The 57671-nt window shown below is 62.1% G+C and carries 49 protein-coding genes (1 of these 49 cut by a window edge); 27 read left to right on the top strand and 22 right to left on the bottom strand.

The window, feature by feature from the left end; genetic code table 11:
• The 4 genes in view from HCK03_RS19400 to HCK03_RS19415 are tightly spaced (at most 10 nt apart) and all read left to right on the top strand, a layout consistent with a single transcriptional unit that may run on beyond the window.
• On the top strand, positions 1–98 hold the final stretch of the coding sequence (locus tag HCK03_RS19400; RefSeq protein WP_166793769.1) for a sugar ABC transporter ATP-binding protein. 1408 nt of this gene lie to the left of the window's left edge; 98 of the gene's 1506 nt are visible here — the last part of the coding sequence; the start codon falls outside the window, past its left edge; it ends in the stop codon at positions 96–98.
• A complete protein-coding gene (locus tag HCK03_RS19405) occupies positions 95–1084 on the top strand; it encodes an ABC transporter permease (RefSeq protein ID WP_041144553.1) in 990 nt (329 codons plus the stop codon). Before HCK03_RS19400 ends, HCK03_RS19405 begins: the two co-directional genes overlap by 4 nt.
• Positions 1081–2082, top strand: a complete 1002-nt coding sequence (locus tag HCK03_RS19410) for an ABC transporter permease (protein ID WP_041144552.1) — start codon at positions 1081–1083, stop codon at positions 2080–2082. The genes HCK03_RS19405 and HCK03_RS19410 overlap by 4 nt, the downstream gene beginning before the upstream one ends.
• Before the next feature lie 10 nt (positions 2083–2092).
• Complete coding sequence (locus tag HCK03_RS19415) at positions 2093–3037, top strand: carbohydrate kinase family protein (RefSeq protein WP_123551088.1); 945 nt, start codon at positions 2093–2095, stop codon at positions 3035–3037.
• Between the two features lie 15 nt (positions 3038–3052).
• On the opposite strand, the gene HCK03_RS19420 is transcribed toward HCK03_RS19415, so the two are convergent.
• From HCK03_RS19420 to HCK03_RS19430, 3 genes are read right to left on the bottom strand one after another with little or no spacing between them, the layout of a single operon-like run.
• Complete coding sequence (locus HCK03_RS19420; RefSeq protein WP_115193337.1) at positions 3053–4081, bottom strand: 2-hydroxyacid dehydrogenase; 1029 nt, start codon at positions 4079–4081, stop codon at positions 3053–3055.
• Positions 4078–5574, bottom strand: a complete 1497-nt coding sequence (locus HCK03_RS19425; RefSeq protein WP_167692054.1) for an FGGY-family carbohydrate kinase — start codon at positions 5572–5574, stop codon at positions 4078–4080. Before HCK03_RS19425 ends, HCK03_RS19420 begins: the two co-directional genes overlap by 4 nt.
• A 25-nt stretch (positions 5575–5599) precedes the next feature.
• Entirely contained in the window at positions 5600–6211 is a 612-nt protein-coding gene (locus tag HCK03_RS19430; protein WP_041144548.1) for a methylthioribulose 1-phosphate dehydratase, read from the bottom strand.
• A 576-nt stretch (positions 6212–6787) separates the two neighbouring features.
• On the opposite strand from HCK03_RS19430, the gene codB reads away from it, so the two are divergent.
• The 7 genes from codB (at position 6788) to HCK03_RS19465 (ending at position 15346) form a co-directional block, all read left to right on the top strand.
• Positions 6788–8050 carry a cytosine permease gene (gene codB / locus HCK03_RS19435; protein ID WP_115193339.1) on the top strand — a complete coding sequence of 421 codons (1263 nt, stop codon included), beginning with the start codon at positions 6788–6790 and terminating at the stop codon, positions 8048–8050.
• A 2-nt stretch (positions 8051–8052) separates the two neighbouring features.
• The gene (locus HCK03_RS19440; RefSeq protein WP_167692055.1) at positions 8053–9288 is read left to right on the top strand and encodes a PucR family transcriptional regulator; all 1236 of its coding nucleotides are present in this window, start codon (positions 8053–8055) and stop codon (positions 9286–9288) included.
• Positions 9285–10523 carry a cytosine deaminase gene (codA, locus tag HCK03_RS19445; protein WP_167692056.1) on the top strand — a complete coding sequence of 413 codons (1239 nt, stop codon included), beginning with the start codon at positions 9285–9287 and terminating at the stop codon, positions 10521–10523. The genes HCK03_RS19440 and codA overlap by 4 nt, the downstream gene beginning before the upstream one ends.
• A 143-nt stretch (positions 10524–10666) precedes the next feature.
• On the top strand, positions 10667–11656 hold the full coding sequence (locus tag HCK03_RS19450) for a LacI family DNA-binding transcriptional regulator (RefSeq protein ID WP_143967561.1): 990 nt from the start codon (positions 10667–10669) through the stop codon (positions 11654–11656).
• A 119-nt stretch (positions 11657–11775) separates the two neighbouring features.
• The gene (locus HCK03_RS19455) at positions 11776–12585 is read left to right on the top strand and encodes an inositol monophosphatase family protein (protein WP_123551085.1); all 810 of its coding nucleotides are present in this window, start codon (positions 11776–11778) and stop codon (positions 12583–12585) included.
• Positions 12586–12696: 111 nt separating this feature from the next.
• Entirely contained in the window at positions 12697–14052 is a 1356-nt protein-coding gene (locus HCK03_RS19460) for an MFS transporter (RefSeq protein ID WP_041144543.1), read from the top strand.
• Positions 14053–14077: 25 nt separating this feature from the next.
• Positions 14078–15346 (top strand): histidine-type phosphatase, encoded by a 1269-nt coding sequence (locus HCK03_RS19465; protein ID WP_167692057.1) that lies wholly within the window; start codon positions 14078–14080, stop codon positions 15344–15346.
• Between the two features lie 40 nt (positions 15347–15386).
• On the opposite strand, the gene mtnA is transcribed toward HCK03_RS19465, so the two are convergent.
• Positions 15387–16415, bottom strand: a complete 1029-nt coding sequence (gene mtnA / locus HCK03_RS19470) for an S-methyl-5-thioribose-1-phosphate isomerase (RefSeq protein ID WP_115193345.1) — start codon at positions 16413–16415, stop codon at positions 15387–15389.
• A gap of 103 nt (positions 16416–16518) precedes the next feature.
• Between mtnA and mtnK the strand changes: the two genes are divergently transcribed.
• Complete coding sequence (gene mtnK / locus HCK03_RS19475; protein WP_041144540.1) at positions 16519–17718, top strand: S-methyl-5-thioribose kinase; 1200 nt, start codon at positions 16519–16521, stop codon at positions 17716–17718.
• A gap of 59 nt (positions 17719–17777) precedes the next feature.
• Here mtnK and HCK03_RS19480 read toward each other — a convergent pair whose 3' ends face one another.
• Genes HCK03_RS19480 through HCK03_RS19495 form a run of 4 tightly spaced genes read right to left on the bottom strand, consistent with a single transcriptional unit; the run spans position 17778 to position 22614 of the window.
• Entirely contained in the window at positions 17778–19022 is a 1245-nt protein-coding gene (locus HCK03_RS19480; protein WP_167692058.1) for an LVIVD repeat-containing protein, read from the bottom strand.
• Between the two features lie 9 nt (positions 19023–19031).
• Positions 19032–20096 carry a sugar ABC transporter substrate-binding protein gene (locus HCK03_RS19485; RefSeq protein WP_045854426.1) on the bottom strand — a complete coding sequence of 355 codons (1065 nt, stop codon included), beginning with the start codon at positions 20094–20096 and terminating at the stop codon, positions 19032–19034.
• A gap of 20 nt (positions 20097–20116) precedes the next feature.
• On the bottom strand, positions 20117–21115 hold the full coding sequence (locus HCK03_RS19490; RefSeq protein WP_041144537.1) for an ABC transporter permease: 999 nt from the start codon (positions 21113–21115) through the stop codon (positions 20117–20119).
• Positions 21112–22614: a sugar ABC transporter ATP-binding protein gene (locus tag HCK03_RS19495; protein WP_167692059.1), complete on the bottom strand. Its 1503-nt coding sequence runs from the start codon at positions 22612–22614 to the stop codon at positions 21112–21114. Before HCK03_RS19495 ends, HCK03_RS19490 begins: the two co-directional genes overlap by 4 nt.
• A 163-nt stretch (positions 22615–22777) precedes the next feature.
• Here HCK03_RS19495 and HCK03_RS19500 point away from each other — a divergent pair, with 163 nt between their 5' ends.
• Positions 22778–23875, top strand: coding sequence for an oxidoreductase (locus HCK03_RS19500; protein WP_115193347.1), 1098 nt, complete (start codon positions 22778–22780; stop codon positions 23873–23875).
• 91 nt (positions 23876–23966) lie between these two features.
• Here the strand turns inward: HCK03_RS19500 and HCK03_RS19505 are convergent, their stop codons facing one another.
• From HCK03_RS19505 to entC, 7 genes are all read right to left on the bottom strand, one after another.
• Positions 23967–24164: a YbdD/YjiX family protein gene (locus HCK03_RS19505; protein ID WP_041144534.1), complete on the bottom strand. Its 198-nt coding sequence runs from the start codon at positions 24162–24164 to the stop codon at positions 23967–23969.
• 62 nt (positions 24165–24226) lie between these two features.
• Positions 24227–26332, bottom strand: a complete 2106-nt coding sequence (gene cstA, locus HCK03_RS19510) for a pyruvate/proton symporter CstA (protein ID WP_041144533.1) — start codon at positions 26330–26332, stop codon at positions 24227–24229.
• A gap of 258 nt (positions 26333–26590) precedes the next feature.
• Positions 26591–27004 (bottom strand): proofreading thioesterase EntH, encoded by a 414-nt coding sequence (gene entH, locus HCK03_RS19515; RefSeq protein WP_041144532.1) that lies wholly within the window; start codon positions 27002–27004, stop codon positions 26591–26593.
• Positions 27005–27760 (bottom strand): 2,3-dihydro-2,3-dihydroxybenzoate dehydrogenase EntA, encoded by a 756-nt coding sequence (gene entA, locus HCK03_RS19520; RefSeq protein ID WP_134525397.1) that lies wholly within the window; start codon positions 27758–27760, stop codon positions 27005–27007.
• Positions 27760–28611, bottom strand: a complete 852-nt coding sequence (locus tag HCK03_RS19525) for an isochorismatase (RefSeq protein WP_041144530.1) — start codon at positions 28609–28611, stop codon at positions 27760–27762. The genes entA and HCK03_RS19525 overlap by 1 nt, the downstream gene beginning before the upstream one ends.
• A gap of 13 nt (positions 28612–28624) precedes the next feature.
• Complete coding sequence (gene entE / locus HCK03_RS19530; RefSeq protein ID WP_143967973.1) at positions 28625–30232, bottom strand: (2,3-dihydroxybenzoyl)adenylate synthase EntE; 1608 nt, start codon at positions 30230–30232, stop codon at positions 28625–28627.
• Positions 30233–30241: 9 nt separating this feature from the next.
• Positions 30242–31417: an isochorismate synthase EntC gene (entC, locus tag HCK03_RS19535; protein ID WP_167692060.1), complete on the bottom strand. Its 1176-nt coding sequence runs from the start codon at positions 31415–31417 to the stop codon at positions 30242–30244.
• Between the two features lie 187 nt (positions 31418–31604).
• Here entC and fepB point away from each other — a divergent pair, with 187 nt between their 5' ends.
• Entirely contained in the window at positions 31605–32564 is a 960-nt protein-coding gene (gene fepB, locus HCK03_RS19540; protein WP_134525396.1) for a Fe2+-enterobactin ABC transporter substrate-binding protein, read from the top strand.
• Positions 32565–32605: 41 nt separating this feature from the next.
• On the opposite strand, the gene entS is transcribed toward fepB, so the two are convergent.
• On the bottom strand, positions 32606–33847 hold the full coding sequence (gene entS, locus HCK03_RS19545; protein WP_141334846.1) for an enterobactin transporter EntS: 1242 nt from the start codon (positions 33845–33847) through the stop codon (positions 32606–32608).
• Between the two features lie 280 nt (positions 33848–34127).
• Here entS and fepD point away from each other — a divergent pair, with 280 nt between their 5' ends.
• Genes fepD through fepC form a run of 3 tightly spaced genes read left to right on the top strand, consistent with a single transcriptional unit; the run spans position 34128 to position 36915 of the window.
• The gene (fepD, locus tag HCK03_RS19550) at positions 34128–35135 is read left to right on the top strand and encodes a Fe(3+)-siderophore ABC transporter permease (protein ID WP_041144526.1); all 1008 of its coding nucleotides are present in this window, start codon (positions 34128–34130) and stop codon (positions 35133–35135) included.
• Positions 35132–36124 (top strand): iron-enterobactin ABC transporter permease, encoded by a 993-nt coding sequence (gene fepG / locus HCK03_RS19555; RefSeq protein WP_041144525.1) that lies wholly within the window; start codon positions 35132–35134, stop codon positions 36122–36124. Before fepD ends, fepG begins: the two co-directional genes overlap by 4 nt.
• Entirely contained in the window at positions 36121–36915 is a 795-nt protein-coding gene (gene fepC, locus HCK03_RS19560; RefSeq protein WP_041144524.1) for an iron-enterobactin ABC transporter ATP-binding protein, read from the top strand. Before fepG ends, fepC begins: the two co-directional genes overlap by 4 nt.
• A 112-nt stretch (positions 36916–37027) precedes the next feature.
• Here the strand turns inward: fepC and entF are convergent, their stop codons facing one another.
• Genes entF through fes form a run of 3 tightly spaced genes read right to left on the bottom strand, consistent with a single transcriptional unit; the run spans position 37028 to position 42415 of the window.
• On the bottom strand, positions 37028–40909 hold the full coding sequence (gene entF, locus HCK03_RS19565; protein ID WP_167692061.1) for an enterobactin non-ribosomal peptide synthetase EntF: 3882 nt from the start codon (positions 40907–40909) through the stop codon (positions 37028–37030).
• A gap of 10 nt (positions 40910–40919) precedes the next feature.
• A complete protein-coding gene (locus HCK03_RS19570) occupies positions 40920–41123 on the bottom strand; it encodes an MbtH family protein (protein ID WP_041144522.1) in 204 nt (67 codons plus the stop codon).
• Positions 41124–41182: 59 nt separating this feature from the next.
• Positions 41183–42415: an enterochelin esterase gene (gene fes, locus HCK03_RS19575; RefSeq protein ID WP_167692062.1), complete on the bottom strand. Its 1233-nt coding sequence runs from the start codon at positions 42413–42415 to the stop codon at positions 41183–41185.
• A gap of 242 nt (positions 42416–42657) precedes the next feature.
• Here fes and fepA point away from each other — a divergent pair, with 242 nt between their 5' ends.
• The gene (gene fepA, locus HCK03_RS19580; protein WP_167692063.1) at positions 42658–44898 is read left to right on the top strand and encodes a siderophore enterobactin receptor FepA; all 2241 of its coding nucleotides are present in this window, start codon (positions 42658–42660) and stop codon (positions 44896–44898) included.
• A 67-nt stretch (positions 44899–44965) separates the two neighbouring features.
• The gene (gene entD / locus HCK03_RS19585) at positions 44966–45595 is read left to right on the top strand and encodes an enterobactin synthase subunit EntD (RefSeq protein ID WP_143717067.1); all 630 of its coding nucleotides are present in this window, start codon (positions 44966–44968) and stop codon (positions 45593–45595) included.
• 30 nt (positions 45596–45625) lie between these two features.
• Here the strand turns inward: entD and HCK03_RS19590 are convergent, their stop codons facing one another.
• Complete coding sequence (locus tag HCK03_RS19590) at positions 45626–46561, bottom strand: transketolase family protein (protein WP_148250798.1); 936 nt, start codon at positions 46559–46561, stop codon at positions 45626–45628.
• On the bottom strand, positions 46554–47384 hold the full coding sequence (locus HCK03_RS19595; RefSeq protein WP_041144518.1) for a transketolase: 831 nt from the start codon (positions 47382–47384) through the stop codon (positions 46554–46556). Before HCK03_RS19595 ends, HCK03_RS19590 begins: the two co-directional genes overlap by 8 nt.
• 463 nt (positions 47385–47847) lie before the next feature.
• Between HCK03_RS19595 and HCK03_RS19600 the strand changes: the two genes are divergently transcribed.
• The 8 genes from HCK03_RS19600 (at position 47848) to HCK03_RS19635 (ending at position 56799) form a co-directional block, all read left to right on the top strand.
• Positions 47848–48798: a sugar-binding transcriptional regulator gene (locus HCK03_RS19600; RefSeq protein ID WP_076944882.1), complete on the top strand. Its 951-nt coding sequence runs from the start codon at positions 47848–47850 to the stop codon at positions 48796–48798.
• A gap of 358 nt (positions 48799–49156) precedes the next feature.
• The gene (locus HCK03_RS19605) at positions 49157–50677 is read left to right on the top strand and encodes an FGGY family carbohydrate kinase (RefSeq protein ID WP_041144516.1); all 1521 of its coding nucleotides are present in this window, start codon (positions 49157–49159) and stop codon (positions 50675–50677) included.
• A gap of 132 nt (positions 50678–50809) precedes the next feature.
• Entirely contained in the window at positions 50810–51745 is a 936-nt protein-coding gene (locus HCK03_RS19610) for a D-ribose ABC transporter substrate-binding protein (protein WP_041144515.1), read from the top strand.
• A gap of 43 nt (positions 51746–51788) precedes the next feature.
• Complete coding sequence (locus HCK03_RS19615) at positions 51789–52409, top strand: DUF2291 family protein (RefSeq protein ID WP_115193360.1); 621 nt, start codon at positions 51789–51791, stop codon at positions 52407–52409.
• A gap of 1 nt (position 52410) precedes the next feature.
• Positions 52411–53955, top strand: a complete 1545-nt coding sequence (locus HCK03_RS19620; RefSeq protein WP_041144513.1) for a sugar ABC transporter ATP-binding protein — start codon at positions 52411–52413, stop codon at positions 53953–53955.
• Between the two features lie 17 nt (positions 53956–53972).
• On the top strand, positions 53973–55040 hold the full coding sequence (locus HCK03_RS19625) for an ABC transporter permease (RefSeq protein ID WP_115193361.1): 1068 nt from the start codon (positions 53973–53975) through the stop codon (positions 55038–55040).
• 65 nt (positions 55041–55105) lie between these two features.
• Positions 55106–55903 (top strand): SDR family oxidoreductase, encoded by a 798-nt coding sequence (locus HCK03_RS19630; protein ID WP_041144511.1) that lies wholly within the window; start codon positions 55106–55108, stop codon positions 55901–55903.
• A gap of 110 nt (positions 55904–56013) precedes the next feature.
• Complete coding sequence (locus tag HCK03_RS19635; RefSeq protein ID WP_041144510.1) at positions 56014–56799, top strand: SDR family oxidoreductase; 786 nt, start codon at positions 56014–56016, stop codon at positions 56797–56799.
• A gap of 68 nt (positions 56800–56867) precedes the next feature.
• On the opposite strand, the gene HCK03_RS19640 is transcribed toward HCK03_RS19635, so the two are convergent.
• Positions 56868–57581, bottom strand: coding sequence for a GNAT family N-acetyltransferase (locus HCK03_RS19640; RefSeq protein WP_041144509.1), 714 nt, complete (start codon positions 57579–57581; stop codon positions 56868–56870).
• Positions 57582–57671 lie beyond the last annotated feature (90 nt).

The following is a 57671-nucleotide window of genomic DNA, read 5'->3' on the forward strand; positions in this document are numbered from 1 at the left end:
TGTGGCGCGGCGAGCTGGTGGCGAATCTCGCCACCCAGGGGCTGACGCTCGACGCCCTGCTGGCAACGATTAACGGTGGACAGGAACAACAGCTATGAGTACGGGTATCCAGCGCCGCGGCCTGCCGGGCATGACGACGCTTATTGAAAAATTTCCGCTGATCCTCTTCTTTGCCCTGCTGGTCTGGCTCAGCCTCCAGTCGCCCTTCTTTTTAAGCTGGCAGAATATCAGCATGATGCTGGTGCAGAGCGTGCCGCTGGCCATTCTCTGCTTCGGACTGGTTTGCGTGATTGCCGTCGGCGGCGATGACGTGGTCACCGGCGGGATCGACCTCTCGCTGCCCGCCATCGCGGTGCTCGGGGTCGCGCTTCTGAGCCTCGGCATGGTGGAGTGGCAGATCTCCTATCTGTGGCTCCTCCTCCTGCCGCTGGCGGTGTGCCTCGCCTGCGGGGCGATCAACGCCGGGCTGGTGCTGGTCGCCGGGCTGCCGCCGCTGCTGGCAACGCTCTCAACCTCCGTCGCCTTTACCGGCCTGACCGATTTGCTCACCGGCCAGCGGCGCATTGCGGTCAGCGATCCGCTGATGGTGGCTTTTCGCGACCAGACGCTGCTCGGCATTCCCTGGCCGCTGATCTACCTGCTGGCGGTATTCGCCCTGTTCCAGCTGCTGGTGCACCACTCTCGCTTCGGCCAGCATCTGCAGGCGGTCGGCGGGAACCGCGATATGGCGCAAATGAGCGGGCTTAACGTGCGCCGGCTGACGGTTTACGTCTGGCTGCTGGCCGGCATCGCCGCCGGTCTGGCGATCCTGCCGCTCTTAAGCCAGGGCTCGGGCAGCTCCAGCGGCACCGCCACGCCGCTGCTGCTGGAGACCGTGCTGGCAACCTTTATCGGCGCCGCCTTCTCGCGCCGGCGCGTCGTCACCATCTGGGGCGCGCTGCTTGGCGCGGTGCTGGTCAACGCTCTCTCCAACGGCCTCGGGCTGCTGGGGGTCAATATTTTCTGGATGGGCGCCATCAAAGGCACCCTGATCCTTATCGTACTGGCGGCGTCTGCGGTCAGGCATCAGGGAGGCAATCAATGAGCCAGCTGACGCTCAAATCCTCATCGCCGGGCCAGAGCGCCGGCGGCCCGCTGGCCTATCTGTCGCGGGCTGGCTTCGGCGTTATCACCCTGCTGGCCATCGCCCTGTTCGGCTGGGCCAACCCGGTATTTCTGACCGTTGATAACTGGGCCAACCTGCTGCAGGGCAGCGCGATCCTGCTGATTGTGGCGATGGCGATGACCCTTATCGTCAGCGCCGGGGCCATCGATCTCTCGGTGGGCGTCGCGCTCGACTTTGGCGCCGCCTTTGCGCTGGTGGCCCTGAAAACCTGGCACCTTCCGTGGCAGGCCGCGGTGGGCTACGCCCTGCTCGGCGGGACCCTCATCGGTCTGCTGAACGCCTTTCTGATCCTGATTTGCCAGATCCGCCCGTTCCTTGCCACGCTCGGGACCTGGTTTATTGCCAGCAGCGTCGAGCGGATCTACACCGACGGCGGCGGCTCGATCTCCTATCGCCGGATGGCGCCGGAGTACCACGATCTCGCGGTGGGCAATATCGCCGGCATTCCGACGCCGGTGGTTATCGTGCTGGCGCTGTGGCTGGTGGCGTGGCTGATTACCGAGCGCACGCTCTTTGGCAAGTACGTTCGCGCCATTGGCCAGAACGGGGAAGCGGCGCGGATCGCCGGGATCCGCGATCGGCTGACCATGCTGTGGGTGCTGGTGGCGGCCTCCGCCATGTGCGCCATCGGCGGCGTGATCCTCTCCGCTAACCTGCGGCAGTTTACGCCGCTGGCCGGCCAGTCCTACCTGATGGATGCGATTGCCGCCGTCTTTATCGGCACCGCCTTTAACCGCCAGGGCCGGGCCAGCATCGCCGGTACCCTCGGCGGGGTGCTGTTCCTCGCGATTATTGATAACGGCCTGAACCTGATGGGTCTTAACTACCTGGTCAAAGACGCGCTGGTGGGCGTTATTCTGGTGGTCGCGCTGGCCCTCTCTTTCTGGCAGGCGCGTCTGCGTCAGCAGCATCGTTAACGGAGTATTTATGGCAGCCTTTGACGCCGTTTTTGTCGGCCTGACGATCCTTGATATCGCCGGCCGTCCGGTTCTCGACATCCCGCCCCGCGGCGGGGTGGCCTTTATCGAACAAATTCGCCTTAACCCGGCGGGCACCGCCGCGGGGGCGAATATCAACGCCGCGAAGCTCGGCGTTCGCACCGCCGCCGTCGCCTGCCTTGGCCACGATGAAAAGGCCGATTTTATTCTCGCCAGCTACGCGCGCCTGGGGATCGACTGCTCGCTGATCCAGCGCACGACGCAAAAGGAAACCTCGGCAACCATCCTGCCCATCCGCCCGAACGGCGAGCGGCCCGCGCTGCACTGTCGCGGCGCCTCCGACGCCCTGTTCGTCGACGAAGAGGCGTTTGCCTCGATTCTCGACTGCCGCTTCCTGCATCACGGCGGCACCGGGCTGCTGGCGGCAATGGACCAGGGTCAGAGCGCGCGGCTGCTGGCAGCCGCTAAAGCGCGCGGCGTCACCACCAGCTTCGACCTGATCGCCCCCGATGAGCGAACCCTGGATCTGCTGCGCCCGCTGCTGCCGTCGGTAGACTACTTTATGCCCTCGTTGGAGGAGGCCGCCTATCTCTCGGGACGCACCGAGCCCGCCGAAATCGCCCGCTTCTTCTTCGACCTTGGCGTCGGGACCTGCATTTTGAAAGACGGCGAGAACGGCTCCTGGCTGCTGACCCGCGAGGGTCGCGTCGAGCATATCGCCCCGTGGCGCGTTGAGGCGGTGGACACCACCGGCTGCGGCGACGGCTACTGCGGCGGCTTTATTGCCGCGCTGGCCCGAGGGCTGAATGAAAAAGAGGCCTGCGAAGTGGCGTCAGCGGTGGCGGCGCTGGTGGCCACCGGCCTGGGATCGGATGCGGGCGTGGTCGACTGGGACCACACCCTGGCGTTTATGGCCGCTAATCGGGCCGAATAGCCTGCGGCACCGCGCTTAGCGCCACTGATACAGCAGCGGCTCACCGGCCGCATAGCGCTGGAGATCGGCGGCAATCATCGCCGTGTGCTTGCTGATGCTTTCGCGGGTGGCACCGGCAATATGCGGCGTGATAATCACGTTATCAAACTCGGTGACAAACGGGTGATCGCGCCACAGCGGTTCGCGATGATAGACGTCCAGCCCCGCGCCGCCCAGCGGCCCGTGGCGCAGGGCGTGAATAAGCGCCTCCTCGTCAACCACCGCCGCGCGGGAAGTATTAATCAGCAGCGCGCCGGGCTTCATGCTGTTCAGCAGCGGCGCGTTCACCAGCCCGTCGCTGCCGGCGCCGCTGCTCAGGTGCAGGCTGACGATATCAGACTCGCGGAACAGCGCTTCGAGAGTGGTTTTCTGCAGCCCCGGCTCGTTAATATCTTCGGCCGCCACAAACGGGTCCACCACCAGCACCGCCATGCCGAAGGCGCGGGCGATACGCGCCACCCGGCGACCAATATTGCCGTAGCCAATTAGCCCCAGCGTTTTATTGCGCAGCTCGCTGCCCTTAAACACCTCGTAGGGGCTCTGCGGGCTGACGTCCCACACCACGTCGCGGCGCAGCCCGGCCTGCGTCACCGCCGCCGCGTTGTCGGCGTGGGTAAATTCGCCTCGCTTCAGCGCCGCGTGCGCCTGCGGGATATGCCGCGCCAGGCTCAGCATCAGCCCAAGCGTCAGCTCCGCCGCGGCGTCAGCGTTGCGGCCCGGTGTATAGAGCACGCGGATGTCGCGCGCCGCGGCGGCTTTAACGTCGATATTCACCGGATTGGCGCGGGTACAGGCAATCACCTTCAGACGCGGACAGGCGGCAATCACCTCTTCCGTGACGTCGTCGTAGCTGGTCACCAGCACGTCGGCATCGTGGGCCAGGTCGATCAGCTGGCCGGCGCTAAGCTTCGGCTTGCCCAGCGCCCATCCCTCAACCCGCAGCTCGCCCAGCTGCTGGAACGCCGTAAGATCGCCGGAGTGTTCGGCGGTAAAAACAATTTTCATTGGTCTGATTCCTGAGAAATACGTTGAAGCGCCTCCTGCCTGGCCTGCCAGACGGGCAGCATCTGTTCGCGCAGCAGACGATAGACCGGATAGAGCGCGGCGTAGCGGGCGTGCGCCCGTGGATGTGGCTGATAGCGCGTCTGCTCCAGCTGCGGGTAGTGCGCAAGCCCGTCAACGCTGCGGGCTGCCAGAATCGCCGCCCCGCGGGCGCTGAGTTCGTTAAAGGTGCTGGAGACCACCGTTCTGCCGCTGCAGTCGGCAATAATCTGTAGCCAGGTCGCGGAGGCCGCGCCGCCGCCGGTCAGGTAGAGTTCTCCGCCCTGCGGATAGCCCTGCAGCGAATCGACGATGGCGTAGGCCAGCCCCTCAAAGACCGCCCGCTGCAGCTCGGCGCGGGTGGTGTGCTGGCCGATGCCAAAGTAGCCGGCCCGCGCGTCCGGGCTATAAAACGGCGCGCGCTCGCCGTTCAGATAGGGCTGCCAGAACACGCCCCCGCTGCCCGGCTCGACGTCGGCAATCGCCTGCTCAAGCTGCTGGAGATCCGTGTTCAGGGAGATATGCTGCTGCAGCCAGTCAATATTCGGCGTCCCGGCCTGCATCGGGAAGAGGTTAATAAAGCTCCCCGCTTCGGTATGGGTGACGTAGCGCGTCGCCTCGTTCACCGTCTGGCGACCGTGGCACACGACGCCGGTGCAGCAGGTGGTGCCGAGGATGGTATAGATATCGCCGTCGTTCACCGCGCCACAGCCGAGCGCCGCGCTGCACACGTCGAGCGCGCCGGCGGCTACCGGCGTGCCGGCCGCCAGTCCGGTCAGCGCCGCCACCTCGTCGCGCAGGGTGCCGGCCTGCGCATCCGGCGCCAGCAGCGGCGGGAACAGATGCTGCAGATCGGCAAGCCCCATTTCATTCAGCACTACCGCCGAGAGCTCCCCGCTCTGCTGATTGAGCAGCGAGGTGCTGGCATCGGTGATATCCAGCGCCGCGACGCCGATCAGGCGAAAGCGGATCCAGTCTTTGGCAAAAAACAGATAGCGCGCCGCCGCCAGCCGCTCCGGCTGATAGTGCCGGAGCCAGCATAGCTGCATGCTGGTATTGCACGGCTGCAGGTGGGTGCCGGTCTCGGCAAAGAAGCGGCGATCGAAGTCCGGACGGCGCAGCAGAACGCTCATCAGCTCCCGGCTGCGGGTATCGCTCCAGAGGATCCCCGGTCCAACCGGCTCGCCTTCGGCATCGCTTAGCCACACCCCTTCGCCCTGTCCGGCAAGGCCAATGGCCCTTAAGCGCCCGCCCTGCAGCTCCGGGCATTGCGCAATCTGGCGCAAAATAGCGATCACCGACTGCCACAGCTGCGCCATATCCTGCTCGGCGTAGCCGTTAGCCGACAGACGCGGCCCGGTATTCTCCGCCGCGCTGGCCCGCGCCTGAAAATGTTCGTCAAACAGCACCGCCTTGACCCGCGAGGTGCCGATATCGATACCCAGATAAAAATCCATGCCTGACCCGATCGCCCGTTGAATATTAGTCGCGCTCGTAGCGGCGACGCATCAGCTCGCACTCGAACAGGAATTCCAGACCTTCCAGCTGACGACGCGCCTCGTTGATATCTTTCCCCCAGCAGGTCAGGCCGTGGCCGCGCAGCAGGAAGCCGTAGCGCAGCGGATGGGTTTGCGCATAATCTTCGATGCGCGCCGCCAGGGCGTCGATATCCTGGTCGTTATCAAAAATCGCCACCGGGACGGTGTCGAGATGGCTGTGCTGGCCGGTGAGCGTTTTCTGCATTTCGTAGCCCTGCAGCGCCAGCGTCCCGCTCTTCTCGATGCGCGACAGCACCGTCGCGTTGACGGTATGGACGTGCAGCACGACGTTAGCCTCAGGGAACAGACGATAGACCAGGGTATGCAGCCCGGTTTCCGCCGAGGGCTTGCGCCCGGAAGGCGCGGTATTGCTGGCAATATCCACCTGCAGAAAATCTTCGCTGGTCAGGCTGCCCTTATCGCGTCCCGACTCGCTGAGCCAGCACCAGGTCTCATCCTGGCGCACTGACATATTGCCGCCGGTCGCCGGCGCCCAGCCCTTCGCACCGATCCAATGACAGGTGGTGACCAGTTGCGCGAGTCTTTCTTGCCACATAGCAGTTCCTTAGTTTAGCGATGGTATTTGGAGAACCTTACGCTCGGAGGATGCTGCGGCAGGCAGCGGCGTCGCTGCGCTGAGGCACAACGGTCAGCAGGATAACCCGAGATAAGGTTCTTTAGCCGTCTAAATGGCTATTTACCCGATACTAACACCGCCTGCCCGGCTGAACAATATTTCAGGAATGGCTTACATTAAGAATGGTTATATCAGAAAAGAATATGAAATTGCCGTTTTTAACAGTGATACAACTGAGCGTTTTCATAACGCCAATATTACCCGCTGCGGGCCGCTAAAAAGACGGGGGATCGTTCTGCACGCGGCGGGGGGAAATTTCGGCAGCGGCGCTGGCGACCGCCCGTGCCGAGCAGCGCCGAGCAGCGCCGAACGCTCTGCCCCACGCTGGTGCAAAACTTTGCACCCTGCACACCCTTCTGGCAAAACCGCGCCGTTTAACGGCTTTTTATGTGCACACTGCCCACTCCGCTATGTTCCTGCTGCCCCGCTTTTTTTGGCACACCTCTTGCTACCCCTCTGGCATCGCTATTCGGATGACCACACAGAGGTTCCACTATGTCAAACAGCAACGATTTCCCGCTCGTCGAAGCGCCGACCTCAGGGCGCAAGGGCCTGTTTTCAATCTCCATGGTTCTGTTCAGCTTTACCTTTTTTACCGGCACCATGTTCGCGGGCGGGAAGCTCGGCGTCTCATTTTCCATCGTTAACCTGCTGTGGATTGCGGTTATCGGTAACTTTCTGCTGGCCCTCTACGCGGCGTCGCTCGGCTGGATTGCCGCCCGCAGCGGGCTGAACACCGTACTGATGGGGCGTTTTTGCTTCGGCGAGATCGGCAGCAGGCTCGCCGATTTTATTCTCGGCTTCGCCGAGCTGGGCTGGTACGCCTGGGGTACCGCCACGGTGGCGATTTCGCTGGTCAAAATCCTCGCCCTGCCGGAGGCCCTGACCGTTCCGCTGATGGTGCTGTTCGGTATCCTGTTCTGCGTCACCGCGCTGGTAGGCTATAAGGGGCTGGATGCGCTCTCGCGGGTTTCGGTTCCGCTGATGTTTATCCTGCTGGTGGTCTCCATGTACCTTGCCGCCCACCACGCCGGCGGCTGGCAGGCGATGACCAAAATCGAACCGGGCGAAACCATGACCTGGTCGGCGGCCATCACCATGGTGTTTGGCACCTTCGCCAGCGGCGCAACCCAGGCGACGAACTGGACGCGGCTGGCTAACTCCAGCCGCACCGCCATCGTCGCCAGCATGGGCAGCTTCCTTATCGGCAACGGGCTGATGATTGTCGCCGGGGCCTGGTGCGCCATCGTTTATCAGCAGGCCGATATCGTCGAAGTGCTGATTTTGCAGGGGCTCTCCGTCGCCGCGGTGGTCATGCTGTGCCTCAATCTGCTGACCATTCAGGGGCCGACCATCTATAACGTTTCTGCCGCCGCCTGCCATCTGCTGCGCAGCGAACGCCGCCGGACCCTGACCGTGGTCGCCGCCGGCGTCGGCATTCTGCTGGCCATTGGCGGGATGTACGAAATGCTGATCCCCTTCCTGGTTCTGCTGGGCAGCATCATCCCGCCCATCGGCGGCGTGATCCTCGCCGACTACTGGTTCTACCGCGGTGGACGCTATCCTCTGCTGCAAACCGCGCGCCTGCCGCGCTTTAACTGGCTGGGGCTCGGCGCTTATGCCGTCGGCGCGCTGGTCGCTTACCTGTCGCCGTGGATTGCGCCGCTGGTGGGCATCTCCGTCTCCGCGCTGGTCTATATCGTCCTGACCCGCCTGAGCAAACGCCAGCCGGCGGCCGATCCGGCGGCGGAGCAGTAGCCATGAGCCTGACGGTCAGCGAAATTCTCGCGCTTGATGGACTCTCGGCGATGCGGCTGCGCGCGGGGCAGCAGGGGCTCCAGCTGGCGGTGCGCTGGTACTACGTCGCGGAAAATGAAAATATCGCCGAGTGGATCATGGGCGGAGAGCTGGTGTTTATCACCGGGATCAACCATCCCCGCAGCGAGGAGAACCTGATCCACCTGCTGATGGAGGGCAAGCAGCGCGGGATCGCCGGCATGGTGATCCTCACCGGCGACGCCTATATCCAGGCGATCCCGCCGCGACTGATTGCCCTCGCCGACGAGCTGGGCATTCCGCTGATCGAACAGCCCTATCTGCTAAAAATGGTGATCGTCACCGAGCGCATCGGCACCGCGCTGGTGCGCAGCGAAAACGCGCTGCAGTCGCAGCGCGATATTCTGCTGCAGCTCTTAACCGGCGACTATCCCGATCTGCAGATCCTGCATCAGCGCGCGCTCCACCAGCAGCTGGACTTTACCCGCCCGCTGCGGGTGGCGGCGCTGCGCCTTGAGGGCATTCAGCGCCTGTTTCGCCAGTTTCCGCCGGAGCAGGCCGAAGCCTGGCTACAGCAGGCCCGCCGCACCCTGCTGGTTAAGCTGCAGCAGCAGCTTAACCAGCAGGGCAACCCCTTTCCGCTGGTTGAGCGCAGCAATATGTTTCTCTTCCTGCTCCCGGATGAGGAAGGCGAATTTTATCAGCAGAAAAAGTGGCTGCAGCAGTGGCTGCTTGAGCTTGCGGAGGGCGACGACGGGCTGTCGCTGCTGTGCGGCCTCTCCGCACCGGTGCAGGAGCTGCAGGGCTACCCGCGGGCGCTGTCGCAGGCGCGCCAGGCGCTGGATCTCAGCGATACCCTGCGCCCGGCTCAGCGCATCAGCGACTATCAGCAGCTGGGCTTTATCAAGCTGCTCTCCGCCGTCGGCGACCCCACGCTGCTGAGCGATTTTATGCACGACACCCTCGGCTGCCTGATTGAACCCGATCGCAAAAGCCCGTGGCTGCTGATGGAGACCCTGGAAACGCTGCTCCAGGAGAACGGCAACGTGATGAGGGCCGCCGAGCGTCTGGGCATTCACCGCAACACCCTCCATCAGCGCATTCAGCGTATTGAAAAGCTGACCCGCTATCCGGTCAGCCATCCGCAGTTTCATCTCAACGCCTCGGTCGCCCTGGCTATCTGGCGTATGTCGCAAAACCATTTACGGGAACAACCATGAAAATTATCAACGCGCGCCTGCGCCACAAAGAAGCGCTCTATTCCCTCGAGCTCCGGGACGGCGTGATTAAGAGCATCGCTCCCCAAACCGCCACTCTGGCGGCTGACGCCGGCGATATCGACGCGCAGCAAAAGCTGGTTATTCCGCCGTTCGTCGAGCCGCATATCCATCTTGACGCTACCCTGACGGCGGGCGAGCCGGAGTGGAATATGAGCGGCACCCTGTTTGAGGGCATCACCCGCTGGAGCCAGCGTAAAGCGAGCGTCACCGTGGAAGATACGCGCCAGCGCGCGCTGAAAACCATCGGCATGCTGCGCGACAACGGCGTGCAGCACGTGCGCACCCACATCGACGTCACCGATCCTTCCCTGACGGCGCTGGAGGCGATGCTGGCGGTGAAAAAAGAGGCCGCCCATCTTATCGACCTGCAAATCGTCGCCTTTCCGCAGGAGGGGATCGAGTCGTTCCCCGGCGGACGCGAGCTGATGACCCGCGCCATCGAGATGGGCGCCGACGTGGTGGGCGGCATTCCGCACTACGAGAACACCCGCGACAAGGGCGTCAGCTCGCTGGTCTTCCTGATGGATCTGGCCCAGCGCCACGGCTGCCTGGTGGACGTGCACTGCGATGAGATCGATGACCCGCAGTCGCGCTTTCTGGAAGTGCTGGCGGAAGAGGCCCGGGTACGCGGCATGGGCGCGCAGGTCACCGCCAGCCACACCTGCGCGATGGGCTCCTACGATAATGCCTACTGCTCGAAGCTCTTCCGCCTGCTCAAGGCCTCTGGCATCAACTTTATCTCCTGCCCCACCGAAAGTATCCACCTGCAGGGGCGCTTCGACGGCTGGCCAAAACGCCGCGGCGTGACGCGAGTGGCGGAGCTGGACCGCGCCGGGATTAACGTCTGCTTTGCCCAGGACTCCATTCAGGACCCGTGGTACCCGCTGGGCAACGGTAACATCATGCGCATCCTCGATGCCGGGCTGCACATCTGCCACATGCTGGGGTATGAAGATTTGCAGCGCTGCCTCGATTTGATTACCGATAACAGCGCCCGGGCGCTGTGCCTCGGCGATAACTACGGCCTCGCCGAAGACCGCCCGGCGAACCTGCTGATCCTCGATGCGGAAAACGACTATGACGCCGTGCGGCGTCAGGCCAAAGTGCTGACCTCCATCCGCCACGGCAAAATTATCCTGCAGCGCCAGCCGGAGCAGATCCGCTATCCGGCATAAGCCGCGGGTGACGCGGCGCCCATAGCGCGTCACTCCCCTGCTCGCGCAGGGATTTCTGTGGTACCTTCTTACTACTTTTGCGCGCCGACGATGGGTTCCGGAGTCGGCGCGGGCTCCCTGAGAACAACCCGTACCCGGACACTATGAGCGAAAAAAAATGGATTAAGGCTGAGGACGTGGCCAGGCTTGCCGGCGTCTCCCGCTCCGCCGTCTCCCGAACCTTTACTCCCGGAGCGTCGGTGGCGGACAAAACGCGGCAGAAAGTTCTCGCCGCGGCGGAGGAGCTGGGCTACCAGGTCAATATTATCGCCCGCACGATGATCACCGGCAGCAGCAACTTTATCGGCATCGTCACCGCCGGTTTTGATAACCCTTTTCGCAGCAAGCTGCTCGCCCCGCTGGTGCATCAGCTGGCGCTCAACGGCTTTATGCCCCTGCTGATGAACGCCGACGATCCGCAGCAGCTGGCCCCTTCGCTCAAACAGCTCCTGAGCTATCACGTGGCCGGAGTGATCATCACCTCCGGCGCGCCGCCGCTGTCGCTGGCGGAGGAGTACCTGGAACGCAAAATCCCCGTCACCTTGATTAACCGCCATGCCGAACTCGCCGGCTGTGACCGGGTGTCCAGCGATAACGCGCAGGGGGCGAAGCTGGTCGCGGATCTGTTTAGCCACCGCCGCTGGCAGCAGGTCGGCTTTCTCGGCGAAGACGGCGAAAACTTCAGCACCCGCCAGCGCTACGAGGCGTTTATCGCCCACGCCGGGGGAATGCAGGTCAGCACGCACTTCTGCGCCAGCGCCGGCTATCAGGCCGGCTTTGATGCCGCCAGGCGGCTGCTGCTGGATAATCCCGGCCTGCAGGCGCTGTTTTGCGCCACCGATATGCTGGCCCTTGGGGCGCTGGACGGCCTGCGCGCCGCCCAATCGAGCGCCCCGCTCCCGGCCGTTATCGGCTTCGATGATATCCCCCAGGCCGCCTGGCAACCCTATCAACTCTCGACAATTCAGCAGAATACGGAGCTGCTGGCGCATCACGCCGTCGAGATGCTGGTGACCCGCATCGCCAGGTTCGATCTCCCCTCCCGCCACCGGGAAGTGCCGGTGAAATTAATTATTCGCGAAAGCGCAAAATGAAAAATTCATTTTATGCCAAAGCGATCACAGAATAATCCGCCGTTCCCCGCCACACTCACTTTGCCTTTCGGGGCTCTTTTTTTATCACTGATTGCACACGTGTGCAAAACGGAGGAAACATGACATCACTGGACTCAGACCCGCTGCACGCCCGCTATCTCTTCGCCTGTGAACTGGCAAAAGCCGGCGCCGAGCTGGCCTTTCGCTTCTATCAGCAGCGCGGCAGCCTCGCGGTCGATCACAAGGGTCACGATCTGCAGGACGTGGTGAGCATCGCCGATAAGCAGGTCGAAGAGTTTGTTAAGCAGCAAATTGTGAACGCGTTCCCGCAGGACGGCTTTCTCGGCGAAGAGAGCGGCGCGCAGCTGCCGGAAGCGCCCATTCTGTGGGTAGTAGACCCGATTGACGGCACCAGCTGCTTTCTTAACGGCCTGCACACCTGGTGCCTGTCGCTGGCTATCGTGGCCGACGGCGAACCGGTAATCGGAGTGGTTTACGACCCCAACCATCAGGAAATATTTCATGCCCTGAAGGGGCACGGCGCGTGGCTCAACGAGACGCCAATAGCCCCCCATCCGGCCGGAACGGTCAAAGAGGGCGTGATGGGCGTGGGAACATCCCACCGCGTCACGCCGGCGGACTTCCTGCCGTTCCTCGACGCGCTGCTCAGCGATGGCGGCATGTTTGTGCGCAACGGGTCCGGCGCCCTGATGAGCGCCTGGGCGGCGGCCGGACGCTTAATCGGCTATTACGAACCGCACATGAACCCGTGGGATGCCCTGCCCGGGCTGGTGCTGATGCGCGAGGCCGGGGGGCAGACGAATGATTACCTCGCCAATGACGGCATCATCAACGGCAGCCCGCTGCTGCTGGCCGGCAAAACGCTCTACCCGCAGTTAAAAAACATGCTTCGGCAACCGTTACACTAACCCGCTAAGGGTCAGGCTTTATCTGATTATGTACCCTACATAGCAACGATAATTCAGTTCAAGGACGAAGCACATTAATCAGTCGGGCCTCCGACCTTCGGAGATAACACCATGTCTGGATTTTTTGCTTTTTTTCGCGCGACGCCGCCCAAAGCCGTCGCTCCGTTCAGCGAGCAGCGCTTTCGCTTTGTGCGCTGGCAAACGTTTCTGGCGATGACGGTCGCCTACGTGACGTTTTACGTCTGCCGCCTGTCGTTTACCGTTGCTAAAAGCGCGCTCGTTGAGCTCGGTATTACGCCCACCGAGCTCGGGATGATCGGCTCGGCGCTCTTTTTCAGCTACGCCATCGGCAAGCTGGTTAACGGGTTTATTGCCGATCATGCCAACGTGGTGCGCTATATGAGCCTCGGCCTGCTGCTGAGCGCCGGGATGAATCTGCTGATGGGGATGACCACCAACGCCCTGCTGCTGGCGATCTTCTGGGGGATCAACGGCTGGGCGCAATCCATGGGCGTCGGCCCCTGCGCCGTCTCGCTGGCGCGCTGGTACGGCTGTAAAGAGCGCGGGACGTTCTACGCCATCTGGTCAACGGCGCATAATATTGGCGAAGCCATGACCTATATGGTGATCGCGGCGGTCATTGCCGGCTTTGGCTGGCAGATGGGCTACCTGTCAACGGCGGCCCTCGGCGCCGCAGGCGTCGTGCTGATGCTGCTGTTTATGCGCGACTCGCCGCAAAGCTGCGGTTTTCCACCAATCAACATCATTCGCGATGAGCCGCAGCAGGAGGAAGCGGGCGGTTCGGTGTTTAAAAACCAGCTGTTCGCCATGCGCAACCCGGCGCTATGGACGCTGGCGCTGGCCTCGGCGTTTATGTATATCGATCGCTACGCGGTGAACTCGTGGGGGATCTTCTTCCTTCAGCAGGATAAGGCCTATTCGACCATTGAGGCTTCCGGGATCATTGGCGTCAACGCTATCGCCGGCATTGCCGGGACCATTATCGCCGGGATGCTCTCCGACCGTTTCTTCCCCCGAAACCGCAGCGTGATGGCCGGCTTTATCAGCCTGCTGAACACCGCCGGATTCGCCCTGATGCTGTGGTCACCCCACGGCTACGTCACGGATATTCTGGCGATGATTATTTTTGGCGCGACCATCGGAGCCTTAACCTGCTTCCTCGGCGGGCTGATTGCCGTCGATATCTCGTCGCGCAAAGCGGCCGGCGCCGCCCTCGGAACCATTGGCATCGCCAGCTACGCCGGCGCCGGTCTGGGCGAGTTTCTGACCGGGATCATTATTGATAAAACGGCGGTCATCGAAAACGGCACTACGCTGTATAATTTCAGTACGCTATCGCAGTTCTGGGTGGCGACCGGTCTGGCCTCCGCCCTGTTCTGCTTTGTGACCGCCGCCATCGTAGCCCGTCGCCACGCCGCGGAACAGCAGATATCGCTGCCATCATAACCCAATAATATATAAGGAATATTCTATGATGACGACACGCCATCAGGTATTGCTGCGCCTGTTTATCACCTGCGCTGTCGCGTTCGGCGCGGGGCAAACCAGTGCCGCCGATCGCTACCAGCTGGAAAAAGTGGTTGAGCTCAGTCGCCACGGGATCCGCCCGCCGACGGCGGGCAACCGCGAAGCCATCGAGGCCGCCACCCAACGCCCGTGGACGCAGTGGACAACCCGCGACGGGGAATTAACCGGCCACGGCTACGCGGCGGTCGTGAACAAAGGGCGGGCCGAGGGCGCGCACTACCGCGCGCTCGGGCTGCTGAGCGCCGGCTGCCCAACCCCGGGCGACATCTACGTCCGCGCCAGCCCGCTGCAGCGCACGCGAGCCACCGCTGAGGCCCTGGTTGACGGCGCGTTTCCGGGATGCGGGACGCGCATTCACTACGTCGCCGGCGACGCTGACCCGCTGTTCCAGACCGACCGGTTCGCGACAACCCAGACCGATCCCACCCGGCAGCTGGCGGAGGTGCAAAAAAAAGCCGGCGACCTGGCGCTGCGCCGCCGGGCCCTGGAGCCCACCATCCAGCTATTGAAAAACGCCGTCTGCATCACCGGCAAGCCCTGTCCGGTCTTTGACCAGCCCTGGCAGGTTAAGCAGGGGAAAAGCGGTAAAGTCTCAATTGAAGGCCTTAGCGTGATGGCTAATATGGTCGAAACGCTGCGCCTCGGCTGGAGCGAAAACCTGCCGCTCAGCCAGCTGGCGTGGGGAAACATTACCCGCTCCGCGCAGATTAGCGCCCTGCTGCCGCTGCTGACGGCAAACTACGATCTGAGCAACGACGTTTTCTATACGGCGCAAAAGCGCGGTTCAATCCTGCTGAATGCGATGCTGCAAGGTGTCGAAGAGGGCGCCAGGCCGGACGTTCGCTGGCTGCTGCTGGTGGCTCACGATACCAATATTGCGATGGTGCGCACGCTGATGGCGTTTAGCTGGCAGCTGCCGGGCTACAGCCGGGGGAATATCCCGCCGGGCAGCAGCCTGGTGCTTGAACGCTGGCGCGACGCGAGTAACGGCGAACGCTATCTCCGGGTCTATTTCCAGGCGCAAAGTCTCGACGACCTGCGCCACCTGCAGACGCCGGATCGGCAGCATCCGCTGCTGCGCCAGGAGTGGAGCCAACCGGGATGCCGACTCACGCAAGTGGGTACGCTATGTCCCTACCGGCAGGCGCTTACGGCCTTAGGCAAAAACGTTGACCGGCAATCGGTCAGCGCGGTAAACCTCGAGCTACCCTAAGCCAACCGCGAAGCGATGGGGCATCGCTTCGCCTTTTTTCCTAAGCAACGCTGGGCGCAAATGCGCCGGCCGCCACCTGCTCCTGGGTAACGACGCCGCTGTCCAGCACCCAGCCGCTGATTAATGCCGCCGGCGTGACGTCAAACGCCGGGTTATAAACCGACGCATCCGCCGGCGCCCACTGCACCGCGCCGAAGCTGCCGGCCACCCCGGTCACCTCCGCCGCCGCGCGCTGCTCAATAGGAATGGCCTCGCCGTTCGGACAGCGGCGGTCGAGGGTGGTTTGCGGCGCGGCGACGTAGAACGGAATACCGTGATATTTCGCCAGCACCGCCAGCGAATAGGTACCGATTTTGTTCGCCACGTCGCCGTTGGCAGCAATGCGATCGGCACCAACCCACACCGCGTCGACCTGCCCTTTAGCCATCAGGCTGGCGGCCATCGAATCGGTAATCAGCTGATAGGGCACCCCCAGCTCGCCCAGCTCCCAGGCGGTCAGGCGGCCGCCCTGCAGCAGCGGGCGGGTCTCGTCGACCCACACGTTCGCCACCAGGCCGCGCTGATGGGCCAGCGCAATCACCCCTAACGCCGTACCGACTCCGGCTGTCGCCAGGCCACCGGTGTTGCAGTGGGTCAGCAGGCGGCTGCCCGCGTTGACCAGGCTAACGCCGGTTTCCGCGATGCTGGCGCACAGCTGCTTATCTTCTTCAATCAGGCGCAGCGCCTCCTCTTCGAGAGCCGGAATATAGTTTTCCTCAGCCAGCGCCAGCTTCATGCGATCGAGGTTATTCATCAGGTTAACCGCCGTCGGACGCGCGGCGCGCAGCGTTTCCAGCGCCTGCGATAGCTCATCGCGGGTCAGGCCGCGCTGCGCTAAAAGCGCTAACAGCAGACTGGCAGAAAGACCGATTAACGGCGCCCCGCGTACCCGCAGAGCGTGAATATGGTCAACCAGTAACGGGACGTTATCTGCCGCCAGCCAGCGTTTTTCCTGCGGCAATGCCTGCTGGTCAAGAATAAAAAGCTGATTTTCGCTTACCCGCAGGCTGGTGGTCTGTAGTGTCTGCATGTCGTTAAATCCCTGTTGCGTTGTTGTATCACATTGTGTCAGGATGGCATCCAGAAGTATAGACGTCTGAACGGCTTAACCAGAACTTTTGAGGATCGAGGCAATGTCGCAATACCATACCTTCACGGCCAGCGATGCGGTGGCTTATGCACAACAATTTGGCGGTATCGATAACCCGTCGGAACTGGTGTCCGCGCAGGAAGTGGGTGACGGTAACCTCAACCTGGTATTTAAAATTTTTGATACCCAGGGCGTGAGCCGCATTGTGGTTAAGCAGGCGCTGCCCTACGTCCGCTGCGTCGGAGAGTCCTGGCCGCTGACGCTTGACCGCGCCCGGCTCGAGGCGCAGACGCTGGTGACCCACTATCAGCACTGCCCGCAGCACACGGTGAAAATTCACCATTTCGATCCCGAGCTGGCGGTGATGGTGATGGAAGATCTTTCCGATCACCGAATCTGGCGCGGAGAGCTTATCGCCAACGTTTACTATCCGCAGGCGGCGAGCCAGCTGGGGGAATATCTCGCCCAGGCGCTGTTCCATACCAGCGATTTTTATCTCCATCCCCATGATAAAAAAGCCCAGGTCGCGCGCTTTCTTAACCCGGAGATGTGTGAAATAACCGAAGACCTGTTCTTCAATGACCCCTACCAGGTGCACGAGCGCAACAGCTATCCGCCGGCGCTGGAGGACGATATTGCCGCCCTGCGCCACGATAGCCAGCTCAGGCTGGCGGTGGCCTCGCTCAAGCACCGCTTCTTCTCACAGGCGGAAGCGCTGCTGCACGGCGATATCCACAGCGGCTCCATTTTCGTTGCCGAAGGCAGCTTTAAAGCCATCGACGCCGAGTTCGGCTATTTCGGCCCGATTGGCTTTGATATCGGCACCGCCATCGGCAACCTGCTGCTCAACTACTGCGGCCTGCCGGGCCATCTGGGCATTCGCGACGCCGCCGCCGCGCGCGAACAGCGGCTGAACGATATTCAGGCGCTGTGGACGACCTTTGCCGAGCGCTTCCAGGCGCTGGCGGCGGAGAAGAGCCGCGATGCGGCGCTGGCCTATCCCGGCTATGCCTCGGCGTTCCTGAAAAAAGTGTGGACGGACGCGATTGGCTTCTGCGGAACCGAGCTGATTCGCCGCAGCGTCGGCCTGTCGCACGTCGCCGATATCGACAGCATTGGCGATGAGGCCATGCGCCACGAGTGCCTGCGCCACGCGATTTCGCTCGGCAAAGCGCTGATCGTGATTGCCGAACGCATCGACGGCGTTGACGAGCTGATCGCCCGCATTCGCCAGTACGGCTAATCCCTTCCCGGTCGTTCCCGGGCAGCACGCTGCCCGGGCTCTCCATTAACCGCCCTTCCCTACCCCAAATACTCGATCACCGACAGCCCGCCGTTATAGTCGGTGCTGTAGATAATCCCCTGCGCGTCAACGAACACGTCGCAGGACTGGATCACCCGCGGGCGGCCCGGTCGGGTATCCATCATCTTCGCCGGCGCCGCGGGCACCAGCGCCCCGGTTTCTACCGGCCGATAGGGGTCGGAGATGTCGTAGGCCCGCACCCCCGCGTTTTGGTAAGTGGCGAAAATCAGCGTCGAGCTGACAAAGCTTCCGGGGCGGTTCTCATGCAGATTATGCGGGCCAAAATGCGCCCCTTTCGCCACATAGTCCTCCTCCCGAGGCTGCGGGAAGGTCGAGATACTGACCGGATTCGCCGGTTCGCGGATATCGAACAGCCAGATCAGCTTCTCGCCATCCTGCTGGTTATCGAGCACCGCTTCGTCGAGCACCACCAGCAAGTCGCGATCCGGCAGCGGCAGCGCGGTATGGGTGCCGCCGCCAAACGGCGGGCTCCAGTTGCGGTGGCTAATCAGCTTCGGCTGGGTGCGGTCCTTGACGTCGAGCAGGGTCAGGCCGCCGTCGCGCCAGCTGCCGTAGGCGGTATCCCCGGCAATAATGGCGTGATGCAGGGCGTAGCGTTTCCCCTGCGGCCAGCTCGCCGTCTCCCCCGCCGCCTGGTTCATCCCCGGCAGCCACCAGCGGCCGGCGACCTGCGGGTTGCGCGGATCGGCGAGATCGATAGTCAGGAAGATATAGTCGTTAAAACCGTCGATCAGCGCGGAAACGTAGGCCCAGCGGCCGCCAACGTACCAGATTCGATGAATGCCGATCCCGTCGAGCGACAGAAAGCTGATTTCCCGCGGCTTATCGGCAACGGAGATATCAAAAATACGCAGCCCGGCGCTCCAGCCCTTCTCCCGCACGTCGCTGACCGTCTCCCCCACCGAGCGGGTGTAGTAGACCTTCTCGTCGGCGAAGCGAGCATCGGCAAAGAGATCCCGGGCGTTGATCACCAGCAGCAGATCGTCGTGCGCCTGCAGGTGGACGTTCCAGGTGCCGGGCGGCGCGGCAACGTAGTTCACCGCTTTGGGGTTTTTCGGATCGCGAACGTCCACCACCGAAAAACCCTGGGACACCATGTGGCCGATATAGGCAAAACCACGATGCACCATCAACTGAACGCCATCCGGGCGTCCGCCCTGATCGCTATGCCCAATCAGCCGCATATTGCGGCTGTAGTCGGGGCGCGGGAGTTCCGTCGCCATACCTGCTCCTTACTTGTTTTTGGCTTCCAGGGTGGCGAACCACGGGGCGATAAAGTCTTCGGTCTGGCCCCAGCCCGGAATGATTTTGCCCAGCGACGCCACGTTCACCGCCCCCGGCTGCGCGGCCAGCAGCGCCTGAGGAATTGCCGCCGCTTTGAAATCGTAGGTTGCAGGCGTCGGCTCTCCGGCAATCTTGTTGGCCACCAGGCGCACGTTGGTCGCCCCGATAAGCTTCGGATCGACCGCCACGCTCACCTTCCACGGGCTGCCGGATTCGCGCATCAGCTGCAGATCCTGGTTAGAGATATCAATGCTGTAGAGCTTAATTTCGGTGCGTCCGTTCTCTTTGAGCGCCTTATAGGCGCCCTGGCTGAAGGCGTCCCAGGTGCCCCAGATCGCGTCAATTTTGCCTTTCGGGTATTTCGCGAGGATCGCCCCGACCTTGTTGGCGGTATCGCCCTGCACGTCAGAGGAGACGGCGCCGATCGACTCCAGCTCTTTGATGCCAGGGTTCTGCTTGAGCAGCGCCTGGTAAGCCACCTGACGGCGCTCCATCGGCGGGAAGCCGGCGACCCACAGCTTGATAATGTTGGCTTTGCCGTTGAAATCTTTCACCAGCTGACCAAAGGAGAGATCGGTCAGGGAGGCGTCATCCTGCTGGGTTACGGTCACGCCAGGGATCTCGCCGCTGACGGCGGTATCAAATACCGCGACCTTGATCCCGGCGTCCACCGCCTTCTTCACCAGCGCGGTCGAGTAGGGATCGCGCCCCTGGGAGAGAATAATGCCGTCATATTTCTGGCTGATGGCCTGATTGACGAAGTCCTGGAATTTCGCATCGTCGCCGTTGCTCAGGAAGGTGCTCATTTTAAAGCCGAGCTTCTTGCCTTCCTGGATAGCCCCGGAGACAAACTGGGTGGTGTTATCATCGGAGCCCAGGTTGCGGATCACCGCAATACGGATCGGCCCGTTATGTTCAGCGATAGCCGCCGGTACCGGCGTTGGCGTCTCAGCATAGGCGGCTACGGAGTTGAGCAGCCCCAGCGCGATAAGAGAAAGCGTTATTTTTTTCATCATGTTTACCCTGTTTATAATTAGGTGCGGCGCTGAAAATAGGTCAGTGCTAACGCGCCAGCCAGCACCAGCCCTTTAATAATGTCCATTGCGTAGTACGGAACCGAGAGCATCACCAGGCCGTTGGAGAGCACCCCGAGGATCACCGCTCCCACCAGCGTGCCCAGCGCGTTCGGTTTGCCCGAGCCCGCCAGCGAGAAGCCGATCCACGCCGCCGCCACCGCGTCCATCAGGTAACCGCCGCCGGCGTTAACCTGGGAGGAGCCGATGCGCGACGCCAGCAGAATGCCGCCGAGGCCCGCCAGCAGCGAGGCGATAACGTACGCCGCCACCTTGTAGCGCGTGATGCGCAGGCCGGAAAGACGCGCGGCCTCCGGGTTGCCGCCGATGGCGTACATCCGCCGCCCGTGGGTGGTGAAAGAGAGCGCCAGCTGGGCAACCACGGTTACCGCCAGCATAATGATGACAATTGTCGGCACCTGCCCCAGCAGGCCGAACGCCGCCGGAATAGTCCCTTCCGCCATCTCGCCGCTCGGCAGCACCATGTTCTCGGTAATCGAGCCGCCGTAGCTGTAGGTCATCGCCACGCCCTGGATCACGAACAGGCTGGCGAGGGTCGCGAGCATGTCGGGAATGCGCAGCACCACGATCAGAAAGGCGTTAAACAGCCCCACCAGGGTGCACAGCGCCAGGGTCACCAGAATCGCCTCGGTGGTGCTAAACCCGTGCCAGACGAACAGCGAAATCACCAGCGCGTTCGCCAGCGAGGCGGTCGAGCCGACCGACAGGTCGAATCCGCCGATGGTGAGCGAAATCGACACCCCGATGGCGATCACCGTGACGATGGCAATCGAGCGCAGAATGTTGATGATGTTGAACGGGTCGAGGAAGTTATCCGATGCGAGGCCAAAAACGGCGATCAGCAACACAACGGTTAGCAACATGCCCCATTTGTAGAGAAAATCGAAAAATCGCTGACGGCTCGATGCCGTCGCGGTAGCGGTCAGGGCCTTGCTCACGCTGCTGCTCCTCCGGTGGAGTAATAAAGTAGGGTCTCTTCACGGGCCTCTGCGCCCGCTATTTCTGCCACAATGCGGCCATCCCACAGCACGCAAATGCGGTCACACAATCCAACCAGCTCCGAGAATTCGCCCGAGGCGTAGATCACCCCTTTGCCTTCTCGCGCCAGCCCGTCGATCAGGTTGAACAGGTCGGTCTTTGCCTTCACGTCGACGCCTTTGGTCGGCTCATCAAAAATCAGCACGTTGGCGCTGCCGCGCAGCCACTTACCGATGGCGACCTTCTGCTGATTGCCGCCGGAGAGGCGACGCAGCGTCTGCCCCGGGCCGGTGGTACGAATGCCGATGCGGGCCACCACCTCCTCCGCCCAGCGCCACGCCTGGCGATGGCCAAACAGGCTCCAGCGCGAAAAGCTGCGATCGGCGCTCACCGCGAGGTTCATGGCGATAGGCTCTTCGATAAAAATGCCCTCTTTGCGCCGCTCCTCCGGCACCAGCGCCAGCCCGCGGGTGACGGAGTCCGCCGGGTCGCGCGGGCGCCACGGCTGGCTGTTCAGCTCGCCGCGCGTCAGGCGACTTTTGCTGGCGCCGAACAGCGCCTTGCACAGTTCGGTTTTACCGGCCCCCGCCAGCCCGGCGATGCCGAGAATTTCGCCTTTGCGCAGGCGCAGAGAGATATCCTGCAGCAGCCCCTCGTCGTGTAGCCCTTCCACCTGGAGCAGCACCTCTTCACCGTGCGGCGGGCGCTTCGGCGGAAAGATATCGCTGAGCTCATGGCCGAGCATTTTTTCCACGATCTGCTCGCCGCTGAGCTCCGCCATCGGGCCGCTTTCGATCAGTCGGCCGTCGCGCAGCACCGTTAAGGTGTCGCAAATGGCCTTCAGCTCGTGAATGCGGTGCGAGATAAACACCACCCCGATCCCCTGTTGCTGCAGGCGGCGCACCACGGTAAACAGGCGTTCGCTTTCGTGACGGTCCAGCGGCGCCGTCGGCTCATCAAGGATCAGGAAGCGGCAGTGGTGCGACAGGGCGCGCGCCAGCAGGATTTGCTGCTTCTCGGCCAGCGAGCAGCTGTCGATAGAGCGCCGCACGTCAAGGACGATATCCAGCTGGGCCAGCGCGACCCGGGCCTGCTCGCGGACCCGCCGCCAGCTAAAGCCCTGACCCGGCAGCGCCAGCCGGTCCAGCATGATGTTCTCGGCAATGCTCAGCCCCGGAACCAGCGCCACGTCGACTTCCTGCTGCACCAGGTGAATGCCAAGCTGCTTTGCATCGCGCGGAGAACGAATATTGACCGGCTGATTGTTGATGACAATCTCGCCCTCGTAATGGGCGTGCGTGCCGCAAAGCACCGCCATCAGCGTCGATTTTCCCGCGCCGTTGGCGCCGGTCAGCGCGTGCACGGTCCCCCCTTTGAGGGAAAACGCCACGTTGTTCAGCGCCCGAAAGCCGGAAAAGGCCAGGTTAATGTTGTGCATCTCGAGGCGATTGGCTGTCATCCCCTGCTACCCTTTACGATTAATATTCTGATTTAATGAATTTTTCACAGCCGTCCTTGACTGACAACTGCGTAAAAGGCATAAGATAAAACGAAATAATATTAGCCATCCGGATGTCCAGACATAACATCAGGTTAGCGAAACGACAATAAGGGCAGCTTCTATGAGCAACAGCGATATCCGCGTGGTCCCCGGCCCCGCCAACTACTTCTCCCATCCCGGCAGCCTCGCGCGGCTGCATGATTTTTACAGCGCAGAGCAGCTTTCCCGGGCGCTGTGGATCTACGGCGAGCGGGCAATCGCCGGCGCAGAACCCTTTTTACCCGAGGCCTTCAGCGCGCCCGGCGCCAAAAAAATCCTCTTTAAGGGCCACTGCAGCGAAAGCGACGTCGCCCGGCTGGTCCACGAGGCGGGTGAAGACCGCTCCGTGGTGATTGGCGTCGGCGGCGGCGCGCTGCTGGATACCGCCAAAGCGGTGGCCAGACGGCTTGCGCTACCGGTGGTGGCGATCCCGACCATCGCCGCCACCTGCGCGGCGTGGACTCCGCTGTCGGTGTGGTACAACGACGCCGGCCAGGCGCTGCATTTTGAAATTTTCGACGACGCCAACTTCCTGGTGCTGGTGGAGCCGCGGATCGTCCTCAACGCGCCGGAGGAGTATCTGCTGGCGGGGATCGGCGATACGCTGGCGAAATGGTATGAGGCGGTGGTGCTGGCGCCGCGGCCGGAAACCCTGCCGCTGACCGTACGCCTGGGGATTAACGGCGCGCTGGCGATCCGCGACGTTCTGCTGGAGAGCAGCGAAACGGCGCTCGCCGACCGGCAGCGCGGCGAGCTGAGCCAGCCGCTGCTGGACGTTATCGATGCGATTATCGCCGGCGGCGGAATGGTCGGCGGCCTCGGCGAGCGCTACACCCGAGTGGCGGCGGCCCACGCGGTGCACAACGGCCTGACGGTGCTGCCGCAGACGGAGAAGTTTCTCCACGGCACCAAGGTCGCCTACGGCATTCTGGTGCAGAGCGCCCTGCTCGGCCAGGACGAGGTTTTAGCCCAGCTGGTGGCGGCCTATCGTCGCTTTAATCTGCCGACTACCCTGGCGGAGCTGGATATCGATATCCACAACCGGGACGAGCTGGATCGGGTCATTGCCCATACCCTGCGTCCGGTGGAGTCGATCCACTTCCTGCCGGTGGAGCTGACGCCGCAGACCCTGTACGCCGCCTTCGTGAAGGTGGAAAATTTTCGTCGGCAGGTGCACTGAGCGCGGGAAAGCGTGGGCAAGCCCGGTAGCCGGACAGATTTCCGGTACCGGTCTGGACGTAGACGAGGGGGTTAACGCCTGAGGCTGTGGCCTAGCAGCACTTCGCGCCGCCCTTGCCGCCGTAGCGCGCGTCCTGGCGCTCGCGGAAGAACTCTTCGTAGGTCATCGGCGTCTGCTCAGGGTGGGTCTGGCGAATATGCGCGACGTAGTTATCGTAATCAGGCACGCCAATCATCATCTTTGCCGCCTGGCCTAAGTATTTTCCCGCTTTCGAAAGGGTATCGAACATTTTTCTCTCTCACATCATCCTCTCCCTTGCGGGAGAGGATTTGGCTAACAAAAACCGGCTGGCTAATGCGCGCGTTTCGTCTGGGTTATCAGGCTCTCAGCATCGGCGGGCATCGGTTCGTACGGCGTCTCTCTGGCAGTAGGATGGTCCTCTTTCAGCGCCGCCAGCGCGGTTTTGATTGAGAACAGCGCCAGTACCACCACCACCACCATAAAGAAGATGGTCAGGCCGGCATCCAGGCGGTTGTTAAAGACCAGCTGCGCCAGCTGGGATTCGGTGTACTGCGGCGGGATAGCGCCGCTGTCGATCATCGCCTGGAACTTATTGGCGATCGCCAGGAAGCCCACTTTGGTATCCGGGCTGAACGACTTCTGCCAGCCGGCGGTCAGGGTGCAAATCAGCAGCCACGACGTGGGCAGCAGCGCAACCCATGCATAGCGCTGACGCTTCATTTTAAACAGTACCACCGCACAGAGCATCAGCGCCATCCCTGCCAGCATCTGGTTGGCGATGCCGAACAGCGGCCACAGGGTATTAATCCCGCCGAGCGGGTCCACCACGCCCTGGTGCAGGAAGTAGCCCCACGCCAGTACGCACAGCGCCGTCGCCAGCAGGTTCGCCGGCAGCGAGCTGGTTTTCTTCAGCCCCGGGCTTATCACGCCGAGCAGATCCTGCAGCATAAAGCGCGCCGCGCGGGTGCCGGCATCCACCGCCGTCAGAATAAACAGCGCTTCAAACAGAATGGCGAAGTGGTACCAGAAGGCGACGTCCATCAGGCCGCCCAGCGAGCCGTGCAGGATGTAGGCCATCCCGACCGCCAGCGTCGGCGCGCCGCCGGCACGCGAGATAATCGACTGCTCGCCGACCTCGCTGGCTATCTGGTGCAGCGTATCCGCCGTGATGGTGAAGCCCCAGCTGCTGACCACCTGCGCGGCGGACGCCACCACGTCGGTGGTTCCGGCAGGTGCCAGCACCGCCAGCGGGCTGTTCATCGCAAAGTAGACGCCCGGATCGATAATACAGGCCGCCACCAGCGCCATAATGGCGACGAAGGATTCCATCAGCATGCCGCCATAGCCGATAAAGCAGGCCTGGCCTTCATTGGCCAGCATTTTCGGCGTGGTGCCGGAGGCGATCAGCGCGTGGAAACCCGACACGGCGCCGCAGGCGATGGTGATAAACAGGAACGGGAACATGCTGCCGCTCCACACCGGGCCGGTGCCGTCAATAAACTTGGTCAGCGCCGGCATGGTCAGCGTCGGGCGCATGATCAGAATACCAATCGCCAGCCCGACGATGGTGCCGATTTTCAGGAAAGTTGAGAGGTAGTCGCGCGGGGCCAGCAGCAGCCAAACCGGCAGCACCGAGGCAATAAAGCCGTAGCCCACCAGAATCCAGGTCAGCTGCACGCCGGTGTAGTCAAACCACGGCGCCCAGGTCGCGCTTTCGGCAACCCATCCGCCGGAGACGATGGCAAACACCAGCATCACCAGGCCAATCACCGACACTTCGCCAATGCGCCCCGGGCGCAGATAGCGAATGTAGATCCCCATAAAGACCGCCAGCGGGATGGTGAAGGCAACGGTGTAGGTTCCCCACGGGCTGTGGGTCAGCGCTTTCACCACGATCATCGCCAGCACCGCGAGGATGATCACCATGATCATAAAGCAGGCCACCAGCGCCAGCACCCCGGCGGTCGGCCCCATCTCCTCTTTCACCAGCTCGCCGAGCGAGCGGCCGTCGCGGCGGGTCGAAACGAACAGCACCATAAAGTCCTGCACCGCACCGGCCAGCACCACGCCGGCGAGGATCCAGATCATCCCCGGCAGGTAGCCCATCTGCGCCGCCAGCACCGGCCCGACCAGCGGCCCCGCGCCAGCAATGGCCGCAAAATGGTGACCGAACAGCACTTTCTTATCGGTTGGAACATAGTCGAGGCCGTCGTTGTGCCGCACCGCGGGCGTCATCCGCGTCGGGTCAACCGCCAGCACGTTTTTGGCGATGTAGAGGCCATAGAAGCGATAGGCAATCAGATAGATACAGACCGCCGCCACGACAATCCATAGCGCATTAATCTGTTCGCCGCGGTTTAAGGCTATGTAGCCGAGGGCAAAGGCTCCAATGACGGAGAGCAGTGTCCAGATGAGGTATTTCCCTGAATTATTCATTATCGGGTTCCACGGGTAGGGTAATCAATCTGTTACATTTTGTTTCTAGAACACAACGCAGACTTTAACAACGTTGAAACCCTGGAGATGTAGCCCACAGGCAGGGATTTATCTCACATTGCTAGCGAGATCACTTCTGGCAGGAAAATGGATGAAAACAGCGGCGTCAGAAAGAGGCTCACGCCGCGCCCGCTCGGGCTACAGAAATAAAAGCGTAGCCCGGACGGGACGCGGCGCGAGCCGGGGGAAGGTGGAGAGCTAGCCGAGCACCGAGGTGCCCAGGCGGCAGGTGCAGCAGCGCCGTCCGCGTTCGTCGAAGACGGCAATTTCCCAGCTTTGTCCCTGGCGGCCGAGGTGCAGAGGACGGCACTCGCCGCGAACCTTCCCGCTGGAAACCGCCCGATGGTGGGTGGCGTTCAGCTCGGTGCCGACCACGCACTGGCCCTCTTCGGTCATCAGCCAGCCGGCCATCGAACCCAGCGTCTCCGCCAGCGCCGCCGACGCGCCGCCGTGCAGCAGGCCAAAGGGCTGATGGGTGCGGGCATCGACCGGCATTTCGGCCTCCAGCAGGCCCTCTTCCAGCCGGGTATAGACAATGCCGAGATGGGCCACCATCGTATTCGCGCTGGTGGCGTTAAGCGCCTCCAGCGTCAGCTGACGTTTCCAGGCCATCTATGCCCCCAGCGTCGAGCCGCCGTCAACCACGATATCCTGCAGCGTGATATGGCTGGCGTGATGAGAGGCGAGGAACAAAATGGTGCTGGCAATCTCCTGCGGGCGGGCGATTTTACCCAGCGGAATGCCGAGCTTGAACTGCTCGCCAAAACCGCGAATGCGCTGCTGCTCGGCGTCATCGCTGACCCACAGCGTGCGCTGCATATCGGTGTCGGTCGAGCCCGGCGAAACGAGGTTGCAGCGCACTCCGCTGCCCGCCAGCTCAAGCCCGACGGTCAGCGCCAGGCTCTTCAGCGCCGCTTTCGACGCGCCGTAGGCGCTCATGCCGAGGCGCGGCGTATGCGCGGCGTCGGAGGCCACGGTGACGATCGCCCCGCCCCGCTGGCGGCGGAACTGGGCCATCGTCTGCTGGAAAAGGTTAAACGCGCCGCCGACGTTAACGGCGAAGGTCTGCTGCCACTCTTCAACGCTCAGCGCATCGGTGGCGCCCATGCGTAAAATGCCGGCCGCGTTGACCAGCACGTCCAGGCGCTCGATGCCGCCCAGCAGACGCTGGCACACCTCGGCCACCTGCGGCGCGTCGGCCACGTCCAGCGTCTCGGTGGCGAACGGATAGCTTTCGCCCGCGAACGCGAGGTCAAAACCGGTGACCTGCGCCCCGGCCTCGACGAAGGCCAGGGCGGTGGCGTAGCCGATGCCCTTACCCGCCCCGGTCACCCATACGGTTTGACCCTGAAAATCGAGCGCGGCCACTATTTCACCTCGCGGGAGAGCAGCGCCCACCAGGCATCAATCGACGGATTTTTCGCCAGCATCACGAAGTCGATATCGCCGTGCACTTTGCGCCAGCGCGCGGCCAGCGCCATCATGCGCACCGAATCCAGGCCGTAGTCGATGAGGTTTTCATCATCCATCGGCTCGTCGGACTCATCGAGCAGCGGCAGCACCAGCGCGCGCAGCGCCGCCTTTGATGCCGGCAGCGGCAGCAGCTCTTCGGTCATCACCACCCGACCGCAGCGTCCGGCAACGTATTTCAGCGCCATCAGATGCTCTTCGCGGCTAAAGTCCGCCAGCGCGTCGGCAACGAAGAACGGCTTGATGTCGCGCATAAAGGCGTCGGTCGCGGTCGTCATGCAGCCGATATGGGCATAGACGCCGGTGACGATCAGCTGGTCGCGCCCGGCCTCTTTCAGCATCTCTTCCAGCGGCGAACGGTGGAACGCGCTGTAGCGCCACTTCACCAGTACGGTGTCGTTTTCGTCCGGCGCCAGGGCGGCAATCACCCGCTGCTGCTCCGGCGAGCGGGTCAGGCCCGGTCCCCACATGTCGTTCAGCAGGGCGCGGTCTTCATCGCTCTGCTCCTTCGGCTGCGCGGTGTAGAACACCGGAATATCGTGCTGCTTGCAGAAATCGCGCAGCGCGGCGATGTTGGCAACCACTTTCGCCATCATCGCGCTATCTTCACCCCAGAAGTTGAGGAAATACTCCTGCATATCGTGGATAAGCAGCGCCGCGCGGGACGGCTCAAAGGCCCAGCTCACTTTATTCGCCGGGATATCGCTGGCTTCCGGTAGCGCGTAAGCCTGTAATTGAGGAATGGCCATTGTGTCTTCTCCTTCAGCCCAGCTTGCGTTCAGCCAGCCACTGACGTAATTGTTTTTTATCGACTTTGCCCACCGGCGTCAGCGGCAGCGCGTCCACGCACTCCACCCGATCCGGCAGCTTAAATTCGGCCACGCCCTGCTCGCGCAGGAAGCGGCGTACCGCGACCGCGCGCAGCGGCTCTTTGACCACCAGGTACGCGCAGCTTTTCTCGCCCAGCAGGCTATCCTCCATGCTCACCAGCGCGGCATGGATCGTCGCCGGGTGGCGCAGCAGCAGGTTTTCAATCTCTTCCGCGGCGATCTTCTCCCCGCCGCGGTTGATCTGATCTTTCTCGCGCCCCTGCACGGTGATATAGCCGTCTTCGTCGATCGAGATAAGATCCCCCGAGCAGTAGAAGCCGTCGGCGTCAAACGCCTCCAGGTTGTGCTGCGGGCTTTTATAGTAGCCGCGGAAGGTATAGGGCCCGCGAGTCATCAGGCGGCCGACTTCGCCGCGCGGCAGCGGGTTGCCTTCGGCATCGGCAACCCACACTTCGTCGTCGGGGCTCATCGGGCAGCCCTGGGTATTGATAATGCGCTGCGGGCTATCGTTGAGGCGGGTGTAGTTCACCAGCCCTTCCGCCATGCCGAAGACCTGCTGCAGCTGGCAGCCAATCTCCGCCGGAATGCGCGCGGCGAGCGTCGCCGACAGGCGCGCGCCGCCAACCTGCAGCAGCTGCAGCGACCGCAGCTGCGCGTTGCCGCCCCATTCGTGGATCGCCTGCAGCCACAGGCTGACCGCCGGCGGCACCAGCGAGGCGACGTTTATCTGATGCTTTTCAATCAGCGGGAAGCAGAGCGTGGCGCTCGGGTCGGCGGCAAGGATCACCCGGCCTCCGGCCAGAAACACCCCCAGCGATCCCGGCGAGCTCATCGCATAGTTATGCGCAGCGGGCAGCGCGTTGAGATAGCGCGTCTCGGCGCTAATCGCGCAAATTTCGTTGCTGCGGCGAATGCTGTATGCGTAATCGTTGTGGGTGCGCGGGATAAGCTTAGGCGTGCCGGTGCTGCCGCCGGAGAGCTGGAAAAACGCCACCTCGTCGGCAGGCGTTGGGTTGGCGATAAAGCCCTCGGCGGGCTGGGCGATCGCCGCGGCCAGGTCATACTCGCCGCTATCGCCGCGCAGCAGCGCCACCCGCACCGACGGATGCTGCTCGATAAAGCCGTTGAGGAAGCTATCGTCGGCAAACAGCGCGTGCTGACGATCGGCCACCAGCAGCGCCGGTTCAATCTGCGTCGCGTAGGCGTTGAGCTCGCTGCGCTGATGGCTGAACAGCGCGTTGACCGGCGCCACGCCGATGCGCAGCAGCGCAAAGAAGGTGATGTAGAACTCGGCGACGTTGCCCAGCTGCACCAGCGCGGTTTCGCCGCGCTTGAGCCCCATCCCCTGCAGGGAGCTGGCAAGGTTATCCACCAACCGGTTGAACTGGCGATAGCTGTACTGAACCTCGCCGTCGATAATCGCCACGGCATCGCTTGCCGCGTGACGGGTAATCAGCTCGGTTAACGGCAGATCCTGCCAGTAGCCCTTTTCACGGTAGCGGGCGGCAAAGCTTTCCGGCCAGCGGTTAAATGCAATCATCATCGCCTCTTAATACAAGCCGAACACGTTCAGCATAGTGGTCAGTTTGACGCCGGTTTCGCGCCACTCTCCCAGCGGGGAGGAGGCCGGAACGATCCCCGCGCCGGCAAACAGGCGCAGCGTGTTCTGCTGCAGGCGGGCGCAGCGAATGGTCACCACCCACTCGCCGTTGCCTTCGTCATCACACCAGCCAACGATGCCGCCGAACAGCTGGCGATCGAACGGCTCCAGCTCGCGGATCAGCCGCGTGGCGGCCTGGTGCGGGAAGCCGCTGAGGGCCGGCGTCGGATGCAGCAGGCAGGCCAGCGACATGGCATTTTCCCCGGCCGCGGCGGTCCCGGCGATGGGCGTCGCCAGATGCCATAAGGTTGGGGTGGTGATCAGCTGCGGAGAGTCCGGCAGCGACAGCTCGCAGCAGCGCGGCGCAAGCACCGCCTTCATCGCCTGGGTCACCAGCTCGTGCTCGTGGCGATCTTTGCCGGACGCCAGCAGCTTGTTGCCCGCTTCGCGATCCAGCACGTCGTCCGGCTGACGCCGGGCCGAGCCCGCCAGCGGTAGAGAGCTAAAGCTATCGCCCTCTTTACGCAGCAGCAGCTCCGGGCTGGCGCCGAGGAGAACGCCGCCGTCCGAGAGCGGCACGTGGAAGTTAAAGCTGGCGGGGTTTTGCGCGATCAGGCGCTCCAGCAGCGCACCGCTGTCCACGCGATCGCGGGTGGTGATATCGATCAGCCGCGACAGCACGACCTTATCGACTTCCGCCGTGGCGGTCAGCGCGCTCGCGCGCTCGACCATCGCCATAAATGCGTCCTGCTCGGGGATCTCCTGGCGGGCCACCACGTCCATTGCCGCCTGGCCCGACGCGTAGCGCGCGGAGCGCTGCTTGCCGGTGCGGGAGAAGGTTTCCCAGCGCTCGGGAATAAACAGTTCGGACGGCTGGCGGGTATCGAAGGGGATCGCGCCGACCATCACCGGCTTGCTGATCCCGGCGGCTTTCGCCTCCTGGAACGCGGCGGCCATTTTTTGCTGGAATTCACCGGACAGCGCATCGCCGCCGGCGGCGGAATGAGAGAAGCGCCTGAAACAGCCTGAAGTGCTAAAACTGCGGTACGGCGACATAAAGAAGAAGCTTTCTGGTGCCAGGGTCATTTTTTGTTCCCGTACATCCTCGGCCATTGACGTTTCCATATCATCCTCCAAAAACGATAAAGATATTACGAATAATTATCATTTATATTTTGGTTGGCTAACCTAAAAGGTATTGCTCTACATGTCAACCGTATAAACAGCATGTTGTGCTACTTAGGCTTGCATCCCTGCGGCACAAAGTTGAAAATGAGACGCATTTATCTCAACTCAATCAGGACGCAAATTCGTGAATTTCTCCACTTTGTGCCGCCGTACCCTGCTGGCCTGCGGGCTGGCGTATTTAGGAATTACCTCAGCGTTCGCCGCCGACTGGCCGCGTCAGATAACCGACAGCCGCGGCGCGCACACCCTTGAACAGCGGCCGCTGCGCATTGTGTCCACCAGCGTCACCCTCACCGGCTCGCTGCTGGCGATTGATGCCCCGGTGGTAGCCAGCGGGGCCACCACGCCGAATAACCGCGTGGCGGATGGCCAGGGATTCCTGCGCCAGTGGAGCAGCGTGGCCCGCGAGCGTAAGCTGGCGCGGCTCTATATCGGTGAGCCGAGCGCCGAGGCCGTGGCCGCACAGATGCCGGACCTGATCCTGATTAGCGCCACCGGCGGCGATTCCGCGCTGGCGCTCTACGATCAGCTTTCTACTATTGCGCCGACGCTTATCATTAACTACGACGATAAGAGCTGGCAGGCGCTGCTCACCCAGCTCGGAGAGATTACCGGCCAGGAGAAGCAGGCCGCGGTGCGCATTGCCGAATTTGATAAGCAGCTGGCGGCGCTGAAGCAGCAGATGAAACTGCCGCCGCAGCCGGTTAGCGCGCTGGTTTATACCGCCGCAGCCCATAGCGCCAATCTGTGGACCCCGGAGTCGGCCCAGGGCCAGATGCTCGAACAGCTGGGCTTTACGCTGGCTACCCTTCCCGGCGGGCTGCACGCCAGCCAGAGTCAGGGTAAACGCCACGATATCATCCAGCTGGGCGGAGAGAACTTAGCCGCCGGCCTCAACGGCCAAAGCCTGTTCCTGTTCGCCGGCGACGAGAAGGACGCTCAGGCAATTTACGCCAATCCGCTGCTCGCCCACCTGCCTGCGGTCGAAGCCAAACGCGTCTATCCGCTGGGCATCGAAACCTTCCGTCTTGACTACTACAGCGCCATGCTGGTGCTGCAGCGCCTCGCAGCCTTCTTCGGCTAAATCCTCTTCCCGGCCGGCGCCATGCCCGGCCGGGAAGCCAATCAACTTTCGCTCACCGTCTCCGGGCGCTGAAAGCGGCGTAGTTCGCTCAGCAGCCCAATCAACATTGCACCAACGATAACCAGCGCCCAGCCGCTGACGCTTGCCGACGCGACCGGGGTCATCATCACGCCGAGGCCGCCCAGCAGCGCGGCGCCAACGGCATCGCCGGTGACGTTCTGCGCGGTCCACAGGCCGTTGATGCGCCCAAGCATCGCTTCCGGCGTCTGAGTTTGAATCAGGGTGTACTGCAGCAGCGAACTGATGGCGCTCAGCCAGCCAAACAGCGCCAGGCACAGCGCGCCCAGCTGCCACAGCGGCATCAGGCTAAACAGGGCGATGGCGACAAAGGAGCCGACGGTGGTGGTCAGCATCACCGCGCCAGGCCTGGCGGTTTGCGCCAGCTGGCCGCTGGTGAGCGCCCCGAGCGCTGCGCCCAGCGGGATCGCGGCGTACAGCAGGCCGATTTGCGAGGCCGACATCTGCCAGCCTTCGGCCAGCGCCGGATAGAGTACGCGCACCGCGCTCGCCATCGTCAGCAGGCCGCCGAGCAGCGCAATACCGCCAATCAACGGGCTATTAAAGAGGAATTTAAGCCCCGCCAACAGCGACTTCAGCGGATGCTCGCGCGGCTGAGGCGGCGGCGGGAGCTGCGGTAAACGCAGCAGGGTTAAAGTGGTGATAAAGGTTCCGGCCGCCGCCAGGCCGTAGTTCCAGGCCACGCCGCCGGTCGCCAGCAGCAGGCCGCCGATCATCGGCGAAATCACCGAGCCCAGGCGCACCGTCAGCATGGTAATCGCCCCGGCCTGCATCAGATTTTCCCGACCAACCAGCGCGGGGGTTGCCGCCAGCAGCGCCGTGACGCCCAGCGAGGCGAAGAAGCCGTCCCAGACGCCCAGCAGGTAGATAGCCGCCAGCGAAGGCTCGGGCAGCATGGCGTTGAGGCACAGGCCGACAAAACCGATCCCGCAGGTGCCGCGCGCCAGCAGGATCAGGCGCTTACGCTCGTAGCGATCCGCCAGCACGCCCCCCACCATCAGGCCGATAAACATCGAGCCGCCGGTCAGGGTGACCGAGAGCCCCACCTGCAGGGTGGAGTGGGTCATCATCTGGATTTGTACCGGGATAGCAACGCCCAGCAGGCCAAGCGAGAGGATAGAGATAAAGCGGGCGATAAAGACGGCGCGAAACGCCGGATGCGTTTTCAGCAGGCTCAGGTTCAGCAGCCGGGATTGTCGGTTCATTACAACACCTTGTTATTATTTTCCATCGATACTCGTTATACGTCGGGCGACAGATGCGCTGGCGGCAGACGGCCGATCCCGGCCTCGCGATAGCGGCGCGTCGGCCGCCGGGTGCACGCCGACACGAGGCCGGGCGCTGACCGCTCGGGCACGCACGCCCTGCCGTCGCGATGCATCCCGAATGATTTGCGTATACCATTCTTAGGGGCCGCCATGCTAACATAACTGAATAGAATCGATAACGATAATTACTATCATTATCATGTCAGGGATGTGAACTATGTCGTTTTCTACGACCAGGGTGCGCGCCGTCGCCGTGCCGGGTCTGCTGCTGGTCTTAGCCGTTGCGATTGCGCTCAGCCTGCTCGTTGGCGCCAAACCTCTGCCACTCAACGTCGTTGTGGATGCCTTTACCGGCACCTGTCAGAGCGCTGACTGCACCATCGTGCTCGATGCCCGTCTGCCGCGCACCCTTGCCGGACTGCTTGCCGGCGCCGCGCTAGGGCTGGCGGGGGCGCTGATGCAAACCCTCACCCGCAACCCGCTGGCCGACCCCGGTATCCTGGGCGTCAACTCCGGCGCCAGCTTCGCGATCGTGCTGGGCGCCGCGCTGTTCGGCATTCATTCACCGCAGGAGCAGCTGCTGATGGCCTTTTGCGGCGCCTTTGCCGCCTCGCTGCTGGTGGCCTTCACCGGCAGCCAGGGCGGAGGCCAGCTTAGCCCGGTGCGTCTGACGCTGGCCGGCGTCGCCCTGGCGGCGGTGCTTGAAGGGCTCTCTAACGGCATTGCGCTGCTTAACCCCGACGTATACGACCAGCTGCGCTTCTGGCAGGCCGGCTCGCTGGATATCCGCACCCTGCAAACGCTAAAAATCGTCCTGCTCCCGGTGCTGATCGCCGGCGCGGTAACGCTGCTGCTCAGCCGGGCGCTGAACAGCCTGAGCCTCGGCAGCGACACCGCCACCGCGCTCGGCAGCCGGGTGGCGCGCACGCAGTTTATCGGCCTGCTGGCAATCACCGTCCTTTGCGGCAGCGCTACGGCGGTGGTCGGGCCCATCGCCTTTATCGGCCTGATGATGCCGCACATGGCGCGCTGGCTGGTGGGCGCCGACCACCGCTGGTCGCTGCCGGTCACCCTGCTGGCCACCCCGGCGCTGCTGCTGTTCGCCGATGTCCTTGGCCGTCTGCTGGTGCCCGGAGAGCTGCGGGTCTCGGTGGTCAGCGCCTTTATCGGCGCCCCGGTGCTGATCTGGCTGGTGCGTCGCCAGCCGCGCGGAGGTGCAATGTGACCGCCCCTTCCCGTCGTTTGCTGCTCAGCTGTTTTATCCTGATTGTCGCCAGCGTGGTCGTCTCCCTCTGGGGCCTCGGCAGCGGCCTGGTGCCGCTGCGGGTGGAGCAGGTTATCTCCGCGCTGCTGGGCGATGCGCCGCGTAATATCACCATGGTGGTCACCGAATGGCGGCTGCCGCGGGTGCTGATGGCGCTGCTGATCGGCGCGGCGCTGGGCGTTAGCGGCGCGATTTTTCAGTCGTTGATGCGCAACCCGCTGGGCAGCCCGGACGTGATGGGCTTCAACACCGGCGCGTGGAGCGGCGTGCTGGTGGCGATGGTGCTCTTTGGGCAGAACCTGACGGCTATCGCGCTGGCGGCGATGGTTGGCGGGGTGCTGACCGCCCTGCTGGTCTGGCTGCTGGCCTGGCGTAACGGGATTGAAACCTTCCGGCTGATTATTATCGGTATCGGCATCCGCGCGATGCTGGTGGCGTTCAATACCTGGCTGCTGCTGCGCGCGTCGCTGGAGACCGCGCTCTCCGCCGGGCTGTGGAACGCCGGTTCGCTCAACGGGCTGACGTGGGGTAAAACCTGGCCGTCGGCGCCGCTTATTGTGCTGATGCTGGCGTGCAGCGTGCTGCTGGTACGGCGCATGCGCCTGCTGGAAATGGGTGACGATACCGCCTGCGCGCTGGGCGTGCGGGTCGAGCGCTCTCGCCTGCTGCTGATGCTGGTGGGGGTGGTGCTCACCGCCGCCGCCACCGCGCTGGCGGGTCCAATCTCCTTTATTGCGCTGGTGGCCCCGCATATCGCCCGCCGCCTCAGCGGCACCGCGCGCTGGGGTCTGACTCAGTCGGCGCTGTGCGGCGCGCTGCTGCTGGCGCTGGCCGACTACAGCGCCCAGCGCCTGTTTATGCCCTATCAGCTGCCGGTGGGAGTCGTCACCGTCAGCCTCGGCGGTATCTATCTCATCGCACTGTTAATTCAGGAGTCCCGCAAAAAATGACCGCTGTAACCCCCCGTTTGCGCGGCGACCAGTTGACCCTGGCATACGGCAAAAAGATCATCGCCGAATCGCTGAACGTGACCATTCCCGACGGCCACTTCACCGCCATCATTGGCCCCAACGGCTGCGGAAAATCGACGCTGCTGCGCACCCTCAGCCGCCTGATGACCCCGGCCAGCGGCCATGTTTACCTCGACGGCGAGCAGATCCAGCGCTACGCCAGCAAGGACGTCGCCAGGCGCATCGGCCTGCTGGCGCAAAACGCCACCACCCCGGGCGATATTACCGTCCAGGAGCTGGTCGCCCGCGGCCGCTATCCGCATCAGCCGATGTTCACCCGCTGGCGGAAAGAGGACGATGAGGCGGTCAATCAGGCGATGCGCGCCACCGGCATCACCGACCTTGCGCAGCAGAGCGTTGACACGCTCTCCGGCGGCCAGCGCCAGCGCGCGTGGATTGCGATGGTGCTGGCGCAGGAAACCGCCATCATGCTGCTCGACGAACCGACGACCTGGCTGGATATCAGCCATCAGATCGATCTCCTCGAGCTGCTGAGCGAGCTGAATCGCGAGAAGGGTTATACCCTGGCGGCGGTGCTGCACGACCTCAACCAGGCCTGCCGCTACGCCACCCATCTGATTGCCCTGCGCGACGGCAAAATTATCGCCGAAGGGGCGCCGAAAGAGATCGTGACCGCCGAGCTTATCGAGCGGATTTACGGCCTGCGCTGTACCATCATCGACGACCCGGTCGCCCACACGCCGCTGGTGGTACCGCTGGGCCGCCGCTAGCCGCTGGTACTCCCCCGGCTAAAGCATAAAAAAACCCCGGTTCGCGCGACGCTGACCGGGGCTACAGAGCGATGTGCAGAGGTCGTCCGGAAACCTCCGGACGACGCGCGACCTATCCCAGAATCTCCCGCACCACCGGACCTATCGACTCAAAAGCCTGGGGAGAGACAATCTCCACGTGCGCGCACGCCTGGCTGAAGACCTCCAGTTCGCCAACCCACGGTCCCCACAGCGCCTGCGGGTCCATCCCCGGCTGGCGCGTTTTTTCCGCCACGAACAGGGTCGCCTTGCCGTCGAACTTCGCGCTGTGCGCGGTGGTCAGCAGGCGCACCGCGTCGGCGTAGTTGCCCTCGATGGTGCTAAAGAGCTCGCCGGACGGCTGCCCCTGCTGCGCGGCAAGGAACGCTTCCCGCTCGCGGTCAATTTCCGCCAGCACCTGCGGGTCGAGGCCGTTGGCCTCTTTTTCCGCCCAGTTTTGCGACTCCGGCGGCCAGGTATCCAGCAGCCCGAGGAACGCTACCGCTTCACCGCGCTGGCGCAGGCGCGCGGCAATTCCCTGCGCCAGGGTGCCGCCGAGGGAGTAACCGAACAGGTAATACGGCCCGTGCGGCTGCTGCGCCAGTAACGTCTGCAGATGGGACTCGCAGACCTCATCGAGGCTGGCGGCGCTCGCCATCGGCCCCTGCGGGCGCGGCGACTGAATGCCGGTAATTGACCAGCGCGGGTCGAGGTAGCGCGCCAGCACGCTGAACTGCCAGGCAAAGCCGGAGGCCGGATGGAAGCAGAACAGCGTCGGGCCGTCGCTTTTACGCAGGGGTAAAAGCGCATCAAAGCCCAGGCGCTGCGCCTGCTCGTCGCTGAGATCGGACGCCAGCAGCGCGCTCAGCTGGCCGACCGTCGAGGCGACCATCACCTGTCCCGGCGTCACCTGACGCGCAAACCGGCGGCTCAGCTGCGCCGCCAGGCGCATCGCCAGCAGCGAGTGGCCGCCAAGCGCAAAGAAATCGGCTTCGATATCGTTCACGTCGCAGCCCAGCAGCTGGCTGAACGCCTCGGCGACCGCACGCTCGCTCTCGGACTCCGGCGGCCGGCCGCGGCGTTCCTGGCTCAGCGTTGGCAGCGGGAGCGCTTTACGATCCAGCTTGCCGTTAGCGCTCAGCGGCAGCGCCGACAGCTGGATCAGCACCACCGGCACCATGTGCGGCGGCAGCTGTTCGCCGAGGCGCGCCTTCAGCGCCGCGGTATCGAGCGGCAACCCGGATTCAGAGACCAGGTAGCCGACCAGCTGGCGCGCATCGCCGCCGGTGGCCGCCGCCTGATTAAAGACGCAGGCGTGGGTGACCGCCTGGGCCACGTCCGGCAACGCCGCCATGACGCGGTCTATTTCGCCGAGCTCAATGCGCTGGCCGCGAATTTTCAGCTGATCGTCGCTGCGCCCCAGATACTCCACCGCTCCGCTGTCGAGCCAGCGCGCCACGTCGCCGGTACGGTACATGCGCTCGCCTGGGCTAAACGGGTCGGCAATAAAGCGGCTGGCGGTGAGGTCCGGTCGGCCGAGATAGCCCTGCGCCAGCTGGATGCCGGTGAGGTACAAATCCCCCGCCACGCCGGGCGGCACCGGGCGCATAGTGGCGTCAAGAATACGTAATCCGGTGTTCCACACCGGCCAGCCGATCGGCACGCTGCTGCCGGTCACCGCCGCCAGCTCCGCGCCGCAGGCCGGATACCAGCTGACGTCAACCGCCGCTTCGGTCGGGCCGTAGAGGTTGTGCAGCGCCACGCCGGTCAGCGCTTCCCACTCGCGGCACAGCCCGGTCGGCAGCGCTTCGCCGCTGCAGAAGACCCGCCGCAGCGTGCGGCAGGCGGCGACGTTTTCCGCGTCGAGCGAGGCGACGAACGCTGCCAGCATCGACGGCACAAAGTGGGTGGTGGTCACGCCGTAGCGGGCGAAGAAGCGCTGCATCGCCAGCGGATCGCGATGCGCTTCGGGCTCCGCCATCACCAGCCGGGCGCCGGCGATAAACGGCCACCAGAACTCCCACACCGAGACGTCAAAGCTGCACGGCGTTTTCTGCGCCACCACGTCATCGGCGCCGAGCGGATAGTGATTTTGCATCCACAGCAGGCGGTTGACGATCGCGGTCTGCCCCACCATCACCCCTTTCGGGCGGCCGGTGGAACCGGAGGTAAAGATGATATAGGCGGTATGCTCCGGCGCGGAGAGCGCCAGCTGCGCGTCATCCCCTGCCGCCAGCGGCTGCTGGTAGCACAGGCTGGCAAGCCCGGGGATATCGCCAAAGCGCGCCAGCTGATCGTCGGAGGTCAGCAGCAGCGTCGGACGCGCGTCTTCGAGCATCATGCGCAGGCGATCGTCAGGATAGCCGGTATCGAGCGGCAGCCAGGCGGCGCCCGCTTCAACGATGGCGTGCAGCGCCAGGGTGAGGAACACCGAACGCGGCAGCGCCACCGCCACGCTATCGCCGGGCTTAACCCCCCGCGCGCGCAGCACCTCGGCCAGCGCCACCACCTGCTGGCGCATTTCGCGGTAGCTGAACTGCCAGCGGGCGTCCGCCAGCGCGGGAGCGTCCGGGGTCTTCCGCGCCTGTTCTGCGACCAGCGCGCTCAGCGTCGTGGCGGGCAGCGCGATGGCGGTATGGTTGATCTCCGCCAGCCGCTGCGTTTCCCGCGCGGACAGCATGTTCGCTTCGCCGCAGCGCAGCGTCGGGTCGGCGGCAAACTGCGCCAGCAGCGCGGAGAGGCGCTCGACGTGCGCGCGCAGCGTGGCCTCATCGTAGCGCTGCTTATTGGCCAGCACTTCCAGCGACAGGCCGCCGGCTTCGTCCGGGAACAGCGCCAGCTCAAGGTCGTTAACCGGGCCGGTCGCCAGGGTGTGGGTTACCGCCTGCACGCCGTCGATATCGAGGACGTAATCGAAAACTTTGATATTTAATACCGGGCCAAACAGCGGCTCATCGCCGGCGGCCTTGCCGCTATCGCGGACGATTTGCTCGGCATCATAGCGCTGGTGGCGGCGCATTTTTTTCAGCTGTCCGGCGAGGCGCAGCGCCAGCTCGGCCAGCGTTTCCTGGGCATCGATAGCGATCGCCAGCGGCAGGACGTTAAGCACCGGCCCGGTCGCGGTCAGCGCCGCCGATCCCATGCGGCGCATAAAGATAAAGCCGGCGGCGTAGTCCATCCGCCCGCAGAGACGCCCCAGCCACAGCGCGGTCAGCGCCAGCGCCAGGTCGGCGCGCTGGCACTGCGGGGCGCCGGCGGCGAGGCGGCTGAACGTCGCGGCGTCAGCGTCAAGCTTCAGGCGCCAGATCTCCGTGCCGGTTGCCCGTCCCGCCAGCGGCGCGTCGGAGAGCGAGACCGGCGCCGGCAGCGTCCTGCGCTGCTCCTGCCAGAACTGCTTGTCCCGCTGCCAGCCGTCGCTGCCGTAGTAGCGCTGATACTCTTCCACCACCTCGGCGAACGGCGTAAACGGCGAATCCGGCGTCGCCTCTCCGCGCTGCCAGGCACGGTAAATAGCGGCGATCTGGCGGGTAATGGCAGGGAAACTAAAGCCATCGACGAGTAAATGATGATAGCGCTGATACCAGTACCAGCGATTATCCGCCGTGCGCAGCAGCCGGTGACAGACCAGCGGATTACCGCTATCGACGCGCAAATTCTGTTCAAGGTCGTCCCGCATAATGGCCAGCGCGGCCGCGTGCGGATCGTCCGCCTCGCGCAGATCATCGTGCTGCGGTTCGTCGAAGCGACGGGCCTCATCGACCCACTGCCAGGCTTCGCCGTTGTCTTCGCAAAAGCGCAGGCTTAGCGTGTCGGCCTGGGCCAGGCCGGCGACGATCGCCCGGCCGAGCAGCGCCGGATCGAGGCTGCCGCTGAGCTCAACGTAGTGAGCGACGCTCCAGGCGCCGGGCAGCGTTGACAGCCGCTCCGCCATCCAGATCCCCGGCTGCGCTGCAACCAGCGGTAAACGAGTGGTCATCATTGGCTCCTTAGGACGCGTAGTGCGCGGGGGTGAGGGTTGACCAGTTCGCCGCCAGCCAGGCATTGCACGCTTCCAGCGACTGAGGCGGACACTCTACCGTCCAGCCCTCCGGCAGCGCGCAGTGATGGGGCCACAGGCTGTACTGCTGCAGCTCGTTACGCAGAATGTAAAACTGCCCTTGCGGATTATCGAAGGGGTTACTGAATTGCATTTCAAACTCCTGTTAATACTCGCTATCCTGCTGGCCGCATCCGCAGCCCTCGCGCACGATCAATGATTCGGTTCTGCCGGGCGTCCCGATGGGACGGACTCCGCGGATTGCCACAGCTGAATCAATCCCGCCGTCAGCCCGCCGCGCCAGCACAGCGCATCGTGCCCGCCGTCAACCTGGCGCCAGAAAACCGACCGTTTTGGCGGCGGCAGCTGGGCTAAAAGCGCCTGATTGGCGCGGAAAATAAGGGGTTCCCGCTCGCCGGCTTCGAGCCAGATTCGCAGCCCGTCGGCGCGCAGTTCCCCCGCTTTCAGGCCTTCAATCAGCGCGCCATCCTGCGCGCCGCCGCGGTGCGGCCACCAGTAGGAGCCGGACTGGCTGAGCACGCAGCCAAAACGCTGCGGCCAGTTCAGGGCGGCGAACATTGCCGCCAGGCCGCCAAAGCTCTGCCCGGCCACGACGGTACGCTCGGCCCGGTCGCTAAAGTCCGCGATTTGGCGCACCTGCGGCAGGAGCTCCTCCTGTACCGCCAGCCAAAAATCGCGGTTGCACGGTAGCTCGCGGCTGCGGTGCGCGTTATCGATAGCGTCGATCAGCAGATACACCGCCGCCGGCAGCCGGCCCTCGCGGGTCAGTCCGGCCAGCGGCGACCATACCGGCATGCTCTCGGCCCAGAACTGGCCGTCCAGCAGCACCGCCAGCGGGCGCTCTTTTGCCGCGCCGTCGCCGGTGGCATAAACCCATACCCGACGGCTGTTGCCAAGCCGCGCGCTGCGCCACTGAATGCAGACCGGCGGGGCAAAGCGTTCATCGCGCAGCGCCCAGCCGGGCTGCTCCGGGGCCTGAGGCAGCTCCAGCGCCGAGACCGCGTGGCCGCGCCCGCCCTTCCAGCTTTGCACATTGAGCGGATCGGCTACCGCGCGCGGCAGCAGGCGTCGCCAGCCCTCGCGCAGCAGAGTGCGGTCCGGCGCGTCGCCGTTAAAAATCTCGGGAGAAAAATCGTCATCGCGTTCGGAGGGGATAAAACAGTAGCTGCCGCGCCAGGTCGGCGAGAGCGTGGTCTGCCATTGCCAGGCATCGGTGCCCGGGACGCGCCGTAGGGTTTGCGGGACGGCATTTTTGTGGTGGTCGGTGACGCCGGTGATATAGATCCACACCCGCCGCGTCGCCGAGGTGGCCTCGCTGCCCGCCGGGTCCCGCCACCAGAACATCACCCGGTACGCATCGCCAGACGCCTCCGACTGCGGGCCGCTCAGGCTCTGCCACCAGTCATCGCTTCCTGTTTTCAACATTAAATAACCCTATGTTTATCGTGATATTTATCAATAAACGTAATATTTTGTTGATAATATTATTGATAACTATTTGCATTTGCAATAGCGTATTACCGCGCGTTGGAATGAGTAACTTCGAAAAACATGTCAGAGATGGCAGGCATTTGTCCTCTACTGGCAACATTTGTTCATGCCGTCGTCTCTTCCGGTGGGAAGAGGCCTTTGGGGAAAGCGGCAACAGACAGCTGGATGATATTAAAATGAATAACAGGATCAAATCCCTGGCCTTGCTGGTCAATCTGGGAATTTATGGTGTTGCCTTCCCGCTGTGCGCGGAAGAGACCACAGACAGCAAACAAACGGCCGCCGAAGAAACCATGGTGGTTACCGCAGCGGAGCAGAACCTGCAGGCTCCCGGCGTCTCCACCATCACCGCCGATGAAATTCGTAAACGTCCACCGGCCCGCGATGTCTCAGAAATCATCCGCACCATGCCGGGCGTTAACCTGACCGGTAACTCCACCAGCGGCCAGCGCGGCAACAACCGCCAGATTGATATTCGCGGCATGGGCCCGGAAAATACCCTGATCCTGATTGACGGTAAGCCGGTTACCAGCCGTAACTCCATTCGTCTCGGCTGGCGCGGCGAGCGCGATACCCGCGGCGATACCAGCTGGGTGCCGCCGGAAATGATCGAACGCATTGAGGTCATTCGCGGCCCGGCGGCGGCGCGTTACGGCAACGGCGCGGCGGGCGGCGTGGTCAATATCATCACCAAAAAAGGCACCAACGAGTGGCACGGTTCATGGAATACCTACATGAACGCCCCGGAACATAAAGATGAGGGCTCCACCAAGCGCACTAACTTCAGCCTCAACGGTCCGCTGGGCGGCGATTTCAGCTTCCGCCTGTTTGGCAACCTCGAGAAGACGCAGGCCGATGCCTGGGATATTAACCAGGGGCATCAGTCCGAACGTACCGGCATCTACGCCGATACCCTGCCGGCCGGGCGTGAAGGGGTTAAAAACAAAAGTATCAACGGCGTGGTGCGCTGGGACTTCGCGCCGATGCAGTCGCTGGAGTTTGAGTCGGGCTACAGCCGCCAGGGCAACCTCTACGCGGGCGACACTCAGAACACCAACACCAACGACCTGGTGAAAGAGAACTACGGTAAAGAGACCAACCGTCTCTACCGTCAGACCTACTCCGTCACCTGGAACGGCGGCTGGGATAACGGTATCACCACCAGCAACTGGGCGCAGTACGAGCACACCCGCAACTCGCGTAAGGGCGAAGGCCTGGCCGGGGGCACGGAAGGGATCTTTAATAGCGATAAGTTCTCCGATACCGACCTTTCCGACGTAATGCTGCACAGCGAAATCAGCATTCCGTTCGACCTGTGGGTCAATCAGAACCTGACCCTGGGGAGCGAATGGAACCAGCAGCGGATGAAGGATAACGCCTCCAATACCCAGACCTTTATGGGCGGCGATATTCCTGGCGTAAGCAGTACCAACCGCAGCCCGTACTCACAGGCGGAGATCTTCTCGCTGTTTGCCGAAGACAACGTTGAGCTAACCGACTCCACCATGCTGACACCGGCGCTGCGTTTCGATCACCACAGCATCGTCGGCAATAACTGGAGCCCGTCGCTGAACCTGTCCCAGGGCCTGGGCGACGACTTTACCCTGAAGATGGGTATTGCCCGTGCCTATAAAGCGCCGAGCCTGTATCAGACCAACCCGAACTACATCCTGTACAGTAAGGGCCAGGGCTGCTACGCCAGCGCGACCGGCACCGGCTGCTATATGGTAGGTAACGATGACCTGAAGGCAGAGACCAGCATCAACAAAGAGATTGGCCTCGAGTTTAAACGCGACGGCTGGCTGGCCGGCGTGACCTGGTTCCGCAACGACTACCGCGACAAAATCGAAGCGGGCTACGCTCCGCTCTCCTATACATCACTTGGTAAAGTGAAAACCGATATTTACCAGTGGGAGAACGTGCCGAAAGCGGTGGTTGAAGGTCTGGAAGGGACGTTAAACGTGCCGGTTAGCGAGACTGTTAACTGGACCAATAACATCACCTACATGCTGCAGAGTAAGAACAAAGAGACCGGCGATCGCCTGTCGATTATCCCGGAATATACGCTCAACTCGACCCTCAGCTGGCAGATATACCAGGACGTTTCCGTACAGTCGACCTTTACCTGGTACGGCAAGCAGGAGCCGAAAAAGTATAACTACAAGGGCGAACCGGTTACCGGCAGCGAGAAGAACGAGGTTAGCCCATACAGCATCCTCGGCCTGAGCGCGACCTGGGACGTCACCAAATACGTCAGCCTGACCGGCGGCGTGGATAACGTCTTCGATAAGCGTCACTGGCGCGCGGGTAACGCCCAAACTACCGGCGGTACCACCGGTTATATGTACGGCGCGGGTGCCGAAACCTATAACGAATCGGGCCGTACCTGGTATATGGGCATCAACACTCACTTCTGATTGCTCGCCTGAATCCCGCCGCCCTCTGACCATAGAGGGCGGCGGGCAAATCGGTTAACATCCTTTCATGCACACACGTCACAGCACGCTTCTCCTTGCCGGCCATCTGCTTCAGCGGATTGATTTCGACCCTGCCAGCTTCCAGCCCGCGGATCTGCTGTGGCTGCCCCATCACGCCCTGCTCGCCGCAGGCGGCCGCAAGCGCCAGACCGAACACCTTGCCGGACGCATCGCCGCCGTGCACGCCCTGCGCGAAGTTGGCGAAAAAATGCCGCCGCCGCCCGGCGAGCAGCGCCAGCCGCTGTGGCCCGCGCCGTGGTTCGGCAGCATCAGCCACTGTGAAAACAGCGCCCTGGCGGTGGTCTCCTCTTACCCGATAGGGATTGATATTGAGCGGTGCTTGACCCCGGCGCTGGCGGCGGAGCTCGAAAGCAGCATTATCAACGCCGCGGAAAAACCGCTGCTGGCGGCCAGCGGCCTGTCCTTTGAACTGGCGCTGACGCTGGCGTTCTCGGCGAAAGAGAGCGGGTTTAAGGCGCTCCCCCTTCCCCGTCAGACCGGGATGGATTTTCTGCGCATGCGGATAACGTCTATAAAGGAGGGAATGCTGCGGATGCAAATTGATGATGAGCGCGTTGAGGTTCACTGGCTGCAAAGCGACGGGCGGGTCATCACCCTCTGCGGGAAGCGCAAATAGCGCCACCCGCACGGGTTTTTAGCGCTACGGTTAGCTCAGCCTCCGGGCCAGCGCCGCGATCGCCGGCGCATCGAAACCGTGGTGCTGACGAAGCCAGCCGCGGTCCGCCGCCGCCGCGTACTCGCCGTCAGGGATCCCCAGGCGCTTCAGGGGGATACCGGCACCGCCTTCGGCCAGCACTTCGGCAACCAGGCTACCAAGTCCGCCATTGACGTTGTGCTCTTCAACCGTGATAACCGCACGGCAGCCCTGCAGCGCCGCCAGCAGCGCCTGAGTGTCGCAAGGGCGGATTGACGGAACGCTCACCACCTTCGCCTCAATGCCCTGCTCGGCCAGCAGCTCCGCAGCGTCAACGATTTCATGTACCGTCGAACCCGTCGCAACCAGCGCAATATCCCGGCCTTCGCGCAGGGTAATCACCGCCCCAGGCACAAAGCGGTAGTTCTCATCGTGCAGCTCCGGCAGCGCCTTGCCGTCCAGGCGGATATAGACCGGCCCCTGATACTGGATGGCGTAGTCGATTATCTGCCGGCACTCGCGCGGCGTAGAGGGGGCAAAGATCTGGATGTTGCCGAACCCGCGCATCACGGCAAGGTCGTCAATCGAGTGATGGGTGCTCGCCAGCGGGCCGTAGCTGGCTCCGGCATTGAGGCCAAACAGCTTAACGTTGGTGTTGTTGTAGCAGACGTCGACTTTGATCTGCTCATTGGCGCGCGAAATCAGGAAGGGCGCGGCGTTACAGGTCACCGCTACTTTCCCCCCCAGCGCCAGCCCTGCCGCCATGCCGACCATGCTTTGCTCGGCAATCCCGACGTTAACCAGACGGCCGGGGAATTGTTTAATAAAGGGCGCAATTTTCGCCGTCGAGGTGGAATCAGCAACGACCGGCACCAGATCGACGCCGCTTTCTACCGCGTCAATAAACGCCTGCACCATTACGCTCGCCAGGTGTTCTGCATTACTCATCTTTCAGTTCCTCCAGTGCCAGTTCAATCTCGTCGCCTTTCGGTACCCGGTGGTGCCATTCCGGGCGCCCCTGGATAAAGGAAATACCGGCGCCTTTGGTGGTGTTGGCAATAATGACGTTAGGTTTACCCGCCTGCTGCAGCCCTTCCAGAGCGGCCACCACTGAGGCCATATCGTTTCCCTGACACTCGGTCACGGTCATGCCAAACGCTTTCCACTTTTCAGCAAGCGGGTCGGTATTCATAATCTCGCGGGTCGGCCCGGCGAGCTGCAGGTTGTTTTTATCGTTGATAATAATCAGGTTATCGAGCTCGTAGTGCGCCGCAGCCAGCGCCGCCTCCCAGTTGCTGCCTTCGGCCAGCTCGCCATCGCCGGTAATTAAAAAGATGCGGCGGCGGCTGTTGCTCTTTTTCGCCGCCAGCGCCAGCCCCACCGCAACCGGCAAACCGTGGCCCAGCGCGCCGGTATTCAGCTCGATGCCGGGGGTTTTTTGGCGAACCGGGTGGCCGGGAAGATGCGAGTTCGCGTGCTGATAGGTCGCCAGCCACTCTACCGGGAAAAAGCCCGCTTCCGCCAGCACGCAGTAGTAGCACCCCACCGCGTGGCCTTTAGACTGGATGTAAATATCCCGCTCGGGGTCGGCAATCTGCTCCGGGGAGACGTTCAGTTCGCGGAAATAGAGCGCGGTCAGGAGCTCTACCTGCGACAGGTCGGCACCGGTATGCCCTCCGGCCGGGCTGTTGGCATTCAATCTGATAATGTGGCGGCGCACCGCGCGAGCTTGACGCTCAAGTGCCTGGACATCGTAGCTATAGGGATTCATTTAATACCTCTGAATTTAATTTCAATTTGGAATATTTATTCCGTCAGGGACTAAAAAAACCAGACATCCCCAGGCAGCGCATCATCAGGCTTCCGCCGCTGCATCATACTCAGGAACATTCTGCCTCCTTAACTATCAGGCCTGTCTGTGCCTGGATAAGTTTTCAGTTGACTTGATACCATCATGAATATATATTCAATAATGATTCTTTATTCAATTATGCCGTGACTGTTTTGTTTTTGTCCACAGCTGATTTTGAGGATTGATAAAAGTTAGAGTTTCATCACACTTAGTTCTCTTTCTTTTTCACGTATGATAAAAGCCTCTATACCCTGAATTATTCGCCCTGCGGTCTGCTCAGGCAGAGGGCCGGCGCGGTTAACGCGCAGCGCCAACAGACATGCGGTTTTGGCATGACGGGTATAACATAATGGACATACGTTAATGATTTTCGGGGATATATATGGCTAAGCAGGATGAACAAAGGCTGTTAGTTAAGATTGCCACGCTTTACTATCTTGAAGGACGAAAGCAGTCCGACATTGCACAACTTCTTTCGCTCTCCCAGTCATTTGTCTCCCGCGCCATCACCCGCTGCCAGAAAGAAGGGGTGGTAAAAATTAGCGTCGTTCAGCCCTCGAATATTTTTCTTAACCTCGAAAAAGGCATCGAAGATCGCTATGGAATTAAGCAGGCTATCGTCGTCGATACCGAAGAGGATGCCAGCGATCACACCCTCAAGCGCGCGATTGGATCCGCTGCGGCCCACTATCTGGAAACCCGCCTGCGGCCAAAAGATCTGATCGGCGTCTCATCATGGAGTTCGACCATCAGGGCGATGGTCGATGAGGTCCACGCGCAGAACTTAAAGGCCAGCGGAGTCATCCAGCTGCTCGGCGGCGTCGGACCGAACGGCAACGTCCAGGCCACTATTCTGACCCAGACCCTCGCCCAGCATCTTAACTGTCAGGCCTGGCTGCTTCCTTCGCAGAGCATTGAGGGCTCGATGGCGGAGAAAAACCGCCTTATCGCCAGCCAGGACGTCGCCGACGTGGTTTCACGCTTCGATGAGGTTGATATTGCCATCGTCGGGATCGGTATTCTCGAACCCTCACAGCTGCTGAAAACGTCCGGTAACTACTACCACGAAGATATGCTGCAGGTGCTGGCCGAGCGCGGCGCGGTGGGGGATATCTGCCTGCACTACTACGACAAAAAGGGCCGGGCCGTGTTAAGCGATGATGAAGATCCTGTTATCGGCATGGCGCTGGAAAAAGTAAAAAAATGCCCCAACGTCGTGGCGCTGGCCGGCGGTAGCGATAAGGTTGCGGCGATCAAAGGCGCCCTCTCCGGCGGCTATATCGACGTTTTAATCACCGATTACCCGACCGCGAGGCTGCTGGTTACCGGCTAATTTTCCATCAGATATCTTTTTTGCATGCCTTTGCGCCCCCCTTTCAGATGCCGAGGCGTGCGAAATAAACAGTTATATTTCAATATCCTGATCAAATATCTCCGCGCTTATCTCCTCTGCTCTCCAGGCATTTATCCATTCAGATAAGTGTGATTGCCAGCACAATTGATAACTTTCCCTCTAGCCCCGGGGAAAGTTTCTGGCTAAGGTATTAAATAAATAATCACTATCGAATATATATTCAGTGATTACAAAAGTGATAACGAAATGTCACATCATGGCCTGCTAAGTCGCAACGCGATAGCGAGGAATGTTCGCCCTCAGCGCCAGGACGCAGTGTGACTCAGGAGACTATCTAATGCCGGCAACACAGCAAGAGTTCATTATTGCGCTCGACGAGGGGACGACCAACGCCAAAGCGGTCGTGCTCGACGGCCGCGGCAACGTTATTGTCAAGTTTTCACAGCCCCTGGCGATTCAAACCCCGCGCGATGGCTGGGTAGAGCAATCCGGCGAGACGCTGATCGAGGCCTCCCTTGCGGTGATTGCCAAAGCGGTTGAGCACGTTGGCGCGGATAACGTGGCCGCACTCGCCATCAGCAACCAGCGGGAAACCGCCATCGGCTGGTATCGCCACAGCGGAAAGCCGGTGAACGCCGCCATCACCTGGCAATGCACCCGCAGCGCCGCGTTTTGCGACGAGCTGCGCCATGCGGGCAAAGAGCAGCAGATCAAAGCCATCACCGGGCTGCCGATTGCGCCCCTGTTTTCCGCCTCCAAAATGCGCTGGCTGCTGGAGTCCATTCCCGAAGGTCAGCTTCTCGCCGAACGCGGCGAGATCTGCCTCGGCACCATCGATAGCTGGCTGCTGTGGAACTTAACCCACGGCGACGCCTTCTGCTGCGACTACTCCAACGCCGCGCGCACCCAGCTGCTCAATCTGCAGAGCGGGCAGTGGGACGACGACATGTTGGCGCTGTTTCAGATCCCCCGCGCCGCGCTGGCGGAGATTAAGCCTTCCAGCGGGCTGTTTGGCTACACCCGCGGGCTCGCGGCGATACCTGACGGCATTCCGATCATGGCGATGGTCGGCGACTCCCACGCCGCGCTTTTTGGCCACGCGCTGGGGGAACTCGGGTGCGTGAAGGCCACCTACGGCACCGGTTCGTCGGTGATGGCGCCGGTTAAATCAGCCCAGTGCGACATTGACGCGCTGGCCACCACCATTGCCTGGCACGACGGCGAGCGCATCACCTACGGGCTGGAAGGCAATATTCCCCACACCGGCGATGCCGTGGCGTGGATGGCCGACAGCACCGGCCTGAGCGAGCTCTCCGCCGACGAGCTGGCCCACGAGCTGAACACCCTGCCCGCTTCGGTTGCGTCAACGATGGGGGTCTATTTTGTGCCGGCGCTGACCGGGCTTGGCGCGCCGTGGTGGGACGATAGCGCCCGCGGCGTGATTTGCGGGCTGAGCCGCGGCGTTAAGCGCGCGCACCTGATCCGCGCCGCGCTGGAATCCATCACCTACCAGATTGCCGATGTGGTTGTCGCCATGCGCCAGCACGATGATTTCAGCCTCTCGGCGCTGATGGTCGACGGCGGACCGACCAAAAACGACTGGCTCATGCAGTACCAGGCCGATCTGCTGGGCTGCCCGGTGATGCGCAGCGACGTGCCGGAGCTCTCGGCCATTGGCGCTGCCCTGCTTGCCCGCAAGGCGCTCAATCCCGATGAACCGGTCGATTTGGCGGCCTTTTTAACCGCACACGGTGAATTTAGCCCCGACATGGCCCGCCACCAGCGCCTGCAGGCAAGATGGCAGGAGTGGCGCCATGCGGTGGACAGAACATTATGGAAACCGGCTACGTCCGCCTGACGCCCACCAGGGAATCCGCGGGTGACGAACCTTAATCACTAACAGAAGGAGAATTCCGGCCCATACAACCGCCATTCCGGTCTTACGTTGTTTCACCGTACCCGACAATAACAACACAGAGAGAACATTGTCATGAAATTACGTTTAACGCTTTTAACTGCTGCAACCCTGACCGCGTTTTCTTTTACTGCTCAGGCAGTAGAAAAAGGCACCATCATGATCATGGTTAACTCGCTGGATAACCCGTATTACGCTTCTGAAGCCAAAGGGGCCAGCGAGAAAGCAAAAGAACTCGGATATAAAACAACCATTCTGTCTCATGGCGAAGATGTAAAAAAACAAAACGAACTGATTGATACCGCCATCGGTAAAAAAGTTCAGGGCATTATTCTGGATAACGCCGACTCCACCGCCAGCGTCGCGGCGATTGAAAAAGCGAAAAAAGCGGGTATTCCGATCGTATTAATTAACCGGGAAATTCCTGTCGACGACGTGGCCCTTGAACAGATTACGCATAATAACTTCCAGGCCGGTTCGGAAGTCGCTAACGTTTTTGTCGAGAAAATGGCGGAAAAAGGTAAATACGCCGAACTGACCTGCAACCTTGCGGATAATAACTGCGTCACGCGCTCTAAATCATTCCACCAGGTTATTGACCAGTATCCGGATATGGTCAGCGTCGCCAAACAGGATGCTAAAGGTACGCTCATTGACGGCAAGCGCATTATGGACAGCATTCTGCAGGCCCATCCTGACGTCAAAGGCGTGATCTGCGGCAACGGTCCGGTGGCCCTTGGCGCTATCGCCGCCCTGAAGGCGGCCAACCGGACTGACGTCGTGGTGGTCGGCATCGACGGCAGCAACGACGAACGCGATGCGGTCAAGGCCGGCACGCTGCAGGCAACCGTGATGCTGCAGGCCCAGGCTATTGCGGCGCAGGGCGTTACCGACCTCGATAACTACCTGCAAAAAGGCGTCAAGCCCGCCAAGCAGCGCGTCATGTTCCGCGGCATTCTGATAACCAAAGATAACGCAGATAAAGTTCAGGACTTCAACATCAAATCCTGAGTTCGGGTTGTTGCGCCCCTTCGGGGGCGCGTAGGAGAGTGATATGTACAAAAAAACCTGGCTGGCACTGGCCGTTCTTGCTCTCGGGGGCTGTCGTATCGTCTCCCAGCAGGAGCTGGCCGATCTTAAATCCCCGCCCAATCCGCACATGGCAAATATCGATCAAACCTGGCAGAACAACATCGTGCCGCAGGTTGTGGCGCAGGCCCGTCCGGTCAGCGAACTGATGGCCGCCCTGCGCGCCGCTAAAGATTTCGACAGCGCCTGTCAGGCTCTGGGCTACCGCTCTCAGGAGGAGAACCCGTGCATTTTTTACGTCACGGTAGCGGGTAAAATCGACAAGATCGACGCCACCTCCCGCAGCGGCAAAATGACGGTTGCAGATAGCGCCGGCGGCCCGGTAGTGGTGCAGATTGGTCCGACGCTTCGCGGCACCCAGCTGCGCGATGGCTATAAAGGTACCAGCTATCAGGATTTTAATGACCAGGTGCTGTTTGGTGAATACGGCCGGGCCATTAATGAACAGGCGCTGAAAATGATCCAGACCGCGCAGGTAAAAAGCGGCGAAACGATCCAGGTATATGGCGTCTTCTCCGCCTGGGATATTCCGCAAACGGTTCCCGACATTACGCCAGCCAAAATCGTACGCTCCGGAGGACAATAAGATGCCGTCGCAACCCATCGTCGCTCCCCAACCAGTCGAATCTGAAGTTATTATCGAAACGCGCGAGCTGTCCCGCGTTTATCCGGGGGTTATCGCCTTAGATAACGTTAATTACCGGGTATATCGAAATAAAGTAAACGTTCTGATCGGAGAAAATGGTGCGGGTAAATCCACCATGATGAAAATGCTTGCCGGTGTCGAAACGCCCTCCTCCGGACAGATTATTCTCGACGGTGCCGAAGTTTCATTAAGCTCAACTCACCAGGCCGAACGTCAGGGAATTAGCATTATTTTCCAGGAGCTTAATTTATTCCCCAATATGAACGTCATGGATAATATTTTCATGGCTAACGAATTTTTCCAGAAAGGCCGAATTAACGAAAAATATCAGTACGAACTGGCGAAATCACTGCTGGAAAGGCTCGAGCTTGATGTCGACCCCTACACCCCGCTGGGCGAGCTGGGGATCGGCCATCAGCAGCTGGTGGAAATCGCCCGCGCGCTGTCAAAGGATACCCGGGTGCTGATTATGGATGAGCCCACTTCGGCGCTCAGCCAGTCGGAAGTTAAGGTCCTGTTTAACGTTATTGAGCAGCTAAAACGACGCGGCGTCACCATTATTTATATCTCCCATCGCCTGGAAGAGCTGATGGAGATTGGCGACCACATCACTATTTTCCGCGACGGCCGCTTTATCAGCGAACGCACCGTCAGCGACGCCAGCATTCCCTGGATCATTGAGCAGATGGTTGGGGATAAGAAAAAGCACTTCGACTATCAGCCGGCGCCGCAGGGCGAAGCGGTGCTTGCCGTCGAGGGCCTGACCGCGCTGCATCACAGCGGCGGCTACAAGCTTAACGATGTGACCTTCACCCTCAATAAAGGCGAAGTCATCGGCATCTATGGCCTGCTGGGCGCCGGGCGCACCGAGCTGTTTAAGGGGCTGATCGGCCTGATGACCTGCCAGACCGGCAGCGTCCATCTCAACGGCGAGAATATCGGCAAAGCCCACTTTCAAACCCGTTTAAAAAAGGGGCTGGCGCTGGTACCGGAAGACCGCCAGGGCGAAGGCGTGGTGCAGATGATGTCCATTCAATCCAACATGACGCTCTCTGACTTTAGCCTGCAGGGCTTTCGCCGGGCCTGGAAGTGGCTGAATCCGCATAAAGAGAGCGCCAGCGTGAAGGAGATGATCCGCCAGCTTGCCATCAAGGTCAGCGACCCCGAGCTGCCCATTACCTCCCTGAGCGGCGGCAACCAGCAGAAGGTTGTGCTGGGTAAAGCGCTGATGACGCAGCCGCAGGTGGTGTTCCTCGATGAACCCACCCGCGGGATTGACGTCGGCGCCAAAACGGACGTCTATCACCTGATCGGCAAAATGGCGCATCAGGGGCTGGCCGTCATGTTCTCCTCCTCGGAGCTGGATGAGGTTATGGCCCTGGCCGACCGCATTCTGGTGATGGCCGATGGCCGTATTACCGCCGATTTGCCGCGCCATGCGGTTACCCGCGAAAAGCTTATCGCGGCTTCAACACCCCAAGATTAATCAGGCTGGAAACCATCATGAACCAGAAATATATGATTTATATGTACCTGCTGAAGGCCAGAACGTTTATCGCTCTGCTGCTGGTTATTGCATTCTTCAGCGTGATGGTACCGAATTTCCTGACCGCCTCTAACCTGCTGATCATGACCCAGCACGTGGCGATTACCGGCCTGCTGGCCATTGGGATGACGCTGGTGATCCTCACCGGCGGTATCGACCTCTCGGTCGGGGCCGTCGCCGGGATCTGCGGTATGGTCGCCGGCGCCCTGTTGACCAACGGGCTGCCGCTGTGGAACGGCAGCGTTATCTTCTTTAACGTGCCAGAAGTGATCCTCTGCGTGGCCATTTTTGGCATCCTGGTCGGCTTTATTAACGGCGCCGTGATCACCCGCTTTGGCGTGGCGCCTTTTATCTGCACGCTCGGCATGATGTACGTCGCCCGCGGCTCCGCGCTGCTGTTCAACGACGGCAGCACCTACCCTAACCTTAACGGTATTGAGGCCCTGGGGAATACCGGCTTCTCGATCCTCGGCTCCGGCACCGTGCTCGGGATTTACCTGCCCATCTGGCTGATGATCGCCTTCCTCGTGCTCGGCTACTGGCTGACGACCAAAACGCCGCTCGGTCGCTACATCTACGCGATCGGCGGCAACGAATCCGCCGCCCGCCTCGCCGGGGTGCCTATCGTGAAGGCGAAGATCTTCGTCTACGCCTTTTCCGGCCTCTGCGCCGCGTTCGTTGGGCTGATCGTCGCCTCCCAGCTGCAAACCGCCCATCCGATGACCGGCAACATGTTTGAAATGGACGCCATCGGCGCCACCGTGCTCGGCGGCACGGCGCTGGCAGGCGGCCGGGGTCGGGTCACCGGCTCGATTATTGGTGCCTTCGTTATCGTGTTCCTCGCCGACGGCATGGTCATGATGGGGGTCAGCGATTTCTGGCAGATGGTCATTAAAGGCGTGGTGATTGTAACCGCCGTCGTCGTTGACCAGTTCCAGCAAAAGCTGCAGAACAAAGTCATCCTGATGCGTCGTCACGAAGAGAAGCAGGCCGCAGCGCTGCCCGGCGGCGCCGCCTCCAGCTAATACGCGACGGCTAACGATCATTGCGCCGGGCGTCGCTCGCCCGGCCTCGCTAAAGGGAAAATAATATGAACAGAAATTTTCACAACAAAACGATTGTTATTACCGGAGCCTGTCGCGGCATTGGCGCGGGGATCGCCGAGCGCTTTGCGCGCGATGGCGCCAGGCTGGTGATGGTCTCTAACGCCGCTCGCGTTCATGAAACCGCGGAAACCCTGCGCCAGCGCTACCAGGCGGAGATTCTCTCCCTCGAGGTCGACGTCACCGACGAGGCCCAGGTTCAGTCTCTGTATGAGCAGGCCGCCGCGCGCTTTGGCACCATTGACGTCTCCATTCAAAATGCCGGGGTGATCACTATCGACTACTTCGACCGTATGCCAAAGGCCGATTTTGAGAAGGTGCTGGCGGTCAACACCACCGGCGTCTGGCTGTGCTGCCGCGAAGCGGCGAAGTACATGGTCAAGCAGAACCACGGCAGCCTGATTAATACCTCTTCGGGCCAGGGCCGCCAGGGCTTTATCTACACCCCGCACTACGCCGCCAGCAAGATGGGCGTTATCGGAATTACCCAAAGCCTCGCCCACGAGCTGGCGCCGTGGAATATCACCGTTAACGCCTTCTGCCCCGGGATTATCGAGAGCGAAATGTGGGACTACAACGACCGCGTGTGGGGGGAGGTCCTCAGCAGCGATAGCAAGCGCTACGCCAAAGGCGAGCTGATGGCGGAGTGGGTTGAAGGTATTCCAATGAAACGCGCCGGGAAACCGGAAGATGTCGCCGGGCTGGTGGCGTTTCTCGCCTCCGACGACGCGCGCTACCTCACCGGACAAACGATTAACATCGACGGCGGCCTGATTATGTCCTGATCCCCGCAGGGAATAGTCGGGCAGCGCCGCTAAGCGATGGTTTACAACGGATAGCCCGGATCGCGCGCACCGCGCCGGACCACAGAATATTCATTAACAGAGTAATTACTATGATCGCCAAAGATTTTGCTCAACAGCTGTTTAATCTGCAGGGTCGCGTCGCCTTCGTCACCGGCGCGGGCAGCGGGATCGGCCAGACCATTGCCTACGGACTGGCCAGCGCCGGCGCGCGGGTCGTGTGCTTCGATCTGCGGGAAGACGGCGGCCTCACCGAGACCGTGAATAACATCGAAGCCATCGGTGGCCAGGCCTGCCTCTACACCGGGGACGTGCGCCAGCTCGGCGATCTCCGCGCCGCCGTCGCGCTGGCGAAAAGCCGCTTCGGCCGCCTGGATATCGCCGTGAACGCCGCCGGCATCGCCAACGCCAACCCGGCGCTGGAGATGGAAGCCGAGCAGTGGCAGCGGGTGATTGATATTAACCTCACCGGGGTGTGGAACTCCTGTAAAGCCGAGGCGGAGCTGATGCTGGAATCCGGCGGCGGCTCGATCATTAATATCGCCTCCATGTCCGGCATTATCGTTAACCGCGGCCTTGAGCAGGCGCACTACAACAGCGCCAAAGCGGGCGTCATCCATCTGTCAAAAAGCCTGGCGATGGAGTGGGTCGGCAAGGGGATCCGCGTGAACTCCATCAGCCCCGGCTATACCGCCACGCCGATGAACACCCGCCCGGAAATGGTCCATCAGACCCGCGAATTCGAAAGCCAGACGCCGATTCAGCGGATGGCGAAGGTTGAGGAGATGGCGGGCCCGGCGCTGTTCCTCGCCAGCGACGCCGCGTCATTCTGCACCGGCGTCGACCTGGTGGTTGACGGTGGATTTATCTGCTGGTAAGCCGCGCCGCCTCTTCGACCACGTCAGCCCTTTGACGCGGCCCGCTACGCGCCTCCCCCTCCGGTTATTCAGGCGGGGGAGAGCGCTTTCCTGAACTCATCCAGCCGCTTTATCTGCCGCCCATGAGCATCGAAGTTGTCCGCCGCCAGCCACGCCCGCAGTTCGGCGTCACGCTGCGGCCATTCGCCGTCGATAATCGACAGCATGTCGCTGTCGCGGCTGCGCGCCTTGCGCACCAGCTTCTGGCGCAGGCGCCCTTCCCAGGTAAAGCCCAGCCGCTCGGCGGCCCGGCGGGAGGCGATATTCATCGAGTCGCACTTCCACTCCAGGCGCCGATAGCCGGCGGCAAACGCGTACGTCAGCAGCAGCCAAACCGCCTCGGTACCCAGCGGAGTATTTTTCATCTTCCGCGACCAGGTGACGTGGCCGATTTCGACCGAACCCATCGCCTGCTCAATCGCCATAAAGCTCACCAGCCCCACCGCCTGGCCGGAGCCGAGATCGATAACCGCAAAGGGAACCAGCGCGTCGTCGCCGACTTTGCCTGCCACCCAGTGCGCGGTGGCCTCCACGGTTTCGGGGCGCGTGCTGGCAAGCCAGGTCCAGTCGCTGCCGTCGCCCAGGGCGTAGGCGGCAAACAGATCGGCGGCGTGTCGCCGGGTATCCAGCGGCTCAAGCCGGCAATAGCGTCCCGTTAACGCGCTGCGCTTTAGCACGCTGGCGCCCTGCCAGCCAACGACCACATCGTTCACCTGCTGGCCATACTGATTGATTTCCGGCATTTTCACGTTCCGTTAAATTGTGAGCAAATGGTTATATCAAGAAGCGCGGCGCGCAGAAAGACGACCGCGTTATTTTTCACTCATCGCCCG

Source organism: Klebsiella terrigena (genome assembly GCF_012029655.1).
Taxonomy (GTDB): Bacteria; Pseudomonadota; Gammaproteobacteria; order Enterobacterales; family Enterobacteriaceae; genus Klebsiella; species Klebsiella terrigena.

Coding starts and splice junctions, on each gene's coding strand:
- HCK03_RS19405 (WP_041144553.1), top strand. CDS start 95: ATGAGTACGGGTATCCAGCGCCGCGGCCTGCCGGGCATGACGACGCTT.
- HCK03_RS19410 (WP_041144552.1), top strand. CDS start 1,081: ATGAGCCAGCTGACGCTCAAATCCTCATCGCCGGGCCAGAGCGCCGGC.
- HCK03_RS19415 (WP_123551088.1), top strand. CDS start 2,093: ATGGCAGCCTTTGACGCCGTTTTTGTCGGCCTGACGATCCTTGATATC.
- HCK03_RS19420 (WP_115193337.1), bottom strand. CDS start 4,081: ATGAAAATTGTTTTTACCGCCGAACACTCCGGCGATCTTACGGCGTTC.
- HCK03_RS19425 (WP_167692054.1), bottom strand. CDS start 5,574: ATGGATTTTTATCTGGGTATCGATATCGGCACCTCGCGGGTCAAGGCG.
- HCK03_RS19430 (WP_041144548.1), bottom strand. CDS start 6,211: ATGTGGCAAGAAAGACTCGCGCAACTGGTCACCACCTGTCATTGGATC.
- codB (WP_115193339.1), top strand. CDS start 6,788: ATGTCAAACAGCAACGATTTCCCGCTCGTCGAAGCGCCGACCTCAGGG.
- HCK03_RS19440 (WP_167692055.1), top strand. CDS start 8,053: ATGAGCCTGACGGTCAGCGAAATTCTCGCGCTTGATGGACTCTCGGCG.
- codA (WP_167692056.1), top strand. CDS start 9,285: ATGAAAATTATCAACGCGCGCCTGCGCCACAAAGAAGCGCTCTATTCC.
- HCK03_RS19450 (WP_143967561.1), top strand. CDS start 10,667: ATGAGCGAAAAAAAATGGATTAAGGCTGAGGACGTGGCCAGGCTTGCC.
- HCK03_RS19455 (WP_123551085.1), top strand. CDS start 11,776: ATGACATCACTGGACTCAGACCCGCTGCACGCCCGCTATCTCTTCGCC.
- HCK03_RS19460 (WP_041144543.1), top strand. CDS start 12,697: ATGTCTGGATTTTTTGCTTTTTTTCGCGCGACGCCGCCCAAAGCCGTC.
- HCK03_RS19465 (WP_167692057.1), top strand. CDS start 14,078: ATGATGACGACACGCCATCAGGTATTGCTGCGCCTGTTTATCACCTGC.
- mtnA (WP_115193345.1), bottom strand. CDS start 16,415: ATGCAGACACTACAGACCACCAGCCTGCGGGTAAGCGAAAATCAGCTT.
- mtnK (WP_041144540.1), top strand. CDS start 16,519: ATGTCGCAATACCATACCTTCACGGCCAGCGATGCGGTGGCTTATGCA.
- HCK03_RS19480 (WP_167692058.1), bottom strand. CDS start 19,022: ATGGCGACGGAACTCCCGCGCCCCGACTACAGCCGCAATATGCGGCTG.
- HCK03_RS19485 (WP_045854426.1), bottom strand. CDS start 20,096: ATGAAAAAAATAACGCTTTCTCTTATCGCGCTGGGGCTGCTCAACTCC.
- HCK03_RS19495 (WP_167692059.1), bottom strand. CDS start 22,614: ATGACAGCCAATCGCCTCGAGATGCACAACATTAACCTGGCCTTTTCC.
- HCK03_RS19500 (WP_115193347.1), top strand. CDS start 22,778: ATGAGCAACAGCGATATCCGCGTGGTCCCCGGCCCCGCCAACTACTTC.
- HCK03_RS19505 (WP_041144534.1), bottom strand. CDS start 24,164: ATGTTCGATACCCTTTCGAAAGCGGGAAAATACTTAGGCCAGGCGGCA.
- cstA (WP_041144533.1), bottom strand. CDS start 26,332: ATGAATAATTCAGGGAAATACCTCATCTGGACACTGCTCTCCGTCATT.
- entH (WP_041144532.1), bottom strand. CDS start 27,004: ATGGCCTGGAAACGTCAGCTGACGCTGGAGGCGCTTAACGCCACCAGC.
- HCK03_RS19525 (WP_041144530.1), bottom strand. CDS start 28,611: ATGGCCATTCCTCAATTACAGGCTTACGCGCTACCGGAAGCCAGCGAT.
- entE (WP_143967973.1), bottom strand. CDS start 30,232: ATGATTGCATTTAACCGCTGGCCGGAAAGCTTTGCCGCCCGCTACCGT.
- entC (WP_167692060.1), bottom strand. CDS start 31,417: ATGGAAACGTCAATGGCCGAGGATGTACGGGAACAAAAAATGACCCTG.
- entS (WP_141334846.1), bottom strand. CDS start 33,847: ATGAACCGACAATCCCGGCTGCTGAACCTGAGCCTGCTGAAAACGCAT.
- fepD (WP_041144526.1), top strand. CDS start 34,128: ATGTCGTTTTCTACGACCAGGGTGCGCGCCGTCGCCGTGCCGGGTCTG.
- fepC (WP_041144524.1), top strand. CDS start 36,121: ATGACCGCTGTAACCCCCCGTTTGCGCGGCGACCAGTTGACCCTGGCA.
- entF (WP_167692061.1), bottom strand. CDS start 40,909: ATGACCACTCGTTTACCGCTGGTTGCAGCGCAGCCGGGGATCTGGATG.
- HCK03_RS19570 (WP_041144522.1), bottom strand. CDS start 41,123: ATGCAATTCAGTAACCCCTTCGATAATCCGCAAGGGCAGTTTTACATT.
- fes (WP_167692062.1), bottom strand. CDS start 42,415: ATGTTGAAAACAGGAAGCGATGACTGGTGGCAGAGCCTGAGCGGCCCG.
- fepA (WP_167692063.1), top strand. CDS start 42,658: ATGAATAACAGGATCAAATCCCTGGCCTTGCTGGTCAATCTGGGAATT.
- entD (WP_143717067.1), top strand. CDS start 44,966: ATGCACACACGTCACAGCACGCTTCTCCTTGCCGGCCATCTGCTTCAG.
- HCK03_RS19590 (WP_148250798.1), bottom strand. CDS start 46,561: ATGAGTAATGCAGAACACCTGGCGAGCGTAATGGTGCAGGCGTTTATT.
- HCK03_RS19595 (WP_041144518.1), bottom strand. CDS start 47,384: ATGAATCCCTATAGCTACGATGTCCAGGCACTTGAGCGTCAAGCTCGC.
- HCK03_RS19600 (WP_076944882.1), top strand. CDS start 47,848: ATGGCTAAGCAGGATGAACAAAGGCTGTTAGTTAAGATTGCCACGCTT.
- HCK03_RS19605 (WP_041144516.1), top strand. CDS start 49,157: ATGCCGGCAACACAGCAAGAGTTCATTATTGCGCTCGACGAGGGGACG.
- HCK03_RS19610 (WP_041144515.1), top strand. CDS start 50,810: ATGAAATTACGTTTAACGCTTTTAACTGCTGCAACCCTGACCGCGTTT.
- HCK03_RS19615 (WP_115193360.1), top strand. CDS start 51,789: ATGTACAAAAAAACCTGGCTGGCACTGGCCGTTCTTGCTCTCGGGGGC.
- HCK03_RS19620 (WP_041144513.1), top strand. CDS start 52,411: ATGCCGTCGCAACCCATCGTCGCTCCCCAACCAGTCGAATCTGAAGTT.
- HCK03_RS19625 (WP_115193361.1), top strand. CDS start 53,973: ATGAACCAGAAATATATGATTTATATGTACCTGCTGAAGGCCAGAACG.
- HCK03_RS19630 (WP_041144511.1), top strand. CDS start 55,106: ATGAACAGAAATTTTCACAACAAAACGATTGTTATTACCGGAGCCTGT.
- HCK03_RS19635 (WP_041144510.1), top strand. CDS start 56,014: ATGATCGCCAAAGATTTTGCTCAACAGCTGTTTAATCTGCAGGGTCGC.
- HCK03_RS19640 (WP_041144509.1), bottom strand. CDS start 57,581: ATGCCGGAAATCAATCAGTATGGCCAGCAGGTGAACGATGTGGTCGTT.